Origin of the sequence: Microcoleus sp. B4-D4, from assembly GCF_036705185.1 — a bacterium.
GTDB lineage: Bacteria > Cyanobacteriota > Cyanobacteriia > Cyanobacteriales > Microcoleaceae > Microcoleus.
The window spans coordinates 1-50823 of sequence record NZ_JAUBTX010000031.1; the positions used below are offsets into that span (position 1 = coordinate 1).

The window sequence follows — 50823 nt, forward strand, 5'->3', positions numbered from 1 at the left end:
TTTCTTCTCCCCACAATAAAACCACCCTGCTTTTTAAGGGGTGTGCCAGGGAGATCGTCTTAAGTAAACCGTATTGATATAAAAACTAAAAACTAACAACTAACAACTAACAACTAACAACTAAAAATTAACAACTGCCAACTAACAACTAACAACTGCCAACTAACAACTAACAACTAACAACTTCTTCATGGCAGAGACTGCCCCGTCGTATTTTTGATGTATTCCTGAATTTTTTGATAATCGTCTGAGTTGCCTTCGCGCATGAGGATAATATTAGTCGCGCTGTCAGGCAGAAAAAAGCTGATTAGCCGACCGTTTTGTTCGCAAATAAAAGAGCTAATTCGACTCAAATCGATCGCAAATTCCTTGCGGTCAAAATGAATTTTTATCCACGAACCCCTAGAATTGCGATCGATGGTTTTTTTGAGGTAATCGAGAACTTGCTTGTAAGCCTCATGATTGCCTTGGGGATGCAGGATAATCGGCTGACTGCTATTAGGCAGCCAAAATGTGATGCGCTTGTTATCCAGTTCGCTCGAAAAAGCACTAATAGTGTCAAGATCAATTATGTATGTATTTTTTTCATAAATAAACTTGCTCCAGTAAGCCACACAACCCTCCTCAAACCTGCGTTTCCTGGTATTTTAGGATAGTTTGACAATTCATACCATTTTAGATTTTAGATTTTAGACTGCGGCTAACGCTCAGTCGATCGATTTTAGATTGAGAATGACTGATGATTGTGGGGATTGGCATCTTACCTGCAGTTGTATTGTGTTTTGAGATTGGTATCACTATTGAAATCACAGCTAAAAAATTCAGTAGAAATATCAGTATTTTTGCTTTTTACCTTTTACGTTTTCCTTTATGCCTTGGGGTACTAGCCCCCCAAACCCTATGTTAGGGCAGAGGTGAGGTTTTTTGTCGTTGAGAATGCTGCCCGATATCATGTCCGGTAGATGAGACCCCTCTTAAATTCTATTGTTGGGTTGGGCGGGTGAGAGTGCGATCGATTATCCGTCCTATGTGAATATTTGTCTGCACTCACCCGTCCCTACAGACATTTAATATATCAAAACTAATCGATCGCACAGGATAGGAGATTAACTTCCGGCAACTTTCCCCGCTACCAAGTCCCGAGGCTCAGTTTCTAAAACATCCTGCTTTCCCTGGGTGCTAGCGGCCTGGATAAACCCTTGAAACAAGGGGTGGGGGGCGCTAGGTCTAGATTGGAATTCAGGGTGAAATTGACTGGCGATGAAAAAGGGATGGTTGGGTAATTCGATCATTTCTACCAATCGGCCGTCGGGAGAGGTCCCGGAGACTGCATAACCTGATTCTAAGAAAAGATTGCGGTAGGCGTTGTTGAATTCGTACCGGTGGCGGTGCCGCTCGTAAATCACTTCTTTTTGATAAAGTTTGAAAGCGAGGGTGTCTGGGTTGACGCGACAGGGATACAAACCCAGTCGCATTGTACCGCCCAAATCGACTACATCTTGCTGTTCTGGCAATAAATTAATTACCGGATTTGCCGTATTTGGGTCAAATTCAGCACTGTTGGCATCCTTCAGTTGGGCGGTGTGGCGCGCCCATTCAATCACAGCACACTGCATCCCCAAACACAATCCCAAAAAAGGTATTTTGTGCTGTTTAGCATATTCGATCGCCGCTATTTTGCCATCAACTCCCCGAATCCCAAAACCTCCGGGTACAACAATGCCGTTGATATCTTTGAGATAATTATCGAGATTTCCCGATTCTAAATCTTCTGAGTTAATCCAGTGCAAATTTAGGTCGCAGCCGATCGAGATTGCGGCGTGCCGCAAAGCTTCAACCACCGAAAGATAAGCATCGTTCAAGCGCACGTATTTGCCAACCAAAGCAATATCAATCTTGTGGCTGGGACTGTAAAGCCGCTTGACTAAGGTTTCCCACTGAGTCAAATCGGGTTGCCGCTGTTCGAGTTGCAGCAAATTGATGGTTTGTTCTGCCAAACCTTCTTCTTCCATCATTAGAGGCACTTCGTAGATACTTTTGGCATCTTGAGCCGTGATGACGCATTCTTCGGGTACGTTGCAGAATTCCGACAATTTTTGTTTGAGGCCCAAAGGTAAAGGCCGATCGCACCGACAGACTAGAATATCTGGTTGAATGCCGATCGACCGCAACTCCTTAACCGAGTGCTGAGTCGGTTTAGTTTTCATCTCCCCAGCCGAAGGAATCCAAGGTATCAGCGTTACGTGCATATACAAGACATTTTGCCGCCCGACATCCTTGCGAAACTGGCGAATTGCCTCCAAAAACGGCAAAGACTCAATATCTCCCACCGTGCCGCCGATTTCCGTAATCACCACATCGGGGTTAGTATTTTTTGCGACTCGGTGAATGCGCTCTTTAATCTCGTTAGTGATGTGGGGAATCACCTGCACCGTGCTCCCCTGATACTCGCCGCGGCGTTCCTTATTAATCACAGCTTGATAAATCGAACCCGTGGTGACGCTGTTGAGGCGAGACATGGAGGTATCGGTAAAACGCTCGTAATGCCCCAAATCCAGGTCGGTTTCCGCACCGTCTTCGGTGACAAAGACTTCTCCGTGCTGGAACGGGCTGAGAGTGCCGGGGTCAACGTTAATATAAGGGTCTAGCTTCAAAATCGAGACCGAGTAGTTTCGGGACTTCAATAAGCGGCCGAGGGAAGAAGCGACAATTCCCTTGCCGATACTGGAAACCACGCCGCCGGTCACAAACACAAATTTGCTCATAGGATTTTTGACTTTAGATGTTTCTCAGTTAAGGTAACACTCAACTCTAAGAGCTAAAATCAAAAATTGTCCAGCAGGGCTAGAGCATTTTTCCTGTACGGGTGGGGAGGCGATGGGTTGCAGATTGGCTCGATCGGGCGTTTTGCACGGTTTTGAGAGCGATCGCCCAAATTAACAACCTGTGCGCGAACATTTGTAGGGCGATCGCCCCACCACTCAAACAAAAAATGCTTTTTACAAAACCCAGATGCAGGCGATCGATCCAGAAACCGCAGATATCGGGCAGATGCAACACCGAAGTCTATAATCCAAAACACAGATCCTCCCTTATTCCGGCTTTTTTCTTCCCAATTACCAGACTGGTTGACTTTCTATTAAAAGCGTGGCTGCAAAGGTGTCTACCGGCTTTGAGAAAAAGTATCCCTGTCCGTATTCGCATTCCAGCGATCTGAGCAAATTAAGCTGTTCGATGGTTTCAATTCCTTCAGCAATTACATCCATGCGTAAATGACTGGCTAAAATTAAAATAGTCTGTACAATAGCTTCGTTGCCTTCATCTTCAGTCATGCGGCTGACAAAAGCTCGATCGATCTTTAAAGCGTCAGTTGGAAAAGTGTGCAGGCGGCTCAAAGAAGAATAGCCTGTGCCGAAATCGTCAATATATAATTGAACTTCTAAATTTTTCAATTGTGCGAGGGTAGCGGCTGCTGATTCGGCATTGTCCATGATTACGCCTTCAGTAATTTCTAATTTTAAGCTGCGGGGGTCTAGTTGAGTTTCTTGTAAAATTTCGCTGATGCGATCGATTAAATCCGGCTGTTTGAATTGTTCGTTAGAAAGGTTGACGCTGACAGTCAAGGGCGGATTTATGGGAAATCTTTGGTGCCACTGGTGGATCTGACGGCAAGCCGATCGCATCATCCACCAACCAATCGGTACAATCAATCTGGTTTCTTCCGCGACTAAAATAAATTCGCCGGGAGATACTAAACCTCGCGAAGGGTGATACCACCGCAGCAGCGCTTCAAAACCGCTGATTTTACCGCTGGTTAGAGAGACGATGGGCTGGTAGTAAAGCCGAAATTCATGGGAGTCGAGAGCTCGCCGCAAATCGTTTTCTAGTTGCAAAAGAGCGACGGCGCGAGTGTGCATACTTAAGTCAAAAACTTCGTGGCGAGCTTTCCCCAATCCCTTAGCGTGATACATAGCTGCATCTGCATCTCGCAGCAATTCTTCTGGTCGATCGTACAACATTTGGAACGGGACATTGGCAGCGGGAGAGTCGGAAGACAAGCAAGACAAAGCAGTTGCCCGATCGATATTTTCGCCATTTCCAGAGTCCGATAGTTCGCTGCTTTGCGTTGACTGCGGAGGTAAACCAGAAGAAACAATGCCAATGCTAGCACTGCTAAAAACTTGATATTCGTTGAGGTAAAAAGGCTCTGCTAGTTCCGCTTGCACTCGTTCGGCAATTTGGATTGCATCTTCTGTATTGTTGATATTTTCTAACAAAATAGCGAATTCGTCGCCGCCGAGACGGGCAACGGTATCTCCAAGGCGCAAACAGGTTTCCAGGCGCTGCGCGATCGCGATTAGCAAGCGATCGCCCACTAAATGCCCCAAACTGTCGTTGACAACCTTAAAGCGGTCGAGGTCGATAAACAGCACCGCAAACACAACTTCGGGACGGCGTTTTGAAAGCTCGATCGCGTGTCTCAAGCGATCCATAAATAAAGCTCGGTTCGGCAAACCCGTTAGCATATCGTGCAAAGCATCGTGTACTAACTTCTCTTCTGCTATTTTGCGGAGGGTGATATCTTCGACAGTGCCTTCGTAGTAAAGCAAATTGTCGCCAGCGTCGCGAACAACCCGACTGTTCTCGGAAACCCAGATGGTGGTGCCGTCAGCGCGGTAAACTTGAGACTCGAACTCAGACACAAAACCGTGTTTTTCGATCGCGCACAAAAACTCGACCCGGCGGTTGGGATCGAGGTAGAGTTGGTGCTCGATATCGTGTATGTTCGCAATCAGTTCGGTGGCCGACTCGTAGCCGTAAATTCTGGCCAAAGCAGGGTTAGCGCTGAGGTAGCGCCCGTCGGGCGTTGTCTGGAAAATTCCCTCGATCGCGTTTTCAAAGATGCTGCGGTATTTCTCTTCGGCCTGTTGCAGCGCGAATTCTGCCTGCTTGCGATCGCTGATATCGGTCAGCGTGCCGACATAGCCCATAACTTCCCCGCTTTGGGCAATTTCCGGCACTGCTTGCCAAAATACCCAGGTTGTGAGGTCGCCGTTGCAAAAGCGGTACTCTAAGTTACAAGGCAACTTGTCTTTGACAGCGCCATACCAGTCACTCAAAACGCGCTCGCGGTCTTCGGGATGCAAACTTTGGGCCCAACCTTCCCTCAGTACCTTTGACATCGTAAGTCCCGCCATCTCCAAAAATCGCTCGTTGACGTACAAACAATCTCCAGCCGCGTCAGCGCGGAAAATCCCGACCGGCAGGATTTTTGCCAGGGTGTAATAGCGGTATTCGCTTTCTAACAGGGCTCTGTCAGCTACTTTAGTCTCGGTGATGTCGAACATCGCGCCTTGAAGGATGACGGATTTGCTGGCTTGATCGCGAACTGCGATCGCTCGATCGCGGAACCAGACGACTCGACCGTTGCGGGCGATCGCGCGGTATTCTGAAATCAGCGGTACGTCGCCAAAGATATCTTCCCCCTCGCTAAATTTCTGTGTGGCGTTTTCTACCAACACGCGATCGCGATCTTCTGGGTGAACGAGTTTCAGCCACAAATCAGGGTCTGCCTTCCATTCAGCTACAGAATAACCCAGAAAAGTCTCGATTTGCGGGCTGATGTAAAGTTTAGCAGCGCTGCGGTTGAGGGGAGAAATGTAGGTGACAGCCGGTATTTGTTCTACGAGGGCGCAGTATTTGGCTTCTACCGTGCACAGCGCTGCTTCTAGGCGCTGCCGCTCTAATTCGGCGGCGGCGCGTCCGGCAAATATGCTGAGAATTAGTTGAAATTTAGTTAGCTCTGCTTCTAGCAAAGGTCGATCGTCAAAAATACAAATAATCCCTAAAGGTTCGCCGTAAGAGTTTTTGAGCAGGGCTCCGACGAAACTGCGCGAACCTGTAACTACCGCTCTGCGGTCTTGTGGGAAGGCTTCCACCAGGCCGTCTGGACAGGAGTACATTGCCTGCTCGAACACTAGGGTTTCGGGAGTGTTGGCGGTGTCGCACTCAAAATTTGGCTGTAGCTGTCCGTCGCTCCAAAAACTGAGCACTTGCAATCGATCGGGAATTTCATCGCTGCGTTCGATCGACTTAATCGACTTGGCCGCCACGGCGCAGCGAACTCCGAGTGCACGGGCCAAGTGGCGAACTAAAGTATCAAAGAATTCTGCTCCTCCCGGCGCATCAGTACCTGCTAGGATGTGGCCGAGCAAGTCTCGATCTAATTCCGGGGAATCGCTGACAGCGGCTTGGTTGCTGGCCTGGGGGCGAGAGGGATTTTGGATCATCTCTCCCTCCACGCTCAAACTTGTGGCTTTGCTGGTGCAAGGCCCGACAACAGGTGAAGAGTTTACTGTTGGGCGCTGTTGCTGGGGGAATAATAGAGCGCGGACAATACCTAAAATTTTACGCAAGAATCTGTCAGCGACTAGCAACAGATTTGAGTTGGGGAAAAGCCAAAAGTTTTTCTTAATTTTCAATCTTGCAGGTAAATCGCAGTTTAATTGTAGCGGCTGTGGTTGCTTTGCGGGCGGCAGATTGGGAGGCCTTCGCTGCAATTTGAGATAAATCGCTCCGGCAAAAGCTAAAGTCGCTGATAATCCTAGAAGGTATACAAGAATCTCAAAGTAAAAAAATAAATCTCGATCGAACATTGATTAATACCGCTCGACAATTATAGTAGTTATCTGAAGGTAATCTATTTATTAAAAATAACTAAGTATTGTCACCAATGGGTAACGCAGACAAGGTAGGATCTCAGTGAAGGCAACAATGCAAGTTAATAACCCTGATGAAAGCGATCGTTTTTGAAACGCCCGGAAGCGCGTCCGTACTGAGACTGCAAGATATCCCCGCCCCTACTATACAAACAGAAACTGAAGTTTTGGTGCGGTTGCGGGCGGCGGGAGTCAATCCGATAGATACTAAGTTGCGATCGCGCGGCACTTTTTATCCAGAAAAAACTCCTCACGTTTTGGGGTGTGACGGTGCTGGAATCGTAGAAGCTGTCGGTGCTGCGGTGCAAAGTTTCCAAGTGGGAGACGAGGTTTTTTTCTGCAATGGCGGTTTGGGCGGGTTGATGGGTACCTATGCTGAGTTTGCCGTTGTAGACGAACGTTTCCTCGCCATCAAGCCTGCTGCTTTAAGTTTTGTTGAGGCGGCGGCGGCACCGTTAGTTTTAATTACAGCATGGGAATCGCTGTACGATCGCGGGCGGTTGCAAGCTGGCCAAAAAGTATTGATCCAAGCTGGTGCCGGCGGTGTCGGCCACGTCGCGATACAGTTGGCTTCGTTGCAAGGTGCTGAGGTTTGTACTACTGTTGGTTCCGAAGCCAAAGCCGAATTCGTACGGCAGTTGGGTGCAGATTTAGTTATTTTATACAAAAATACCGATGTTGTCGATGAGGTTTTGACTTGGACTCAAGGACAAGGAGTTGACTTGGCTTTCGATACAGTCGGGGGAGAAACTTTTTACCTAACTGTTCCGGCTGTGAAGATTTATGGAGATTTGGTAACAATCTTGGAACCAGATCCGGCTTTGGGGAATTTAAAAACAGCGAGGATGCGAAATCTGCGAATTAGTCTGGAATTAATGTTAACTCCGATGCTGCAAGGTTTGGCGGAGGAACAGGAACAGCAGGCTCATATTTTGCAGCAGTGCGCTGGTTTGTGCGATCGTAATTTGCTCAAAATTCATGTCAGCAAAACTTTCCCGCTAGCACAAGCTGGTGCTGCTCACGAACTGTTAGAAACAGGCTCTGTAACAGGTAAAATAGTTCTTGAAATTCCCGGCGATTGAGATTTCGGGCGAAGGGAATTGGCGGCGACACAAACTTGCACCCGATGACGGGATCGGGCTAAAAACTTTGTGAATTCAACCTACATTCCGCCATTCAAATTGAACCTAAAATAAGGTTCAAAACAAGAATGCAGTTAGCTTGCTCGTGGTTGAAACCCTCAGAAAATCAGTGATATCATGTCCGCAATACGAACCGTCAGTTTGTGTTATTAATCGCTCGGACATGATGTCATATCAAATCCTCTCTTCATTGGGATAACAAATAACAAATAACAAATAACAGTTAACAGTTAACAGTTAACAAATAACAGTTAACAGTTAACATCATGTATGAGTGCAACCGGAATTGATATCATTCCCGAATCTAAAACCTCAAATTTCCCATTTAAAATCGCGTAACTTACCATCTCTACCCAAAGCTTCATCGGCCAATTCCACCATCCAGCGATTCGGCCGCGCTTGGGGTCTGGCCGCGAGCACCAAGGCCCAAGCTTCTGGTTCTTTACCCCGGCCCAACAGCGCAGCACAAACAGTCAAAGCTGTGGCTGTTGAAAGGCTGATGCCACTTTGACAGCAGACGAGCAAATTGCCGGGGTTCGCCGACATTTTGAGGGCAAAGTCAATAATTTGGAGGACGTCATCGAGTGTCGCTAAAACCAGATCGGGGTCGTCAATTGGGGTTTCGAGGTCGTTTAACGATCGCCGCAGTCGGTTCGGGATTTTGTGAAAACTTTTGGGTTCGGGTAGCCCCGGAGTGCCGATCGAGATTAAGTATTTGAGTTGCCGTCCCGCAGGGCGATCGATAATGTATTCAGTGGCTTCTCCTTCCGAAGCTATCAAAATTTTCGGCAGTTTTTCACCCAATAAATCTGCAGAAGTTGAGGATTCAGAATCAACAGTGTTTACCTCAACGCTAACATCCGGCAAGTATTGGGCCGCCAGGGCGCGAACGTCAGCAACTTCGCGGTTTAAAGCTGATTCCAGAGCCAAAATTGCAGCACCAGATCCAATTTGACCCAAGGATTTAACAGCTTTTTGACGGACTCCAGGGGTTTCGTCCCCCAGCAGATGCACCAAACCTGCGACGGACTCCTCTGTCGCAATTTGCCCCAAAGCAGCAGCAACTCTCCACCGGACATAGGATTCGCTGTCGCCTCGCGCGATCGCCAGTCCCGTAGCCACCATTTTTTTCAAGTTAGCATCTGATCCTGTATTGATGTTCCCGAGGGCCACCGCCGCCCTGCCGCGCACGAAAATATCTCGATCCGAGAGCGATCGCATTACTGCCACCGCAGCCACCTCGCTGCTGATTTCCCCCAAGGCAGAAACTGCACTGCCGCGCACGTCTGAGTCGTTATGGTTGAGGGCTTGCAGCAGCCCCGCCACAGCCGTTTCCGTGCCGATTTGTCCCAATGCCTCGGCAGCCCTCAAAGAAACGGCGTAGTAGTCGGGATCGTGCAGCAATTCTACTAAGTGGGGTACTGCGTTGGGGTCGCCGATTTTGCCCAAAGCTGCCGCAGCCCGGGCGCGCACTATTTGATTGGTGTCTCGGAGGGCGGCAAGCAGCCCGGGAAGCATCTCAGATCCCCCAATTTTCCCGCAGTTGACCGCCGTCCGCCAGCGCACTTCGGGGTCTTGGTGTTTGAGGGTGGCAAGCAGTGCTCTGACGGCTGTTTTCGGCTTCATTTGGCCCAAGGCCCAAGCAGCCTTGGCGCGCACGGCTAAGGTTTTGTGGTTGAGGGCTTCTAGCAGTGCTGTGACTGCTTGTTTAGAGTCAATTTCTCCTAGGGCCCAAGCCGCCCAAGCTTGCACTTGGGAATCTTCGGATTCGAGCGATCGGGCTAATTCAATTACTGCGGCTTCCGAGCCAATTTTGCCGATCGCCCGAATGCTGTGAAGGCGCACGACACTTTGTTTGTGGTTCAATGCTTTGACTAGGATCGGAATTGCCCAGTCGGAACCAGTTAGTGCTAGCAGTTGAATTTTTAGCAGTGGCGAAGTTGGAATTTTTTCGATTAATTTTATTGCTGTTTTTTGAAATTCTGGTTTGAGAGTACCTGCTAGCTTCGAGCCTAGTTTTAAGTTTACTTTTAAAGCTAATTTGATGGCGCGCAAAGCCATACTTTCCTGTTCTACTTGTGGCAATATTGTCGCCAAGGCGTGCATCCCTTGTCTTTCTTTCAAATATTTTTGTTTAAATTGAGCATCGCTGAGCTCTGGTAGCTGTTGGATGAGGGTTGCTGCTGAGTTCACTGATTTATCCTCATATTTTGGCGATCGCTTGAGATTGCTCTTTTAAACTCACCGAAGCGTCCATTTTAGATTTTAGATTTTAGATTTTAGATTTTAGAATTGCTCCACAGATTAATCGGGAAGCTTAAACTCTGGTTGATTTTTTTTAGTTAGACACTGACTCTCGCATCAGCGACTTGTACCTGTTTTTGGGCGGGCTCATAAAAAAAAATTAGCTGCACCTACAAAACTCAAATTCTCATAAAACTTGTACCACTTTTAAAATATGTCGGATTCGACTATTTTTGGCAATTCCTCAATAATTAATTATCTAATTTGTTTTGGCGATCGGCAAGAAAGTTAGTAGTGTTTGCTACTTGGCATCGCCGCGCTCTTGACTAGGCGAACTGCGCTATATAATTTTAGAGCAAGTTAGGTTCAAAGAGCGATCGGCTCCGTTGAACGCAGCGAACCAAAAATAGCGCAATTCCGGGACAGTCTCTCACCCGTAGGGCCCGTTTTTCAAAACCTCAGCCAAAGCGTTACCGTTATCTCGCAAACCTTCGTAAAAAAACAGCACTTCTCCTTGAATGCCGCGGGCGCGGTTGTAAGCAATTACTTGCAACAATAGCTCAGGATTCATGCTATACTTACTACCTCGATTCGCTAACAAAATACCGGGGGATACGCAGTGCAGTTGTTCGCCGCTAAGCTGTTGGTCAACGAGTCGATCGACCAATTGTTTGTAAGCCTTAAAATCCCGGCGGTAAAACTGGGGATGAAGCATATCAACCAACTTTTTGTCAACCCAAGTTTGAGAATCTTGCAAATATTCCACCAGTCCCCATTCATAGGGACTAGGCGAAAGCGACAGCAACAAATCAGGACTAATAGCCTTCAATTCTCGGTGCAAGCGAGCCACAAACTCAGTAATAATATCGGCGCGCCATTGCAGCCAATGTTGCTCTTTCGGATTCTGTGGCGCTTCTCTCCCGCACTCTTGCAGGTAGCGTTTAACCGTTTTTTCGTCATAACCGCCTTCGGAAGGAAGCGCAATGCGATCGTCTCCTTGAACCCCATTTACCGGATAATTCCTAGCAACTTCCAGCATCAACCCCAGCAAAAAATCTTGAACTTCCCCATCAAGAGAATTCATCCATTCAAACTTATTTTTCTGAAGTAAATTGCCGCTGCAATCGCGAGCCGCCCACTCAGGTTTTTTCGCCAGCAAATGACCGCCGTTGAGATTGTAAGAACTCACAAATCCGTATTCAAACCAAGGAATAACTTTTAAACCAACTCTATTCGCCTCAACAATTAATTCTGCCAGAGGGTCGCGCCCTTGATAGCGCGCATCTATTTCTATCCCAAATTGTTCGCGCATAATTTGAGAAGGATAAGCAGTAAAACCCCGGTTCCAAACAACAGGAAAAACCGTATTAAATCCCGTATCTGCCAGAAAGTCCATTGCTTCAGCAATCCGCTGTTTTGAGGTGAGAACTTTGCAGTCGGTGCTGGGTATCCAAACGCCGCGAATTCCCGTGTGATCGGGCGTAAATGTCGTTGGAATCGTTATTTGATTTTTCGCGTCAACTAAAACCGCAAACTGCTGTTTAAATAAAGATTTGAAACTGTGAATTGCTGACTGGAATCGCTCTAAAAATGGCATTTAATCTAGGGATTTACAAGATTTTGCACGATTTTTTATAACTCACATTAGGTATCAATATTAGCAACGGGCTAGAAGCCTGTTCCACAAACAATAAAATTTATTGTGGGGCGGGCTAGCGTGCCCGCCCCTGAAATTTTACTGACCAGCCCTGAAATTGTGCTATGCAGCGACTCCAGACAACTTCTGGCTCAAAGCTTCTTTCAAAAGCTCGGCCTTATCAGTTTGCTCCCAAGGCAACTCTAAATCAGTGCGCCCGAAGTGACCGTAAGCCGCCACATCTTGATAGAAACGGCCGCCTCTTTCTGCCGGCAAATTCTGCAAGTTAAATGCCTGAATGATACCCGCAGGACGAAGTTCAAAATGCTGCTTCACAACTTCCAAAAGCCGATCGTCATCAACTTTCCCCGTCCCAAAAGTTTCGATCATCATGCTGACAGGCCGCGCCACGCCGATCGCATAACTCAACTGCACTTCACACTTTTCGGCCAAACCAGCCGCCACGATATTTTTAGCAACGTAGCGACAAGCATAAGCCGCGCTGCGGTCTACCTTCGTGGGGTCTTTTCCAGAAAAAGCACCGCCGCCGTGGCGAGAATAGCCGCCGTAGGTATCCACAATAATTTTGCGGCCCGTCAAACCCGAATCTCCTTGAGGCCCGCCGACTACAAATTTGCCGGTAGGGTTGACAAGGAAGCGAGTTTCTGAATCAGGCTTGACGCTAATATCGGCAAACACTGGTTGGACTACAGCAGTCCAAAGGTCTTCTTTAATCTTGGCTTGAACCGCGGCTGTTTCTGTGATATCGCCGATCGCCTCAGTGTGCTGCGTAGAAATTAAGATCGTATCGATACCAACAGGTTTTCCGTCTTCGTAAATTACCGTAACTTGGCTTTTGCCATCGGGACGCAGATAAGATAACTGACCTGTTTTGCGGACTGCGGCCAATTGACGGCAGATCCGGTGCGCTAAGCTGATCGGCAGAGGCATCAATTCCGGCGTTTCGTTGCAAGCAAAACCAAACATCAAACCTTGGTCGCCCGCGCCGATAGCATCCAATTCCTCTTCGCTAGCTTCTTCCCGGCTTTCCTGAGCCGTATTGACACCTTGGGCAATATCGGGAGACTGAGAGTCTAGAGCCACCAACACCGAGCAGCTATTGGCAGAAAAGCCGTTGTCAGCGTGGATGTAACCAATATCGGCTATTTTTTTCCGCGCTAATTCTATGTAATTTACCTGCGCTTTTGTGGTAATTTCGCCCGTGAGCAGCATCAAACCCGTGTTGACGACAACTTCGGCAGCGACGCGGCTTTTAGGGTCTTCGGTCAGCAAGGCATCTAAGATTGTATCTGAAATTTGATCGCAGATTTTATCGGGATGGCCTTCGGTAACAGATTCAGAGGTGAACAGGTAGCGACGTGACAATGATTATTTCTCCTTTGATGGGGGCGAATCCTGCACGACATCGGCGACAGACGACTGACTTTTCAGGTAGAGGCCAAGAATCATCGCCTCTGGGTCGCCGTCTAAGGTGTGTCGGTCTGCTCTGCAGTGTTGAAGCAGGGTTGGAAATTAGGTAAAGTGACACTACTATAGCAAAGTCATAGGATTTTAGACTTTAGATTTTAGATTTTAGCTGGGGAAGGACTGCTGAGAGCGAGGTTGGGAGCTTTACCTACAGTTTAATTACTTTTGGAAACTAATATCAGTTTGGGTAAGTCCTAAAAACTTAAGTCTTGTCGGATTCTCAATAAATCTTTGACCCAGGCAAAAAAACTGCCGCCGCCGACAGGACTGATGGTCGATTCCACAATTTTAGATTAAACTGCCAGCTTCCAGATTCCATCCTGCAAGTAAATTTCAAATCTCAAACTTGTACTGGGAGCATCTCTGTCGGAAAGCAGCCAAGCTAAAAAAAGGAGGTAGGAGACAGGAGACAGGAGGAAAGAGGAAAGAGGAAAGAGGAAGAAAGAAGGAGTCAAAAGAAGTATTTTTACAAATATGAGATGCTCCCCTTGTACTTCGGCTTCGCGAGTGTACGAGTTTGAGATTGGGGAATTGAGGGATTGAGGGATTGAGGGATCGATACTTCATTTTTGTGAGAAGTGCTATATGAAACCGACACACAATTTGATCTACCCACCTTCCGCCATTGTTTATACGAATTAGCACGCATTAAGACTCAAAGAAACCGGGTTTTTTTCCGAGTCTGTTGGTGATACCGAGGTATTTTGAAAAAAACAGGTTTGTGGCTACCCGCGACTCAAAGTGATTTACAAAAATACTTAATAGTTCACAGTAATTAATGAATTAGTGTAGCAATTTAAGCTTAAACTAAGAACGATCGCAAATAAAAGTTTTCACATTCACAAGGGAAGAGTTCTGAGAAACAGGCAAACAAAAGTTTTTTTCCTGAATCATCACCTTCTCCTTCCCCTTCACTTTGTGTAGGAGGTAATTATGAACGAAAAAGTTCTCGGAGCCGCGCGAAACGTTGCAATTGTCGGCCCTTATTTAAGCGGGAAAACAGCACTGCTAGAAAGTTTGCTGTCGGTGACAGGAACAATTACTCGCAAAGGTAATGCTAAAAATGGTAATACGGTAGGTGACAGTTCGCCGGAAGCTCGCGATCGCAAAATGAGCGTAGAAGTCAACAGCGCTACCGCCGAATACGAAGGCGTTCGCTTCACATTTCTTGACTGTCCGGGTTCGATCGAATTTGCCCAAGAAACTTACAATGCACTGATCGGTGTCGATGCAGCGGTGATTGTTTGCGAACCGGTTGCCGATCGCAATTTAACCCTCGCCCCGCTGTTCAAATTCCTCGATGATTGGGAAATTCCCCACCTAGTTTTTATCAACAAGATCGATCGCGCTTGCACCGACGAAATTACTTGCGGCAGCAACTTCACCGAGGTAGTCAACGCGCTCAAATCCGTTTCCAGCAGACCAATTGTACCTCACCAATACCCGATCGGCAAAAACGAACAAATCATCGGTTTTATCGACTTAGTAACCGAACAAGCTTACCACTACCATCCGGGCACCGCCGCAGATCCAGTCCCGCTTCCCGAACACCTCAAAGCACAAGAAAGCGCAGCGCGACAGGAAATGCTGGAAGAATTGGCCAATTTTGACGATCGTTTACTCGAAGAATTGCTCGAAGAAATCAATCCCGACGCTGAAGAAATTACCCGCGATTTAAAGATGGAATTAGGCGCTGATTTAATAGTGCCAGTATTCATCGGCATGGCCGAACAAGATTTCGGGGTGCGCCCTCTGCTGGAAGCTTTGCTGAGGGAAGCGCCGACACCGGAAACTACAGCCGATCGCCGCAGCATTATACAAAGTGAAAACCAAGTTCTGGCTCAAATTCTCAAAACCTATTACACACCGCAGGGAGGCAAACTATCGTTAGTGAGAATATGGCGGGGGACGCTGGCAGACGGAGCAATTTTGAACGGGGTTCGAGTTAACGGTTTGTACCGATTGACCGGTCAACAAACGCAAAGTTTGCAGTCGGTCAGCGCCGGAGAAATTGTCGCTGTGGCGAGGCTGGAAGGCTTGAGAACAGGCGATGTGTTGGGTTCGGACGAATTATTGCCAAAAGCCGAAATTGTCTCGCCTGTCTACGCGCTGGCGATCGTCCCCGAAAAGCGCAACGATGAAGTTAAGCTGAGCTCCGCTTTAGCTAAATTGCTCGAAGAAGACCCATCTTTAGTCTGGGAACAGCACGGCGACACCCACGAAATTATACTTTGGGGTCAAGGCGAAATCCACCTGAAAGTAGCTTTAGACAGGTTGCGCCGCAAGTATAATTTGCCGATGGTAACTCACTTACCGCAAGTACCCTACAAAGAAACTATCCGCAAATCGGCATCTTCCATCCACGGGCGCTACAAACACCAAAGCGGCGGACACGGACAGTTTGGCGACGTGTATCTCGACATCGCACCGCAGCCTCGCGGAGAAGGTTTCAATTTCAGCGACAAAATAGTTGGCGGAGTCGTACCCAAACAGTACATTCCCGGCGTGGAAGTGGGAGTGCGCGAGTATTTGGATCGCGGCCCCTTGGGTTTCCCGGTGGTAGATGTATCGGTGACGCTGACAAACGGTTCCTACCATTCTGTGGACAGTTCCGAACAAGCTTTCAAGCAAGCGGCGCGTTTGGCGATGCAGGAGGGAATGGCCAAGTGCGAACCGGCATTGCTGGAGCCGATCGCCAAAGTGGAAATTTGCGCTCCGAACGAGTGTACATCAAAGGTGTTGCAATTAGTCAGCGGACACCGCGGCCAAATTCTCGGCTACGAAGGTAAACAAGACTGGAAGGGATGGGATGCAGTTTCTGCTTATTTGCCGATCGCCGAAATGCAAAATTTGATCGTAGAATTGCGATCGCAGACAATGGGTGTCGGATTTTTTCATTGGGAGTTCGATCGATTGCAAGAAGTGCCGGAACCTTTAGCTAAGCGGGTTTTGCTAACAACTGGCGGCAATGGAAACGGTAACGGTAAAAGTTAGATAATTGTCTTAAAAAACCCGGTTTATTGAATAAACCGGGTTTTTGCAGGAGTTGCCATTAAAGTTAATTGCGATCGATTCCCATTTGTCGGATTATTCAGTTAAGTTACTTAACGCTGAAATAATATTCTCAGCTAGCACTAACGCATTTCTCGCTTCTCTTTGTAAGTTAAACATAGTATCTTCATAATCAGCTTTATTCCTCATTTTTCTCAAGCGAGTTAAATCTTTGCCTATCTCTATCATTGGCTGGGATTTTGATTGATTGTGAATAAATTCTTCAGCTACATATTGATGGTCATTGATATCATAAGTTTTATTGCGCGAGAGTCGGGGATCTTGTTGAATGTCGCGCAAGTAATTCCGTGCTAGGCAAAACACAGAATAGTAAGCTCTACTTACAGCAGAACGCAATTTTGCTTCTTCAGTGGTTCCAGCTAGCTCTTTTGCTAAATTAAAGTATGCTGACCAATCAAATTTCATTCCCACCCCAAGTCAATGTTTAGTATATTGTTAGGAATGACAAGACTCGCGTCTAGCCACCAAGTGCGATCGAGATTTTTTAACTTTGCAAAAGCTTCATCGACTTCGAGTTTGGTGTAAATGGTTATCCAGAGCGATCGCCAGTTGGCAATTTCTGGATCTGTTTTCACTTCCAAGCCTAATCTTTCCGTAGGAAATAGTTCTCTAATCTTAGAATGAGCTTCTAAAATCAAAAGTGCGATCGCTTCTTGTTCGATGATGATTTGAAAACTTTCTAGCGGGTTTTCAACCGCGTACAGGCTTTTGATTTTATTAAAAGATGCAATTAAATTGTCAAAGGCTTTAGCTATTTCAGAGGGATTTTCCATTTCTTCAGGCGGCTGAGTAAAGGAAGGGCTTAAATTTGCAGCATCCGTGCTGTAAATGCTGTCACTTGTCGGCTGGTAGCGTTTGTCTTTTGATTTTGCTTCGTACTGATCTTGTAAGTCGAGGCGTTCTTTTCTGTAAATTTCGTTCAGAGTGTTGTTTTGTTGTGCTAATTTTTCTAAAGCCAATATCTCAAGACTTATATTCTCTTCCAACTCGCCAAGCTGGACAGATGAATCTAGTTTAGCTAAAGCAGCGCCAAGGGCTTGCAGCCTCATAATATCTGTTTCTTTCATAAGAGTCGATGGTTTGGAAGTTAGGGATTAACTTTACCAGTAATCGTGAAACCTGCCCAGTGGTAGAGATCGGCATAAGGAGGTTTGTCAGATCCCATTTTAGCATCACGTCTGCGGATTCGGTCAGCTTGGTCTCTCAAATCTTGACTGCAACCGGAATTGTCTTTCATTATTTCAGACAATTCGAGATACCAGTTGGATAGTTCGCTGTAAGTAATAGTTCGGAGCCATTTTTGCGCTTCCTTGAGGGCTAGTGCCGGATGCAACTTATTTTGGCAACGCTGTTCGTTAAGAATTTCATAGAATCGAATCATCATTAAAGCGGTAGATATCTCATCAGCTATCCAGAGGGTGCTGAGGGCGTAAACAGCACCCGCAGCTAAAAAGCTGCTGGCTAAACCGACAAATTCATCTATCAGTTCTTCTTTTCCTGTTATGCCGGTTTCGCAAGCGGAAAGGCAGACTAGATAATAGCTTTGCAAATCGAATTTGGCAATTTCTTCGGAAGTTAGAGGCTGTTTATTTTTCAGGATTAGCGCTGACTGGGACGGCTGTTTTGTGTTGTGGTAGGCGTGACCTGTAAAATGGAATATGTCAGCAGCTTGTTGCAGAGCTTCTTTAAGATTGTCTGTGGTAGCTTGTGAACTGGGGATGGTATTGCAGTTAAGGTGAAAATTCGCGATCGCCGAGGCTTCTATTTCAGCAAAAAGTAATGGATCGGGGCTTTCTACCAACAGCAGAGACATTGAAGGTGAGGGTTTTCTGTCTAGTCTGTCTATCCCAGCTTGGATGCTGGGCAGATAAGTGATAGTGAAAAGATTATCGGAGAATAAAAAGTGCAGTGGCAGCAGGTGCAAGTCGCGGTGGGGAATTAAGATTACGTTTTGGATATTGGTGAGGTGCGTACAAATTTCGGGAATTTTGAGGATGTCAGCGAGTTTTTGCAATTGCGCTGTCATTGACTCCTGCCAGGGAAGGGATTCTTTGCTTTGCTCTTTGCTGGTAGTTTTGCCGTAATTTTGATAGCTGGTTTTCCATTCTTTCAACCATTTTTCTAAACTCGTACTGTAACGCTTTCCGAATATAGGTGTGGCGATAACTTCAAACTTCTCTGGGGTAATAATAAAAGTAGTCAGGGAAACTGGGCTGAGATGCCAGTAAATAATCGCGGTTGCGGTGTTATTTATGAGTAAGTCTCGGATTTCGGGATAAGTCGGGCTGGCAGTGCGGTTTTCTGAAGTTGCGCGCATCCATTGCAGGCAAAAGTTTTTCCGGGATTCGGCTTTTTCCAGGGCATTTACCTTGTCGCCAGACTGGACGAGGCTATCGACTTCTAATTGGTATAGTCCGGCAAATTTGCGCTGGAGTCGCTGTTTGATTTCGGGATGAGTATCAGTTTCTAAAATTAATTGTTCTAGCCGGATAGTAGCTTCGGTAAGGTACTCGCTAGCTTTGGGATCTCCTAAGCTGCGGCAGACGGTAATTAAGCCTTGCATTACTTCTAAATAAGCTTCTGGAATCAGGGGTGATTTCAAAAAATCGCGGGCTTGTTCGTAGCTGGCTTTGGCTTTGTGGAAAGATTCCCAATAAGTGGCTGTTTGTTTGCCATGTTCGTAGTGTGCCTTGCCTTTTTGCTGGTGGAAATTGCCGCAAGCGAGGCGATAGTCGCGGTTGCTGGGCTGATATTTCTCCAAGCCTTCATCCCAGTTTTGAATAGCTTCACTGTAGCGCCCGGAGTTTAAAAATGCCGAACCTCGATTGGCCCAAGCTTCCCACAATTGATCGCCTGTAATTTCTAAGGCTTTATCGAAGGCTGCGATCGCCTCTATATTGCGGCCCACACCTTTTAGGGCATTGCCCAGATTGTTCCAGGCCAAGGGGAATTTGGCGTCTATTTCTAAGGCTGTCTCCAAGGCTGCGATCGCCTCATTGTTGCGGCCCAAATCATTTAGGGTATTGCCCAGGTTGTTCCAGGCAAAGTGGAATTTGGAGTCTATTTCTAAGGCTGTCTCGAAGGCTGCGATCGCCTCATTGTTGCGGCCCAAATTATTTAGTGTACTGCCCAGCCCGTTCCAGGCAAAGTGGAATTTGGGGTCAATTTCTAAGGCTGTCTCGAAGGCTGCGATCGCCTCATTGTTGCGGCCCAAATCTCTTAGAACATTGCCCAGCCCGTTCCAGGCCATGTGGAATTTGGGATCAATTTCTAAGGCTGTCTCGAAGGCTGTGAGCGCCTCACTTTTGCGACCCAAATCATTTAGGGTAATGCCCAGGTTGTTCCAGGCAAAGAGGAAATTGGGGTTAATTTCTAAGGCTTTCTCCAAGGCTATAATCGCCTCACTGTTGCTGCCTAAACCATTTAGGATAATGCCCCGCCCGTTCCAGGCATCGTAGTCTTCGGGGTCAATTTCTAAGGCATTCTCGAAGGCTGCGATCGCCCCTCCTAAATCTCCTGCATTATAGAGATCGACTCCTTGGTTATATAATTCTATAGCCTCTTGACTGATTTCTCTTTCTATTGATTCTGACTCCGAGGTTAAATCAGATTGATTAGCATCCGATGAATTATCTCTAGAAGAAACACTCACACCCTCCCTTCTCAACAATCGAGAAACAATATTTTCACTTATCTCCGATCGCACTTCCGCAGAATTCCGACTCAAACTCTCCGCAGCCAACAATGGCCGGCCAATATTCCCAGCAACCTCACTAATTCTCCCGCAATTCATCTCACCCAGCCGCACCATTCGCCCACCCAATTCTAAATTGGTTTCCGGGGATACCAGCAACCTTTCTCCAAATTCTTGCAGCCAGTTTTCCCACTCAGCATCTTTGATTTTGCAGCCGATTAAAAAGCCTTTGATTTCGCCCCGACTCCAGCCTCGTTCAACACCTTCTAACAGTGCCATGAATTTCTGTTCGTATTCCCCAAAAGAGCGAATCGGAGTTGGCTTTGGCGGTGGGGGTGCTCCTTTGCGGAAATGTCTCTGAATTTGTCGCCACAGATTGAGGATGCGTTGCCAAATTTGTCGGAGCATTGGCTGGGTGGGTGATGTGTTGTTGGAGATTGTAACATAAGCAACGAAGGACACGGCAATGCCGTATCCCTACCCTCGATTAATTGTAGGGAAACGGCACTGCCGTGTCCTGACTTAGGCCGCAGAGGATACGGCAATGCCGTCTCCCTACCCCAAATAATTTTCGGGGAACTAAGGACTTTAGTCCTTACTAGAAACGATCTTCTTCCTTACCCTAAAAAGAAATAATCAAGTAACCATTCAGGAACTTAGCACCCGTAACAGACTTTCCAGTTAGCGCCGGAGGCAGCAAAATATTGCGCCGCTGATCGCCCGCTTCGATCGTCACTTCCGGCCCCGATTGAATCAATTTAATTTCTTTCTTGTCAAACCCAGGCAAAAACAAACTAACTTGACGCTGTGCAATGTTGATGTTAATAGGTTGAGGAGCTTTTGCCGCCTCAGAAAAATCTGGCAAAGCATCAATTAGCGGCTGCCAATTATTGTCACTGTGCGCCGGAACCGAAACAGCCGTCAAAGGATCGAAATCTGCAGCAACTGTTTCTGTAACCGCTGATTGATTGACAATTACACCGCCCACAGTCAAACCAATTTGTTGAGAACTTCCCCAAAGATAGCGGGCTGTGGCGATCGCACTTGCATCCCCAGTCGTCACCAAAAAAGCCGCCGTGCGGTTCGGATCTGCCAGCGCTTCCTTACCCTTATCCAAAAGATTATCGACTTGCTTAGTAGATTGAAAAGCATTGTCTCCCGACAAATCCACAGTCAACACTGTGCTGACAACCGGTTGAATAAAAGGCGACAAAGCTTTTCCCAAATCCGAATCTACCAAAGCTTGGCGGAAGCGACGGATGTACCAGCTCAAAATTTCTGGCATTCCCAGCATCCGCAGCGTATCCATGCCGCCGCTGCCGTCATATACAATTACATCGTATTGTTTGCTGTCCTCGTATTCCCGAAGTTCGTTCAACGCTAGGGCGCTGTCCATTCCCGGTAGCACTCCTAATTCTTGACCGTAAATCTGCTTGAAAAACGGAGTGCGGACATATTGAGCTTCTAGTTGTTTAACTTCGTCCCACCTGCGTTCTAGCAGCGGCGCGCTTTGCACCTGAACTGCTTTGAGGTTGGGGGCGATTTCCTGGGGGTTCGGAGTCAGGGGAACTCCTAGCAAAATACCCAATGCAGGGCCGGGATCTTGGCCGAGCAGCAGAACTCGCTTGCCTTGAGCTGCGTATTTTTTAGCTGTTGCGATCGCGATCGTGCTGCGGCCAGTGCCGCCTTTGCCCAAAAATGTCAAAATCAAAGCCATTTTCTGTTCTCAGTGCCAAATTTTCAGTAAGATTACGAATTATCAATGCTTTCGGCCATGACTGGCTAGTTTTCTAGGAACTATCTAGCAAGCCAGTTTACCGAAATAACTTTTTACCAGACTTCCTACAGTGTCACTCACCTGTCGCTGACCTACAAGCAAACTGATCTAGCAATATTCTAGAGTTTGGTTGTCGGTCAATATTTGCGATCGCCCGTCCAGCCTTTATTCACAACCTCAAGGAACGATCGCTGCTTGAAATTGCAGGCTGAATCAATTACCCAAAGCCCGATCGCACTTTCTGCACTCTCGATCTACCGAGCGATTGTAAAATTTTGTGACATTTTTTATTCGGTAGCATTAGATACAGAATTATCTGTTATAGTTATAAATAGGACTAAAAAAATAATTCAACATTAAATAAAAAAATACGGAGGAACCGCATATGTCTACCGAAAATCAAGCCCGCTCTCTGATGATGCGCCACCACCACATGGTGAAGAATCGGCAGCAATCCATGCTCAACCGCACCGCTAGCGAAGTCGGAATGGAAGATACCAACTACTGGGGCCACATTCAAGGCAAAGCGCAGCCAAGCCTTCGATCCAGTTACGATCGCAGCAACGCCACCATGAGCTAAGGCAAGCTCAAATTCCCTAATTGTCTACGAAGTTATTACCGATAATTTTTTGGAGAAACCAGTTATGTCAACTCAAGAACAAGCCCGCAGCCTGATGATGCGCCACCAACACGTCGTCAAAAACCGTCAGGAATCCATGCTGAGCCGTGTGGCTGCTGAAGTTGGTTTAGATGCTGGTTCTCCAGCGAGTATCGATCGCAAATAACTCGTTTTTTAACAGCGAGACAGTTGAATCGAGTTTGTTGTTTTTAGCTAAAAATTAATAATGACAGTTACAAAACCGTCGCGACTTCTTCTTGAGTTCGATCTCTAGAAAGGAAGTCGCGATTAATTTTTTTTTTGCTAGTTAAATACAAAAAGTAAAGCACAGCCTCGCTTAACGGCATTTCCACGCCGAAAAACCGGAAAACGAGCAACCCTTACCAAATCATCAGTCGCGGGCAATCTAAAATCTAAAATCTAAAATCTAAAATCTAAAATGATATAATCCCTCTTCAGAAGATTGAAGGCTACTAGGGAGGTCATCATGTCGGAGTGGAAAGTAATTGACGGCGGAGTTACAGCACCCAGAGGATATCGAGCATCGGGAATTACAGCGGGTTTGAAGCCTTCAGGCTTGCCGGATTTAAGTTTAATTTTGTCAGAAGTAGACGCGATCGCCGCAGGAGTCTTCACTACATCCACCGTCCGGGCCGCTTGCGTGGACTACTGTCGCCAGCGTTTGCAAACTAAACCCAGCGCCAAAGCAATTTTGTGCAATGCGGGACAAGCTAATGCTGCTACTGGCGAACAAGGTTTGGCAGATGCCCTAGAAAGTGCCAAATTGTTGGGAGAAGCGTTAAATATTCCTCCAGAATCGATTCTTTTGGCCTCCACAGGAGTAATCGGACAGCGGATTAAAATGGAACCGCTGAGGGCGGGAATTCCGCGATTAGTTGCTGAGGCATCGGAAACTGGTTCCGATGCGGCGGCGAAGGCTATTTGTACGACTGATTTAGTGCCGAAAACGATCGCCCTAGAAACCGTGTTTGGCGATCGCACCGTGCGCGTCGGCGGCATTTGCAAAGGTTCGGGAATGATTCACCCGAATATGGCAACAATGCTAGCATTTGTAACCTGTGATGCAGCAGTATCCTCGCATTTGTGGCAAGAAATGCTGAGTCGGGCCGCTGACAGAAGTTTCAATCAAATTACAGTTGACGGCGATACCAGTACCAACGATTCGCTAATTGCTTTGGCCAACGGTCAATCTCGCACCCCGGCGATTACAGAAATGGGCCCGGAGGCTGAAAAATTAGAGGCGATGCTGACAGAAGTTTGCGTGTATTTAGCAAAGGCGATCGCCCGCGACGGCGAAGGTGCAACTTGTTTGGTAGAAGTGCAAGTTAGCGGTGCCGCCGACGAAGTTTCTGCCAGTAAAATTGCTAAAACAATAGTCGGTTCTTCTTTAGTGAAAGCTGCTATTTTCGGACGCGATCCCAATTGGGGCAGGATTGCGGCGGCTGCGGGGCGCGCTGGTGTTCCTTTTGAACAGGAAAATTTGCGGATTCAATTGGGAGATTTTTTGATGATGGAAAACGGCCAACCCAAAGAGTTCGATAAATCTGCTGCGAGTAATTATATGAAAGCGGCCGCTTCGGGAGAATATTTGAAGGGAGACACGGTTTTAATTCAGGTTGGTGTCGGGAATGGCGGCGGTTTTGCCAAGGCTTGGGGATGCGACTTGAGTTACGATTACGTGAAGATTAATGCCGAGTATACGACGTGAACTACCAGACGCTGACCACTTAAGTGGTACAGCGCCAGCTTCCTGATTCAACGAGGCGGGGTGTCCAACAAAACCGAAGTTTTACTCTTGTCCACTTACATCCCCTCCTCCGGCAGAAGCGCTAGTTCCTAACGCCAAAATCCGCAAGGCTTCATTCCTAATGTTGATGGCGGCGTTGACATCGCGATCGTGGTGATGACCACAATGCTGACAACTCCATGCTCTAATATCAAGAGTGAGATTATCAACTCGATTTAGGCATATATGGCAAGTCTTAGAGCTAGGAAACCATCTATCGATTTCGATATACTGCTTTCCTTCACTCTCGGACTTGTACTTGAGCATCGTACAGAACATACCCCTACCAACATCACTAATAGCTTTGGCTAAATTATGATTCTTTACCATGCCTTTAATATTGAGATTTTATACTGCAATAACTTGGTTTTCGTCAACTATCTTGCGGGATAGCTTGTGCAGAAAATCTTGGCGGCACCGGGCAATTTTGGAGTGGACTTTTGCCACTGCCAATATTGCCTTTTTCCTGTTTTGACTACCTTTATTTTTGCGATCAAGATTTTGCTGCTTGCGTTTCAAGTTTCGTTGACGCTTGACAAAATGTTTGGGATTGCCAAACTTAGAACCATCACTGGCGATCGCAAAATGAGTTAATCCGACATCAATACCAATAGCTTTGTGAACTGGCACTAATTCAGGCTTAGCTTTCCCATCCGAGATCAAAACAGAAACAAAATGTTTACCGTCCGGGTTGCGAGACACGGTAACAGTCTTAATGTTTCCCTCAAAGTTACGATGTCGCCGACAGAAAACTAAACCAATCTTAGGTAGATGGATATAGTCACCGTCAAATTTAACATTTTGAGGATAACTAATTGACTGCCTACCGTGCTTGGCTTTGAATTTGGGCGGCATCGCCCTCTTGTCAAAGAAGTTTTTATAGGCAGTAGATAAATTGAGGGCAACCACCTGTAAACATTGAGAATAAGGCTCTTTTAACCATTCGTATTCTTTTTTGAGTGCAGGGAGTAAGCCTTGTGTATACCCTCTAGTTAATCCCTTGCCAGTATTCTTGTAAGTTTCTTGACATAGATTTAAAGCGTAGTTCCAGAACCATCTCGCGCAGCCAAAAGACTTTGCAAGCAAGACTTCTTGCCCACCTGTAGGATAAATTCTGTACTTGTAGGCTTTATACATTTATCAAGATTGCCTAATACAGATAAAAAAATCATAGCGCACTACCACAAAATTGATTCGCTGTTGCTCAATTTATTTTCACCGCGAGTTTGGGTTCTATAAATACAAAACTGAGATGCTCCCTAATCTCGCGCCAATAAATCCATCATCGCTGGGAGAGTGATTTGGTGGCTTGGAAAATACTGTAAATTGCTCTAACTTAGCAATACTAAGGCTTTGTGTCTCCCCCGACAGCGGAAGCGGTACCCAAAAAGCTATACTTGACTTGCATGACTTTGCCTCAGACTGCTCGAAAGCGGGGCCGCAGTGCCAAAAGTCCTAGCCTAGCGGGGTATAAGCCATCGCCCCAGGGTGCAAAAGTTCGATCGGCAGCCGCATTTGTGACAGTCTGTAGTACGAAGTCGTCGGATGTTCAACAAAAACCGTCAAGCAATCGTCGCATTGCTGACAGCAAAGCTCCAAAGCTGAGGAATCGGGTGCATTGTCAACAGACAATTTCAGCTTTGGACAATTCACAAGCAAAACTCATCAGACAGAATTTTCTGCCTGTAATATTTCCTGCGGCGATAATTCACTGCCGGGATAAATATTTCATTTTTTGCCTGTCGCAGACTTTTACAAGTCGAACAAGTAATTTGGAACAGCCATCAACAGCCTAATTATCTATTAGACATCAACCGAATTTAAGTTGATCTTTTGACTCGACAAGAGTGAAAGATACTTTTTCACAGATGTCTGCGGGAAAACCCGCAAGCTTTTCCGTTTGGAAAACTTAAGAGCGTGGTAGATTTTAACACAATACAGCGGTTGCATATGTCAAGAATTAACTTGCTCAAAAAAACAGAAAACAAAGAAAAATTTTCGATGGCGGCTTGGTTTGGCAACGGCGAGTCAAATCCAGAGTTAGAAGCATTAAATCAGCAGGTAAAACCTGTAGCAACGCAAAAACTTAACCCCAAAAATAGCAATGCAGGTAAGCCGATGCCACTCTTTTTTTCCGAACAACTGGCTTCTGTAAAAACCGCCAATCAAAACTCGTACATTCAGGATTTTGTCGATAGATTATCCTTGAAATTCAATAAAATATTGCCAGCTAAAATTGGGGGGTTGCCCATCCATCAAAAAATTGGTGTCGGGTATTTACTAGCAATAGGAATCGGCTTTCTTGGCTCCATGAGCGGATTGGTGATTGCCGACTACTACCAAGGAAAAGGATTAACACAGTTCCATGACGCTCACGTACAAGCGCAATTGCTCGGCAATTTTAAAGATGCAGGCTTGGCGGCACAATTGCATGGAGCGCAGCTAGATTCTTTTGTAGATAATTCCGCCAAACTGGATCTCCAAAAACAGCAGTTTTTTAACAGTATTGTCAAAGCAAAAAACCTGCGGCTGGACATAGAAACATTTGCCGATAGCGAACCCGCATGGCTGGCGGCAAATCCGGAAGTTATCAAAACTTTACTACAAGATTGCACGAAAAATTTAGAATCCTATGCCGATACTCTTTCTTTAACTTTGCAGCAAATCCAGCAATCGCAACTGTCGCCTCGCGAGATAGAGTCAGCCAGAAAATTGTTGGCTACAGAAAGTGGAGAAGGTGCAAAAAAACTCGAAGCTCGCTTTCAGGAAGTTAGCAAAATCCTCGATATTGCCCAGCGGCAAGAGCGGCAAAGCGGTGCAGTTATGGAGGACGCTCAAGGCATCGAAAAGGGCATAATTATGATGAGTATGCTGCTGTCGGTAGCAGTGGCGGGAATGGTGGCTTACCGCACCAGTCGGGCGATCGCCAAACCAGTCGTCAGCCTCACTCAAGTGGCCGAACAAGTAGCCACAGAGTCAAATTTTGATTTGCGAGTACCAGTCACCGGGCAAGACGAAATAGGCTCATTAGCTGTGTCTCTCAATCACCTGATCGAGCGAGTTTCGGAACATACAAAAGAATTGGAACAAGCTAAGGAAGAGGCTTTAGTTGCTAGCACTGCCAAAAGCCAGTTTTTAGCAAATATGAGCCACGAGTTGCGGACGCCTTTAAACGCGATTATCGGCTACAGCCAACTACTTTTAGAAGAGGCGGCAGAGCTTGAAGGAGAGGATTTTGTTCCAGACTTACACAAGATTCAAAATGCTGGTACGCACTTGCTATGTTTGGTTAACGATATCCTCGATTTGTCTAAAATTCAAGGGGGGGAGGTGAAACTCGAAATCGAAGAATTTGACATTGCATCCCTGGTTGATAATGTGGAGATTGCGACTAAATTGTCTGTAAAAAAGAATGGCAATGTTTTAGAAATAGAGTGCAATCCTCAAACTGTCGGCACAATGCACGCAGATTTTGCGAAACTGCGGAAAGTGCTGCTGCATCTGCTGAGCAATGCTGCTAAGTTTACTAAAAACGGTTTGGTAAAAATCAGCGTCAGCCGCATTGAGGGAACCGGAAAATCTAAGGCAGCTAAGCTGTCGGGTGTTGAAAATTCAATTGCTACAGGCTCGATTGCTTGTCCAATTGCTAGTGCTGAAGCATCGGATTGGATTTGTTTATCTGTTCAAGATACCGGCATTGGAATGTCTGCGGAACAGCAGTACAAATTGTTTGAAGCCTTCGTGCAAGCTGATTGTTCGGCGACGCGCAAGTACGGCGGCACTGGATTGGGACTCACAATTAGCCGCCATTACTGTCAGATGATGGGCGGCGAGATTTTGGTGGAAAGCGAGGAGGGAAAAGGGTCAATTTTTACTGTCCGCATACCTGCAGGAGATGGTTAATCTCAAATCCTCTCTTCATCGGAATAGTAAATTCACTGTTGACTGTTGACTGTTGACTGTTGACTGTTAACAGTTAACAGTTAACAGTCAACATCATGTATGAGTGCAGCCGGAATTGATATAATCTCTAATGCGAATCGATGGCGATGTTGGTTTAGATCGTATCGTTTCCGGCTGCATCGGAATTATATATTTGAATTGTCGAGAGTGCTGTCGGGTAAGAGTCCCGTGAGGTCGCGGGTTCTCGATGGCATAATTCTGTTGTCAATCGACTGGACAAGATGTATCTGGTAATTGCGAGGTTGAAGCAAAAAAAAGAGGGATAATCCCTCTTTTTGTAACGGTGACTGCGATGTTATTCGACAGTCGCAGCAGGGATTTCTTCCTCTACTGCTTCGGGTGTGGCTTCGGCTGCTGCTTCCTCTACTGCTTCGGGTGCTGCTTCGGCTGCTGCTTCCTCTACTGCTTCGGGTGCGGCTTCCTCTACTGCTTCGGGTGCGGCTTCCTCTACTGCTTCGGGTGCGGCTTCCTCTACTGCTTCGGGTGCTGCTTCGGCTGCTGCTTCGGGTGCTGCTTCGGCTGCTACCTCCGGCACGTCCTCTTCCATTGCTGAGGGTACGTCTTCGAGTATTTCGTCGGAGAGATCCAAGGCATCTGTTGAGTCTGCTGGAATGTCTATGCCTGCTTTAGCTTGCTTTTGAGCGAGCATTTTTTCGCGGAACTTAGCTGCCATTTCCTCAGCTTTTTCATAAACCAATTCGCGATTTTTGACCATCGCGCCCGGTTCGGGTTCCAACTGCTTGGTGGAGAGAGAAATCCGGCCTCTCTCAGCGTCCAAGTCAATGATCATCACTTTCACTTCGTCGTTGACATTGAAGACGCTATGAGGCGTATCGATGTGATCGTGCGAAATTTCTGAGATGTGCAGCAAGCCGCTGACTCCGCCGATGTCGATAAAGGCACCGTAGGGCTTGATGCCACGCACTGTACCGATGACGACTTCCCCGACTTCGAGGCGGTTCATCTTCCGTTCGACTAAGGCGCGACGGTGGCTCAACACTAGGCGGTTGCGGTCTTCGTCTACCTCTAAGAATTTTAATGGTAATTCTTCGGCGACTAATTCTTCCTTCGGTTTGCGGGTACTGATGTGAGAACCGGGAATAAAGCCTCGCAACCCTTCAATTCTGACGAGTGCGCCGCCGCGGTTGGTGGCAAATACTTGCGATCGCACCGTGGCATCTTCTGCTTGCAGTTGTCGTACTCTTTCCCAGGCCCGCATATACTCGATGCGCCGGATGGACAGGGTTAATTGTCCGTCTTCATTTTCATCGGTGAGGATGAAAAATTCTCTGGTTTCGTTTGATTGCAATACCTCTTCAGGGCTTTCCACTCGATTGATCGACATTTCCTGAATGGGAATGTACGCTGCTGTTTTAGCACCGATATCAATCAGAGCGCCCCTGGGTTCTATACTAAAAACTGTACCGGCTACTACATCGCCCGGGCTAAAGTGATAGTCATATTTATCGAGTAGGGCTGCAAAATCTTCGTGAGTAAAGCCGATGTCTTTGACTGTGGTTTTGAGATTGACCATGCGAATAGTTTCCTAGGATTTCTCTCCTTCATGTTTTTCGTTTGTGCCGGCAAATATGAGAGATTTTGGTGAAAAAGCGGTTAACTTCTTGCAAAATCTTTTACTAAAGTCAGTTTTTGCTAACTTTTGCCTGGTGCAACTTTGCATCCGGGCTTGCCACTGCTATTGGTGCAAACTCTACGTTAAAACGTTTAATCGTAACATTCAGAGTCAAGTAAATCATTATAACTTACCTGCATACTGCTTTATAAATTAATTTAAGGGAGTTTAGCTGCCAGTAGCGCAGGATGCGGGGCTTTCTCGATCGACTCGATCGCCATCGAGGGAATCTGCGTCAAAATCAGGCTGATTTTCTGGCTCTAGAGCTTCGTTGAGCGGATTTTGAAGGTGATTTAGGGTATCTACAAAATCTCTGATACCTCGAAACTGCCGATATACTGAGGCAAAGCGCACGTAAGCGACTTCGCTCAGGGGTCGCAGGTGCAACAATACCAGTTCCCCAATTTCTGAGCTGGCGAGTTCTCGGATCGATCGACCTTGGAGTTGCGCTTCAATTTCTTCTGCCAGAGTTTCTAGCTGCCCGGAGGACAAACCAGTTTTTTCGCAGGCCCGAACCAGTCCCCTGACTAATTTTGACCTGTCAAAAGATTCGCGCTTGCCGTCCCGCTTGATCACTGTAATCGGCACAAATTCTATGCGTTCGTAAGTTGTAAAGCGGTGCTGGCATCTCAAACACTCGCGCCGCCGACGGATGCTTTGACCTGATTCGGCTGAACGCGATTCGAGAACGCGACTATTTGTATGTTGGCAGGAGGAACAGCGCATGATTGCTGATTTTAACAGGCGTTGCCAGCAAATTGCCATTCATCTGACCGCGCGGTTAGATGAATGACTGGACTAGAAAAATGACTCGGCACTCCGGCAGTGAGTTTATGTGTCAACTTGAACTAAAACCTAGTATCAGTCTACTGTTTGATGACTAGAGCCGATTCCCGCTTAGTATGCCAGGGGATCGATCCTGGGCTATAAACGAGAGATACAAAGGTTTTTAGACCGTTGTTGATACCCCTTGACCTCCGCCGTAGGGCTAATTATTTGCCAATCCGGGGTGGTTCCCGAAAGGCGATCGCAAAAAATAGTACACCTAAAGCTAAAGCCAGAATCAAAATGTAAGCAACGCTTTCCATGTTAAATTTTCCCTATCTTCCCTTGCTGTCTTATTTTATCTTAATTGCTGGTTTTATTTTTAACTAAAAAAACCCGGTTTCTTGAAGAAACCGGGTTTTTTGTACCGGGGAAGTTTCCGGCCTGCCCGTGGGGCTGGCGAAAACTAGATAGATTCTTCTCTTCTTGTGGTCACGTCGCCCAGTTTTTGGAACAAGCCCCACTCGACTTGTTCTTCGAGGTCAGCCTCAACTCCAGCAAACACGTCACGGAAGATTGTCCGAGAACCGTGCCAGATATGGCCGAAGAAGAACAGCAAAGCAAAGCAAGCGTGTCCGAAAGTGAACCAACCGCGAGTCGAAGTGCGGTAAACACCGTCAGACTTCAAGGTTTCGCGATCGAATTCAAAGAGTTCACCCTTTTGGGATGCCAGAGCAAACCTCTTAACATCTAAAGGATTATCAAAGGTTTGACCGTCAAATTCGCCACCGTAAAAGCTGACAGTAACTCCCGTTTGTTCAAAGCTGTATTTTGATTCAGCACGGCGGAAGGGGATGTCAGCGCGAACGACTCCATCTTTGTCCGTCAAAACGACTGGGAAAGTTTCAAAGAAGTTCGGGAGGCGGCGCACCGACAATACCCGACCTTCACTGTCAGTAAATACTGCATGGCCGAGCCAGGTTTTGGCGATACCGTCACCGTTGACCATCGGGCCAGCGCGGAACAAACCGCCTTTAGCCGGAGAGTTGCCCACGTAGTCGTAGAAAGCCAATTTTTCAGGAATTTGCTCGTAAGCTTGTTGGAAGCTTTGGCCGGAGGCTAAGCTAGCTTGGGCTCTGCGATCGATTTCTTGTTGGAAATAGTTGCTGTCCCACTGATAGCGAGTAGGGCCAAAAAGTTCGATCGGAGTAGCAGCAGAACCGTACCACATCGTACCCGCAACCACAAAGGCGGCGAAGAACACAGCAGCGATACTGCTAGAAAGTACAGTTTCGATATTCCCCATCCGCAGGGCTTTGTAAAGACGTTCCGGCGGCCGCACGCTCAAGTGGAACAAACCGGCAATTACGCCGACTACGCCCGCTGCAATGTGGTGAGCCACGATGCCGCCCGGATTGAACGGATCGAAGCCTTCAGGGCCCCAAGAAGGCGCCACTGCCTGGACGTGACCGGTCAGGCCGTAGGGGTCGGACACCCACATTCCCGGGCCGAAAAGTCCCGAAAGGTGAAATGCGCCGAAGCCGAAGCAGAGCAAGCCGGAGAGGAACAGGTGAATGCCAAACATTTTTGGCAAGTCGAGGGCGGGTTCGCCGGTGCGGGAGTCTCTGAAGAGCTCCAAGTCCCAGAATACCCAGTGCCAGACTGCTGCTAAGAACAGTAAACCCGAGAGGATGATGTGAGCGATCGCAACGCCTTCAAAAGACCAGAAGCCAGGATCGACGTTACCTTGGCCCGTGACGCTCCAACCGTTCCAAGAACCGGTGACTCCCAAGCGAGTCATGAAGGGCAGCACGAACATCCCTTGACGCCACATCGGGTTCAGAATGTGGTCTGAGGGATCGAAAATTGCTAGTTCGTAAAGGGCCATCGAGCCGGCCCAACCTGCCACGAGGGCAGTGTGCATTAAGTGTACAGAAATCAATCGGCCTGGGTCATTTAAGACGACTGTGTGTACGCGATACCAGGGTAGTCCCATTGACTGCGGTTCTCCAAGGTGTAAGTGATGATGTCATTTTGACGGAAAATTCAGATTTTCCATCCCGAGCGGTGATGTCCGGGGTTTAAATTCTGCCTTTTGCCGAATCCTTTCTACCTTCACAGGAGGAGGTATAAAAATGAAAGTTATTTAAAGAAGTGTATCGAGTGTTAGAACCGATTGCAATATGTTCGACATTACATTAATTGTGGGCTATCGATCGAGCAGCGGGCGGCGATCGCCCCGAGGCGTTCGAGAACTTGCTCGGCATCGATGAGTCTGGTAAGGGTGACGTTGCCAATATTTTTTCCTGGATCTGCCGGATCTAGGGGGGTTCCGGGCTGGACTTCTACCATGAGTACAGCGTCTTCTACGCGGTAGAGCCACATTTTTTCATTTCGATCCGAAAGACAGAGGTTGAGCTGTTGGATATCCGGCTGTCGTCTCCAGGCGGCGGCTGTCCACTCGCCACCAACCCCCCAGACGCGCCCGACTTTCCAGCCGTCGGATAAGAAAAAATATTTCATTTGCTGTGTACGGTTGTTAATTATTTGTTGTTATAGCGCAGATGGTTGTGTTGAGGGCGATCGATCGTGGTGGATGTTACGGGCGATCGCATGACTGAGATCTGGATTAGTTTACCTCAATTATGACAGTTCGATATTTGACAAAACCTTTGATTATACTATAAGTAACTACACAAAATTAATTACATAAAGACTCCTTGCTGGGCAAGGGTTTCACGCGAAATCTCGTGTAATTAATTTTGCACGACTACTTATACTGATATTAAATGATAGGTACCCCGAACTGCACGGGGAGGTATGGTACGGTTGCAATGCCGTGCGCCTGTCAGAGACAAGGTGCCCCGAACTGCACGGGGAGTTATGGTACGGTTGAGATACCGTGCGCCTGTCAACCTGAAACATGATTTAATCATCATACCATCACTACCAAAATAACGCCCTGCCAAGGCGTAGAGAGTTATTTTAAGCCCCTTTTACAAGAGGGTTAAGCTCTCAATAAGGGCGAAATCCACGACTATAATAGTCGTGGATTCGCATTTAAACTTACCCTTCATTTTAGCGGTATTCAAAGTTAATTTTAGGCGGGAGAATAGGAATTTTTAACAACTGTATTTTCGGCTCAAGAAGATTGAATGCTTCCTCCAATTCGGTATTGCCACTGGCTGTCCCTGCTTCCTTTGAACTACGATCGATCAAGTACACCACATAATCTGCTAGCTGCAAACCAGTGTAAAATTCTGAGAAGCCAAACAAAGGTAGTTCCACAAAATTAGAAGATTTTGTTTGTGACTTCCAATCTCGATACACTCTGAGCAATCTCCCATCCTGAATACTGGTATGCTGAGTTGAGCGCGAATCCATAAGTAATATTCCTGTTTCGTTAGATTGCTTTAGATAAGCATCTAGCTGCTCTAATAATTGAGTAAAACTTAAGCGATACAAACCAGTTTCATCTTTAATATCTTCGCTGGTCTCGCGCAATCTTTTTTTGTTGACTTAAACAGCGAATATATGACAAGGTAAGTGACTTATAGTTTCTGAAACTTTCTTGAACGCTCGAAGACGGAATTCCCTTGGAAAAGTCTTAAATGAACCCACACCTTGCCAAATATCGCGCCCCTTAAGTTCCCAGTCTTCAGGTTCCTTCCCACTAAATAGTTCCTTTTTAAGTGCTGAAACTTCTCTTTCCATTTGTGACCATTGCTGGACATGAATAGCAAAGCTAGCTAAAAAAAAGAAATTTGTCTCCATATCTTTCCAGCCAGTGCCCCCCTCATCAACGTAAAATAAAATCGTCCTCTTGCCTTATGGTAACTTTTTGACATAAACGCTACATTATAAGTGTTTTTTAGTCTTTAAGTTATACTAGAATAAAGACAAGACTAAAACCCCATCTCTCACCTGCGCTTATATTTTGATCGCAAATATCCAGGATACAAGCCCCCAGATTAATCCGTGGAGTCACCTATTCAATCTAAAATCTAAAATCTAAAATCTAAAATCTAAAATCGAATGACGGCACAAACCACAGTACAATTCCAAGACAGTTTCGACATCATCGTAGTTGGTGGCGGACACTCCGGCTGCGAAGCCGCCCTCGCCACTTCTCGCCTCGGCTGTCGCACGCTTTTACTCACCCTCAATCTCGATAAAATTGCGTGGCAACCCTGCAATCCGGCTGTGGGCGGGCCCGCGAAAACTCAACTTACTAACGAAGTGGATGCCTTGGGCGGCGAAATCGGTAAAATGGCCGATCGCACTTATCTACAAAAGCGCGTCCTCAACGCTTCGAGAGGCCCCGCAGTTTGGGCTCTCAGAGCACAGACAGACAAGCGGGAATACGCCGCCGTGATGAACAATATTGTCGAAAATCAAGAGAACTTGACCGTCCGCGAAGCGATGGTTACAGACTTAGTTTTGGGCAAAAATGAAGAAATTATCGGCGTTGAAACATACTTCGGCGTTGCCTTTGAATGCAAAGCCGTAATTCTCACCACAGGCACTTTTTTAGGCGGCACAATTTGGGTTGGCAATAAGTCGATGCCGGCTGGACGCGCCGGAGAATTTGCCGCCGTGGGTTTGACAGAAACTCTCAATCGTTTGGGCTTTGAAACCGGACGATTGAAAACAGGAACTCCGGCAAGAGTTGACAAGCGGACTCTCGATTACACCAACATGGAACCGCAGCCGGGAGATGCAGAAGTTCGTTGGTTTAGTTTCGATCCTGAAGTTTGGGTGGAACGGGAACAAATGCCTTGTTACCTAACTCGAACTACGCCAGAAACTCACCAGTTAATTAGAGACAATTTGCACCTTTCTCCGGTTTACGGCGGCTGGGTTGATGCGAAGGGGCCGCGCTATTGTCCGAGTATTGAAGATAAGATTGTGCGGTTTGCAGATAAGGAAAGCCACCAGATTTTTATTGAACCGGAAGGTAGGGATATTCCTGAACTTTATATCCAAGGTTTTTCGACTGGTTTACCGGAAAGTTTGCAATTGCAAATGCTGCGGACTCTTCCTGGTTTGGAAAAGTGCGAGATGATGCGCCCTGCTTATGCTGTGGAGTACGATTATTTGCCGGCAACTCAGTGTTTTCCGACGCTGATGACTAAGAAGATTGAAGGGCTGTTTTGCGCGGGTCAGGTGAACGGTACGACTGGCTATGAGGAGGCTGCGGCACAGGGGATTGTGGCGGGGATTAATGCGGCTAGATTCGCGAAAAATCAGGAGATGATTGTGTTTCCTCGCGAGCAAAGTTATATCGGGACTTTGATCGATGATTTGTGTACTAAGGATTTGCGGGAACCTTACCGGATGCTGACTTCGCGATCGGAATATCGGTTATTATTGCGATCGGACAATGCAGATCAACGCTTGACTCCGCTCGGACGGGAAATCGGTTTAATTTGCGATCGCCGTTGGGAGTTATTTGAGCGCAAAAAAGCTAATATTATCGCGGAAAAAGCCCGTTTGTACTCGACTCGCGTCAAAGAACACGACGAGCTTGGGAAGAAAATTTTGGTCGATACTCAACAAGCGATTAAAGGTTCAATTACTCTCGCTGATTTGCTGCGCCGTCCCGGTTTTCATTATGTCGATTTGGAACGTTACAATTTAGGTGATTCCAGTCTACAATTAGCCGAGAAAAATGGTGTAGAAATTGACCTAAAATATTCCGGTTATTTGCAAAGACAGCAAAATCAAATTGATGACATTGCCAAACACGAACGCCGCCAATTGCCTGGGGATTTGGATTATATGGCAATTACAACTCTCTCGAAGGAGTCGCGGGAAAAATTGACTAAAATTAGGCCCCTGACTATTGGCCAAGCTGCGAGAATTGGCGGGGTTAATCCGGCTGATGTTAATGCTTTGTTGATCTATCTGGAAGTGCGAAATCGTCAGCAACCGGCTGCTGTGGGAAATTGAATTAATAAAACCCAAAAATTGCTCGGCTTTGTCTTAATTGTTGGTTAAATTGTACGCGATTTCGGCAGAGAAACGGCGCTGGGTTCTTTTATTGAGCGTGCGAGCGTCCCCGATCGCGTATTGTACTCGCGATCGGGGACAACACTATAAATGCACAACTGAGATGCTCCCAGGAGGTTTTATTTGCGAGTTGAATTTAATCCATCTACCCGAAGCAAAAGCAACTGGTTAGATATGGTAAAATATGACCGATCTTGATTAAGCTAACAAACCAAAATTGGTCATAAACTATGATGAGATCGCTGGCTTGTGTCAGCAGCTTGGATACAGGGAGAAGTTGCGTTTAGCTCAAATGCTGATCCAGCTAGCCAGAAAAGAAGAGGAAAGTCAAAACTCCCAACATCGAATTGCAGGGAATTGGAAAGAATCCTCACCAAGTCAAAATTACTCTGATATAATTCAATATGTTTTTGAAAGGATTACAGCATATTCCATGTAGGTGCAGTACGCCTGAAATATAGTTTCTGGAACACCCATCAGTTTATAGGTAGAAAATTGAACTGTAAACAAACCAGGTTAGAAGTGAGTGCATCATAAACCTGACCTAGGCTGTAGCCATGCAAATTTCGTACAAAATCAGAATACTTTATCTTATCTTGTCCACTCTTATTCTTTCTGCCTTCGAGTTCTAGCCTTCGCGTTCTTAGCGTCTTCGCGGTTCCTTCAAAAAGCCCGATCGCCAATCCTTAAAAATTACCACACTCAAAAACAACTATCAATGTAGAGCGCGCCTAAAATAACCTTAAATCTGTTATAGTTTCCATACAGCAGCAAACAAAACCCCCACTTACAAAGTATAACTATCTATGGCTCCTACAGTTTTGATTACAGGCGCTTCTCAAGGAAGCGGCAAAGCAACGGCACTGTTATTTGCCAGTAAAGGTTACGATGTGGTGATGGTGGCTCGCGAGCCAGAGAGATTGGCAGCGGCAGCGGCTCAGGTGCAGCGTGAAGGCACTTCCGCTTTCCCTATTGCGGGGGATGTGGGCGACATTCAACAAGTGCGGGCGATCGTCCAAAAAGCCCTAGATACTTGCGGAAACATTGATGTTTTGGTGAATAATGCCGGGATTTGTCTCGCGGGGGCGATCGAGCAAACCACCTCCGAAGATTGGCAGCAATTAATGAATACCAATTTTTGGGGCTGCGTTAACACAATTCAAGAACTTTTACCACATTTTCTCGATCGCAAAACGGGTACAATCGTCAATATTGGTTCCATAGGCGGCAAAATGCCCTTGCCTCAAATGACCGCTTATTGCGCCAGCAAATATGCAGTAACCGGTTTAACAGAAACTTTGCGATTGGAATTAGCACCCCGAGGCATTCACGTTTGCGCCGTACATCCGGGTTTGATCAACAGCGATTTTTTGGAAAGAGCTCAATTTCGCGATCGAGACGAACCTGCAGTCGAATTGCGCCGCCAACAAATGACCGAAATGTTGAAATCTAACTGGGCTTCTCAGCCGGAAGATATTGCTAAAGCAATCTGGGATGCTGTGAAGAATCAGCGTGCAGAAGTTACCGTCGGCCCAGCTTTCTTTGCATCGGAAGCCTATCGATTATTCCCCGGTTTGATGCAATTATTCATTGGTAATTAGTCATTAGTCATTGGTTATTAGTTATTAGTTATTGGTTATTAGTTATTGGTTATTGGTTATTGGTTATTAGTAGCAAATGACTGTTGACTGCTAACTGTTAACTGTTAACTGTTGCTCGTTACCAGGCTCTGCCTGGTAATGCAGATCCGGAGGCTCTGCCTCCTTTGATCTGGCAACTTACAGGAGAGAGGACTGTAGGAGGTGTTTAAGTTATTAAGTTTTCCATCCTAAGTGCTTGTCACCAAGGAGAACCCGATCGCGCTTCAGGAGCGAAAAAGAGCCTCTCTTTATCCCTCGGCTTCGGGAGAGAAGAATGTGGCAGATACTTTGAGTTATTAAATTTAAATTTCTAAAAAAATAGACGGCTCAACCAGCCCCAAATACTATTATAATGACAAAGAAACCAGAAAATATTACCATGCAAATCACAGCATTAGCAGCAAAAAAAGCAGGCGGGTTGCTTGAAGAATACAAATTTGATGTCGCAGCGCCCAAGGTGCACGAATGTCTAATAAAAGTGTTAAATTGTGGCATCTGTCACTCGGACTTGCACATGATTGACAACGATTGGGGTCAATCAAAATATCCCCTGGTTCCCGGTCACGAAGTTATCGGAGAAGTGGCAGAAATAGGGCCGCAAGTGACTCATTTAAAAGTAGGCGATCGCGTTGGTGTCGGCTGGCAAAGGTCGTCTTGCTTGCATTGTCGTGACTGCTTGCGCGGTAACGAAAATCTCTGCGATGAAAACCAGGGATTAATTGTTACAGGGCCCGGCGGTTTAGCCGATTATTTAATGGTAGATTCCCGCTTTGCTTTTCCTATTCCCAAAGGCATCGATTCCAAAGTAGCCGGGCCGTTGCTGTGTGGCGGAACTACTGTTTACGCCGGTTTGCGAAACGCGGGGATGACTTCTGGGCAAGAAATCGGCATTCTCGGTATCGGCGGTTTGGGACACCTGGCCGTGCAATTTGCTAAAAAATTAGGCAACCGCGTTACAGTTTTTACTACTTCCCAAGATAAGGCAGAATTTGCCCATAAAATGGGGGCGGACGAAGCTATTGTAGTAGAAAAAGGCGAAGTTCCTCAACCGCCTAGCAGTAAATTAGATATTTTGTTGAGCACTGTTCCTGCTGCTTTAGATTGGGTTCCCTACATTGATTTTCTCGATTCTGACGGTGCCCTTGCTTTTGTGGGAGTTCCCGACGCACCTTTGAGTATTCCGTTATTTGCGCTGCTGGCGAAGCGCCGCCGAATTACGGCTTCTCCGATCGGCGGTCGTGCTATGATTTATGAAATGCTGTCAGTTTCAGAGAAGTTTGGGATTGAGCCGATTGTCGAAGTTTTTGCGATCGCACAAGCGAATGAAGCAATCCAGAAAGTCCGCGACAATAAAGTGCGCTATCGCGCAGTTTTGACAGTAAGTTAGATCCTTAGTAAGGTGCGTAATTCGCACCCCAGATCTACAAATTACAGCAGAGAACTAGCATTAATCAAACGGCCGGTTAAATCAGCAGGCGTTACATTCAACACAGTACCCAACAAAGCCTGATTAGAACCAAATCTAATATTAGTAGCTTCCACGCGCCCGTTGCCGTCTGGATCGAGACTTTCCTGCGAGATACCGCCCTTGGCTAACAAATTCGTTCCCCCCGTTATAGTTCCAGGATTTAGCAGCAGCAGTCTCGGATCGTCCAAGCTATAACTTGTCTGTTCCAAGAAGACAAGAGTAGTGCTAAAATCCACACTAAGTCCGATGGAATCATTCGACTTATCAAAGTCCACAATTACTGCATCAGGAACTTCTATTCCCCCTACTCCCATTCCCGCTTGATCGACTCGAAAAACAAAAACATCTCTCCCCGCACCTCCTTTGTAAATATCCACATCTCTATCGCCAATTAAAGTATCGTTACCATCACCGCCAACTAACAAATCAACACCTTGACCGCCGCGCAGCAAATCATTTCCCACACCGCCATCAATAAAATCGCTATTTCTATCCCCTGTCAAAACATCGTTGCCACTTTTTCCCAAAATATCGTCATCACCTTTGCCGCCGTAAATAGAATCATTGCCGGGCCCGCCTGACAGACTGTCCTTACCATCGTTACCGAAAATCCGTTCTGCATCTGATGAACCCGTGACAGTATCATTGCCGCCCAGCATCGAAACTCCCCCAGGAAAACTAGCAAGTTGTCCCGGTACAAGTGTAATATTTTCAGGAGAATTGTCTCCTACCAAACGAGAGATGCGTGAACGATCGGGAGTGAGTACCATAGTTGTAAATTTTTTGCGATTAATGGATATCTGACAATTATTTCCATCTTGGCACAGCCGATCGCAAAATCGCAGATTAAAATAAAAGTTAAAATTAAAGCCGATGCCAATTATCTTTGTAGAAGACTTGAGCAAAGTTTATCCAGTAGCGATTAAACAACCGGGACTTAAGGGAACAGTTCAGCACTTTTTTAACCGCACTTACCGTAACATCAAAGCAGTTGACGGCGTTTCTTTCAGTATTGAACCCGGAGAAGTGGTGGGGTTTCTCGGCGCTAACGGTGCGGGCAAAACTACGACGCTGAAAATGCTGACTGGTTTGATTTATCCCTCTGATGGTACAGTGACAGTGTGCGATCGCACTCCGTTCCGCCGCCAAGCAGATTTTCTGCAAAAAATTACCTTAGTGATGGGGCAGAAACAACAGTTAATTTGGGATTTACCAGTGCTCGATTCTCTGCGAATCAACGCCGCTGTCTATGGAATTTCCGATGCAGATTATCGGCGACGAGTCGGAGAATTGACAGAAATGCTGTCACTAGAAGGCAAGTTAAATCAAGCAGTGCGAAAGCTATCTTTGGGCGAACGCATGAAAGCAGAATTCATGGCTGCCTTGCTGCACCAGCCGGAGGTATTATTTTTAGATGAACCGACTTTAGGTTTGGATATCAACGCACAGTTTAGCGTCAGGCAATTTCTCCGGGAATATAACGAGCGCTATCAAGCAACGGTACTTTTGACAAGTCACTACATGGCTGATATTACTGCTTTGTGCAAGCGCGTTTTGTTAATCCATGAAGGGCAATTAGTTTATGATGGCAGTTTGGACGGATTGCTCGACAGGTTTGCACCTTATCGGGAAGTTCAAGTAAAATTAGCCGAACCCTTGGCCAAAGATAGCGCTTTTGGTTACGGCGAGGTAGAATCAATTGAAGGTAATTCCGTGCGGTTTTTGGTAAAAAGGGAGGAACTGACGGTAAGCGTGTCGAAGATTTTAGCAGAATTAGAAGTTATCGATTTGAGTGTTACCGATCCGCCAATTGAAGAGGTAATCGGTCGAGTTTTTCGCACGGGTAAAGTGTAGATATTACTCCTATCTCCCTTGACAAAGGGAGCAAACAACCGTCAAACATTTTCTTTGTTAAGGGGTCAAGAAAGCATGAAATTCTCTTTTAAGAAAGGGGATTTCGGGAGATCGTGATTTATTATTACCAGCCTCTTTACCCTGCTCGTGTCTCGTTACCAGAATCTACCTGGTAGCGCACATTAAGAATCTCTACCTATTTCTTCTTTCCTTGAGTTAAATTCAGTATTCTTTCAGTGACAATGAATATGAAAAAAAACATTAAAATTGCTAAAACTTTGCTCGTCACCTACTACGCTTATATGCTCGAATACCGGGAGGAATTGTTTTTGTGGGCGCTGTCGGGAGCTTTGCCGTTTATCTTGATGGGCGTGTGGATGCAAGCGGCCGAAACTGGTGAATTTGGGCTGAAGCAGATCGACTTTGCGCGTTACTTTTTAGCAGCTTTTATAGTCAGACAAACTAATGTGGTTTGGGTGATTTGGGAGTTTGAAAAAGAAGTCGTGGAAGGTAAGTTATCTAATAGATTGTTGCAGCCTCTCGATCCCGTATGGCATCACTTCGCATCTCACGTTTCCGAAAGGTTTGCGAGGCTACCGTTTGTATTAGGATTAGTGCTGCTATTTTTTGCACTTTACCCGCAGTCTTTTTGGCTGCCGAGTTTGGGCAGATTTTTGCTGTTTTTGTTGGTTCTCGTTTTCGCTTTTTGTTTGCGGTTCCTGATTCAGTATACCTTTGCGCTGTTTGCTTTTTGGATTGAGAGGGCAAGTGCGATCGAACAATTCTGGTTTTTAATGTACCTGTTTTTATCGGGACTTGTCGCGCCGCTAGAAGTATTTCCCCCAGCCGTGCGCGAAGTAGTTTTGTGGACACCGTTTCCTTATTTGATTCATTTTCCCGCTGCAATCTTGATAGGATTGCCCGTAGATGTAGGCCGCGGTTTACTGGTAATGCTGGGTTGGAGTGCGGTGTTTTTTGTGTGGAATCGCTGGCTGTGGCGGCAGGGTTTGAAGCAGTATTCCAGCATGGGAGCTTAAATAATCATTAAAATTTAAAAAATTGTAGAGTGCGTCCCAGTAAGATATCGATGGTTTTGGGTAGGTGTGCGATCGCATCCAACGATCGCCCTTAATACAGGTGTTTGTGCTTTGGTTGCTGCAAAACAAGTGGGGATGTTGCGAGTCGGAAACGGTTATCAAGTTAATGCTTTGAGCAATTACCGCCTGAATTGTTCGATAACCCTCCGCCAAAACCCAATATTTCTGTAGGTGCTGGCGGCTTTTGCATTGAGGCGCGACGCTGGTAAATAATTGTGGTATAAAATAGAGTCGATCGGCTGCATACTACAATACGGAGCAGAAAAAGGTTGAAACCCCGCCAGCGTCAAACTTGCGTTTGCTTGGGCCATCGAGGGCGAACACCTTTGCGGTGCAAAGAAAATAAGGTAATTTTAATCGCCCTTTCTTCAAGCCGCTATTTTAGGGTGTAAGCCTGTATAAACCTGATGTCAACCGCCGAGTCTTTTTTCAATGCAAACAAACTCTAGGGGACAAGATATTGGTATGTTGTTAAAAAAACTTGTTTGCGAAAATAATCCCCAGACAGTTGCAGAGTTAATCGACGCACAACTCAAAACTGGTCAACTGACTTGGACTCAACTCAAAATACAAGTTTTCGAGCAGCACTGGCGCGACGAATCTTTGCAGGAAGTCTTCACAGAAATTGCAGCTAAATTAGATCGAGAAACAGCGAGCGAACTGATAGAATATTTGACCGATCAAAACGGTCAACCTGAAAAATTTATTAATTTATTTTTAGCAGCGGGATGCCTGTTAAAAGTCAAAAATGGCATCAATAAAAACACCGAAAAAAAACTGTTAAATGCTTTAAAAAAGCTATCACAATACGGCACGGCTTTCCTGATTCTTTATCAAAGCGCTCAAGAATTGCAGGAAACTTATCAAATTCGCGATCGATCGATCGCCACGATCGCCCAAACTTGGAAAAACGACCCGCAAACCCTGCCGTGGCTGAAAATACTCGCACACTCCAGCGACAGCGGCGAAGTCCGGGCCACAGCAGTCAAAGCCATAGCCCGCAGTTGGTCTGACGAGCCAGAAATTTACCTGATGCTCAAAAAACTCGCTAAATTCGATACAAGTTGGGCAGTGCGATCGGCTGCGATCGCAGAAATGGTCGCGGGTTGGCCCGATAAAAAGGATACCTTGCAAGTGGTGGCCGCCCTGGCTAAGTTTGATCGCAGTCCGACCGTCCGCACCTGCGCGCTGGAACTGTTGGCCCGTCGTTGGCGCGATCGAACAGATACCTTACTGCAGCTGAGAACCGCCGCCGAATCCGACGAAAATTTGGGAGTGCGAGTCGCAGCGTGGCAAGAAATAGCCAGAGGTTGGCACAGCGTTTTAGGTACTTTCTCCCTGCTCAAAAACTTGACCGAGACAGGAACTTCTACCCTGCGAACATTAGCTGTGCGGGAGTTGGCAGCGGGCTGGCAGGCCGTGGCAGAAGTTGGCCTGCTGCTGAAAACCCTAGCCGTATCCGACAGCAGCGAACAAGTGCGGACAGCAGCGATCGAAGAATTAGCTTCGCGCTGGCGGGCCCAACCAGAGATTTATCCGCTGCTCAAAAGTCTCGCCGAGTCCGACCAGAGTTCCACCGTCCGGCAGGCAGCAGTCCAAGGAATTGCCTCTGGCTGGCCGTCTAACCCCGCAACTCTGCCTTTTTTGCAAAATATAGCTGCGGGCGATCGCGACGCCGAACTGCGCGAAATAGCCCTGCAAAAGATTGCAGCAGGTTGGCCCGACAGCCCGGAGACATTGCCCCTGTTGCAAAAAATAGCGGCCTCAGAGGATTATTGGACTGTGCGCCAAGTAGTAGTAGCAGCCGCAGCCACCTTACCGTCAGCCAGTCCCGAAGTCTTTGAGTGGTTGAAAAATCTCGCCGAGTCAGACAGACACCTCAACGTCCGAGAAACTGCGGTGGAACAGATAGCAAGAGGCTGGGGACACCGCGACGAGACTTTGCCTTTTCTCAAAAAACTCGCGGAGTCGGAGGGGGATGCTCACCTGCTGAGCGTGCTGGTGCGAGAAATAGCGCGGGAATGGCCCGAAGAGCCGGAAACCTTGCTGTGGTTGAAAATTCAGCTTGATTCTGGGGAGGAGGAGGTGCGGGAAGTGGCGGTGCAGGAACTCGCTCGCAACTGGCCTTCGGGTGCTGAAACTTGGAGGATGCTGGAGGCTAAAGCAGAGGGCGATGAAAGTCCGGCGGTTAGGCAAATCGCTTTGCAAAAGTTAGCTCGCGGGCGGACAAATGAGCCTCAAACTTTTGAGTGGCTGAAAATTCGGGCAGCGCAGGATGAAGATTCTCAGGTGCGGGCGATCGCCCTGGTAGAGTTAATGCGGGGATGGAAAGACGAGCCGGGAATGTTTGAGTTTTTGCGCCAGAGAGCTCTGACTGACCCCTACGATAGAACAGGTTCTTTTGCTTACAATCCCAGATTTACAGCACTCGAAGCAATTATCGAACATTATCCCGAAAATGCGGAAACTTTGCCTCTGGTGCGATCGCTTGCAGTTTCCGACGCAGATGAGCAAGTGCGGGCCTTAGCGGGCCGCCGACTCAGGAGCGAAGACTGGTAAGTGGTTAGCTGAGACATAAATTGCGGCGATTTATGTTGATTTTGCCGCGCGATTTATTCCCACAAAAACTCAATTCATTCCGACAAAAGCCCGATCGCACCCCGCACCGCTTCCCCCATCATCGAGCCGCGAACATTCGCGGGCGCCGTTTTCTCCCACAAAATCAACTGTTCCCGAAAACCAGGGTCTTGCTTGGCCCGCTGCACGATCGCCTGACTGATGACTTTCCTCTGAATCTGAATAGTCGGAATACCTTGCTGCTTCAAATAATCCAACAGCCGCTGCACACTTTCAGAGAATTTATCCGGCGTTTGAGACATCAAAATAAACGAAATTTGACGCACCATTCGCTGGTAGATTTCCTGTTTTCTGACCAACACTTCATTTTGAATTGGCTCCTGCGGCTCCACACTGTTACTAGCAACAGCCAAATCTAGCAAACCCCAAATTTCTACCCGCTTGGCTAAAACCTTTTCCAACATATCTGGATAAAGCGCCAAAATGCGATCGCCCAAAATCTTGCCATTCACCAAACGGTTAGCGCTCAGCCGCAGTAAATTTTGTTCTCCAGCAGACTCAAAAAATTGAACATTCAACTGAAGTTGCCAACTCTCCAACTCCACCCGACGCACCGTAAACACCAAAGCCTCCCAATTAGGAAAATCAGCAAAATAGACCTCCACAATAGAACTTTCCTCTTGATTCTGCCGCCCCAATTCCCCAGACTCAAAATCGCGAGCCGCCGGAAAGCGATTTGCCGCAACTTTCGCAGTATAATCAAACTGAGTAAAAACATACCCGCAGTCTACTTTTGACAGATCCACATCTTGAACCTGCCAATTTTGAATGCAGCAACCCGTAAGCTGCGCCCCCTCCAAACTCGTCCGAATCAAACGACATTCAATCAAACAAGCTTCTCTTAAATCCGCCTCACCTAACATCGCATCCATCAAATAAGCGCCACTCAAATCAGCTTTCCGCAAATCAGCACCGCGCAAATTAGCCTCGCTCAAATCCGCCCGCAGCAAATACACTCCTTGCAAGTTAGCTCGCAGCAAAAGCGCCTTCTTAAAACTCGCTTTCAACAAATAAGCACCAGCCAAATTCGCTCGACTCAAATCAGCATTATCGAGCACAGCCTCCGTCAAATCCGCCCCCGCCAGCACAGCTCGGTGCAAGTCAGCGCCCGCCAGATTTGCCGATCGCATTTGAGCACCATTTAAATCAGCTTCAATCAAATTTACACCGCTCAAAATTGCCGATCGCAAATTTGCTTCCACCAAATGCGCTTCCCGCAAATTAGCATCCGTTAAATTAGCACCAACAAGACTGGCGCGGTTGAGATTCGCCTCCATCAACTTCGCCCCCATCAAGTGTGCGCCGTCGAGTTTAGCTTTCTCCAAATTAATTTGGTCAGATTTAACCTTTTGAAGATTAGCACCCCCCAAATCCGCTTCAGAAAGCACCGTCCAATTGAGTTCTGCACCTTCCAAACAAGCAAGGCGCAAATCCGCTTTCGCAACATTTGCCCCGCTCAAATTTGCCCCGCTCAAATTTGCCCCGGACATCACTGCATTGCGGATATCGGCGCGGCGCAAACAAGCTCCAATTAACTTAGCATTGCTCAAACAAGACCAGCTCAAATTAGCACCGGTCAAGTTAGCACCTGTGAGGTTTATTTCTCGCAGGTTGACACCGCTTAAACTAGCACCGCTGAGGTCAATGTGAGCAAAGTTGCGCTCTCCTTCTTGGTAGCGCAGCAAAAATTCTTGTACTTGCATTCGGAGGGGAAGGGGAAGGGGAATAGGAATGAAATAACTATCTCTAGTCTGGTAAAATAACTGTTATCGCGTTGGCAACGAGGAATTTATTCCTCTAATTTATTGTGGAAGACATTCCTCATTACAAATCATTTTTAGGTTGCCAGTTGGGCTTTTTTTTCTCTTTTATTGCGGAATATATGGGAGCATTTCAGTTTTGCAACAAGCATTTTTTTATGGTAGTGCGAGCGTCCCCGATCGCTTATTATACTCCCCGCTCGCTTATTATACTCGCGGCTCGTCTATTATACTCGCTCTTCGGGGACGCTCGCACGCTCAAATGCCAAACTGAGATGCTCCCGAATACATTCCTCACTACGAACCATTTTTAAGTTAGTAATTAAGAATTTATTCCTCTGATTGTTTGCGGACTAAAGTCCTCACAACAAACCAGTTTGATTGTGCTAAAACCACGAAATTTATGTTATTCCTAATTTGTGCTAATAGGATGATTTTAGAGGAATCGCTGCAATTCTCCCTGCAAATACTTTGCCCATTTAGTCGCTAGAGGAACTTCTGTAAAAGGAACATGCACCGCCGCAGCATCTTTCAACAAAAATTCTAGGGCGATCGCATTTCCCGAATTCGGTGGCGACTCTAAATCTACCACAACGCCGTTAACTAACAACCTGAGCGACTGCACATTTTTTAAAGAAAAAGTTTGCAAATTCACAGGCCCGCTGCGAGTAGGTTTCCCCCAAGTCAAACAGTCTTCTTGCTGACCGAGTACAGCATAAATATCGTACTTGGCCTTGGCGAATTGTTCCGCCCAGACGCGATAGGCTTCTAACTTTTGATACTCGTTCCATCCAGCCCAAGCCAGCCCAATAAAAATTGCTAGCAGCGGCAACCACATTAAACCTCTTTCCATGCAATATCCTTGTGAAAAATACTCCCGGTTTTCTTTGCCATCTGCTTTAATGATACAATTTATTGAACTACTCAAACTTGCTTGGCAATTTAAACTAGAAATTACACCCATTTGCGATCGCGCGGGTAGCCACCGCCACCACATACCAAAAGCCCGCCCGCGAGTTTGACCGCAGCCACAACTAAGAAAACTGGCGATCGCGATGAAAATTCGGTTATTGTGGTGAACAAGCCTTCCCTCAACGGACGATCGGCAATGAAAAAATTTTTCTTTCTGTGCTTATTTTTAATCGGGCTTGGCTGGGCAATTTCTAATTTCCCAGGACTTGCTACTCAAGGCACCTATGACTCGATTGTGCTGGATTTCCGCGAAGATATCGGTAATCCTGATATTGCAAAACGAGTAGAAGAACTCGCCCAGCAGTACCAAATCGCACCGCAACTCAACAGTGAGTTTTCTAAACAGGATAATGTGTATGTTGTCAAGGGCGATCGCACTTTGCTAAACGCCCTGAGAAAATCAAAGTTGGCTAAAGATACCGAATACATTGAACCGAACTACATTTACAGCGCTTACGAGATTCCCAACGACCCCATGTATGTCAAGCAGTGGAATCTCCGCAGCATCAACGTAGAATCGGCTTGGAACGAAACAAAAGGCAGCGGCACAACAGTAGCGGTAATTGATACCGGCATCACTCCCGTCGCCGACTTAAAAGAAACCAAATTTGTACCGGGCTACGACTTTGTAAACGATCGCGCCGAAGCCTACGATGACAACGGCCACGGCACTCACGTCGCAGGTACTGTCGCCCAATCAACTAACAACAACTACGGCGTTGCAGGCATCGCTTACGAAGCAGCTTTAATGCCGCTGAAAGTATTAAGCGGCAGCGGCGGCGGTACAGTTTCCGACATTGCTGAAGCAATTAAATTTGCTGCTGACAACGGCGCAGATGTCATCAACATGAGTTTAGGCGGTGGTGGCGAAAGTCAATTAATGGAAGAAGCGATCGACTACGCCTACTCTAAAGGCGTTGTCATCATCGCCGCCGCCGGCAACTCCGGCGACAGTTCGGCATCCTATCCCGCCCGCTATCCCCACGTCATCGGCGTTTCCGCCCTCGGCCCCAACGAAGAAAAAGCCGATTATTCCAATTTCGGCGCGGGTGTTGACATTTCAGCCCCCGGCGGTTCTGAACTCGGCAAAATTCTCCAAAGTACGATCGACCCAGAAACCGGTGCCGAAATCTTTGAAGGCTACCAAGGCACCAGCATGGCTGCGCCCCACGTTGCCGGCGTTGCAGCGCTGATCAAAGCCTCCGGTGTCACAGAACCAGACCAAATTCGCAGCATACTCTTGCAGTCGTCGCGAAATGTCACAGAAGACCCCTTAAACCATTTTGGTTCGGGACACCTAGACGCAGGCGCAGCAGTTCAGCTAGCCCAGCGCGGACAAATCAACTTCCGCGACTTCTTCCGCTGGCTGCGCGACAACGGCTATCTCAGCCCCCGCTTCTGGATAGACGGCGGTGCAGTCGCCCTGTTGCCGAAAATTGCAATGGTGCTCGGTTCTTACCTGCTGGCTTTCATTATGCGGAATTATTTTCCGTTCCAGTGGACTTGGGGCTTTTCCGGCGGCTTGATGGCTGGAAGTTCTGGCTTCTTTTTCCTCCGCAACTTGTTTGTATTTGACTTACCGCAGTGGCCGATGAGAATCATGGGCAGTTCTATTCCCGAACTCGGCGGTGCAATTAACGGCAGCAATATGCTGAATCCCTTATTTGCTAGTGTTTTGATTCCAGGGATTTTGATTGTTTTGCTGTTGGGACATCAACAGTGGAAGTGGATTGCGATCGCCACTTCGATCGGCTTTGCTAGCTGTTTAGCTGTGAATGCTGTTCTCTCTCCCGCAGTTTGGGGATTGGGAACTGGTTTAGTAGCACAAACATTCTTGATTGTCAATGCTTTGTTGTGTTTTGGATTGGCACATTTAGCACTTAAAACAGAGGCGCAGTCAGCATGAGTATTACAGTCAAAGGCAAAATTGAACGCCAAGGATTAGGCCCAGGTACCTGGGCTTTGGTTGGCGAAAATGGAGAAACTTATGAACTTAAGGATGCTCCTTCTGACTTGAAAAAAGATGGTTTGAAAGTCAGTGTCAAAGGTACAGTCCGCAAGGATATAATGACTTTTGCGATGATCGGCCCGGTGCTTGAGGTGCAGTCTTTTGAAGTCTTGTAGCTCGATCGACTAATCCAGCTTTCAAACAAAAAAAACCCCGGCCTTCATTGGCTGGGGTTTATTAATCAGGGTGCATCTACTAATCTAGTCTCCGGTAACACCGCACCTCTTTCAGGACAATTTCAGAAAATTGATGATTTCAGAAACCCGGTTTCTTTCAACATTTCTTGTCACATAGCCCAAAACTCCTAGAAACCGGGTTTCTCGGCCCATACGTCAGCCCTAAAACTGTCGCTAGCTGTCGTTATACCTAATTTTTGCCAAAAAAACCCCGGCCAAAATTGGTCGGGAGTTAATTAATCAGGGTGCATCTACCAACTAAGCTTTCTGAGAATTTCACCACAATCCGGAAATTAACCTCAAATTTGTTCAGCATCAGCCTTAACACAAAAAAAAACCGGCCAAAATTGGTCGGGAGTTAATTAATCAGGGTGCATCTACTAATCTAGTCTCCGGTAGCACCGTACCTCTTTCGGGACAATTTCAGAAAATTGATGATTTCAGAAACCCGGTTTCTTTCAACATTTCTTGTCACATAGCCCAAAACTCGTAGCAACCGGGTTTCTCGGCCCATACATCAGCCCTAAAACTGTCGCTACCTGTCGTTATCCCTAATTTTTGCAAAAAAAAACCCGGCCAAAATTGGTCGGGAGTTAATTAATCAGGGTGCATCTACTAATCTAATCTCCCACCCGACAGC

At 46.8% G+C, this 50823-nt stretch carries 37 protein-coding genes and 1 pseudogene; 15 read left to right on the forward strand and 23 right to left on the reverse strand.

The features are described 5' to 3' along the window. Window positions 1-188: 188 nt before the first annotated feature. The 4 genes from QUB13_RS20605 to QUB13_RS20620 form a co-directional block, all read right to left on the reverse strand. Entirely contained in the window at window positions 189-614 is a 426-nt protein-coding gene (locus QUB13_RS20605) for a hypothetical protein (protein WP_333384112.1), read from the reverse strand. Between the two features lie 492 nt (window positions 615-1106). Then, the gene (locus QUB13_RS20610) at window positions 1107-2765 is read right to left on the reverse strand and encodes a CTP synthase (RefSeq protein ID WP_333384115.1); all 1659 of its coding nucleotides are present in this window, start codon (window positions 2763-2765) and stop codon (window positions 1107-1109) included. A 79-nt stretch (window positions 2766-2844) separates the two neighbouring features. Continuing rightward, window positions 2845-3060, reverse strand: a complete 216-nt coding sequence (locus QUB13_RS20615) for a hypothetical protein (RefSeq protein ID WP_333384119.1) — start codon at window positions 3058-3060, stop codon at window positions 2845-2847. A 56-nt stretch (window positions 3061-3116) separates the two neighbouring features. Then, window positions 3117-6656, reverse strand: coding sequence for a sensor domain-containing protein (locus QUB13_RS20620; RefSeq protein ID WP_333384121.1), 3540 nt, complete (start codon window positions 6654-6656; stop codon window positions 3117-3119). Window positions 6657-6793: 137 nt separating this feature from the next. On the opposite strand from QUB13_RS20620, the gene QUB13_RS20625 reads away from it, so the two are divergent. Next, complete coding sequence (locus QUB13_RS20625; RefSeq protein WP_333384123.1) at window positions 6794-7801, forward strand: zinc-dependent alcohol dehydrogenase family protein; 1008 nt, start codon at window positions 6794-6796, stop codon at window positions 7799-7801. A 372-nt stretch (window positions 7802-8173) separates the two neighbouring features. On the opposite strand, the gene QUB13_RS20630 is transcribed toward QUB13_RS20625, so the two are convergent. The 3 genes from QUB13_RS20630 to metK form a co-directional block, all read right to left on the reverse strand. Continuing rightward, window positions 8174-10054, reverse strand: coding sequence for a HEAT repeat domain-containing protein (locus QUB13_RS20630; protein WP_333384124.1), 1881 nt, complete (start codon window positions 10052-10054; stop codon window positions 8174-8176). 481 nt (window positions 10055-10535) lie between these two features. Next, window positions 10536-11702, reverse strand: coding sequence for a glycoside hydrolase family 10 protein (locus tag QUB13_RS20635; protein WP_333384127.1), 1167 nt, complete (start codon window positions 11700-11702; stop codon window positions 10536-10538). Window positions 11703-11864: 162 nt separating this feature from the next. Further along, window positions 11865-13127, reverse strand: a complete 1263-nt coding sequence (gene metK / locus QUB13_RS20640) for a methionine adenosyltransferase (RefSeq protein WP_333384130.1) — start codon at window positions 13125-13127, stop codon at window positions 11865-11867. Between the two features lie 1035 nt (window positions 13128-14162). Here metK and QUB13_RS20645 point away from each other — a divergent pair. After that, window positions 14163-16223, forward strand: a complete 2061-nt coding sequence (locus QUB13_RS20645; RefSeq protein WP_333384133.1) for an elongation factor G — start codon at window positions 14163-14165, stop codon at window positions 16221-16223. A gap of 93 nt (window positions 16224-16316) precedes the next feature. Here QUB13_RS20645 and QUB13_RS20650 read toward each other — a convergent pair whose 3' ends face one another. The 4 genes from QUB13_RS20650 to QUB13_RS20665 form a co-directional block, all read right to left on the reverse strand. Next, the gene (locus QUB13_RS20650) at window positions 16317-16706 is read right to left on the reverse strand and encodes a HEPN domain-containing protein (RefSeq protein ID WP_333384136.1); all 390 of its coding nucleotides are present in this window, start codon (window positions 16704-16706) and stop codon (window positions 16317-16319) included. Beyond that, entirely contained in the window at window positions 16703-17368 is a 666-nt protein-coding gene (locus tag QUB13_RS20655; protein WP_333384139.1) for a hypothetical protein, read from the reverse strand. Before QUB13_RS20655 ends, QUB13_RS20650 begins: the two co-directional genes overlap by 4 nt. Before the next feature lie 20 nt (window positions 17369-17388). Beyond that, complete coding sequence (locus QUB13_RS20660; RefSeq protein ID WP_333384142.1) at window positions 17389-20403, reverse strand: CHAT domain-containing protein; 3015 nt, start codon at window positions 20401-20403, stop codon at window positions 17389-17391. A 214-nt stretch (window positions 20404-20617) separates the two neighbouring features. Continuing rightward, on the reverse strand, window positions 20618-21712 hold the full coding sequence (locus QUB13_RS20665; RefSeq protein ID WP_333384148.1) for a Get3/ArsA fold putative tail anchor-mediating ATPase NosAFP: 1095 nt from the start codon (window positions 21710-21712) through the stop codon (window positions 20618-20620). A 445-nt stretch (window positions 21713-22157) separates the two neighbouring features. Here QUB13_RS20665 and QUB13_RS20670 point away from each other — a divergent pair, with 445 nt between their 5' ends. From QUB13_RS20670 to argJ, 3 genes are all read left to right on the forward strand, one after another. Then, the gene (locus QUB13_RS20670) at window positions 22158-22352 is read left to right on the forward strand and encodes a hypothetical protein (protein WP_194009216.1); all 195 of its coding nucleotides are present in this window, start codon (window positions 22158-22160) and stop codon (window positions 22350-22352) included. Window positions 22353-22416: 64 nt separating this feature from the next. Beyond that, a complete protein-coding gene (locus QUB13_RS20675) occupies window positions 22417-22557 on the forward strand; it encodes a hypothetical protein (RefSeq protein WP_194009217.1) in 141 nt (46 codons plus the stop codon). A gap of 321 nt (window positions 22558-22878) precedes the next feature. Then, window positions 22879-24120: a bifunctional ornithine acetyltransferase/N-acetylglutamate synthase gene (gene argJ / locus QUB13_RS20680; protein WP_333114468.1), complete on the forward strand. Its 1242-nt coding sequence runs from the start codon at window positions 22879-22881 to the stop codon at window positions 24118-24120. 47 nt (window positions 24121-24167) lie between these two features. Here argJ and QUB13_RS20685 read toward each other — a convergent pair. Next, a pseudogene (locus tag QUB13_RS20685) lies at window positions 24168-25335 on the reverse strand (RNA-guided endonuclease InsQ/TnpB family protein). Window positions 25336-25653: 318 nt separating this feature from the next. Continuing rightward, complete coding sequence (locus QUB13_RS20690; protein WP_333384153.1) at window positions 25654-25851, reverse strand: hypothetical protein; 198 nt, start codon at window positions 25849-25851, stop codon at window positions 25654-25656. 297 nt (window positions 25852-26148) lie between these two features. Here QUB13_RS20690 and QUB13_RS20695 point away from each other — a divergent pair, with 297 nt between their 5' ends. Next, entirely contained in the window at window positions 26149-28101 is a 1953-nt protein-coding gene (locus tag QUB13_RS20695; RefSeq protein ID WP_333384155.1) for a HAMP domain-containing sensor histidine kinase, read from the forward strand. Window positions 28102-28456: 355 nt separating this feature from the next. Here QUB13_RS20695 and QUB13_RS20700 read toward each other — a convergent pair whose 3' ends face one another. The 7 genes from QUB13_RS20700 to QUB13_RS30530 all read right to left on the reverse strand — a co-directional run bounded on the left by QUB13_RS20700 (window position 28457) and on the right by QUB13_RS30530 (window position 34375). After that, entirely contained in the window at window positions 28457-29695 is a 1239-nt protein-coding gene (locus QUB13_RS20700; protein ID WP_333384158.1) for a 30S ribosomal protein S1, read from the reverse strand. Between the two features lie 267 nt (window positions 29696-29962). After that, the gene (gene nrdR, locus QUB13_RS20705; RefSeq protein ID WP_194009242.1) at window positions 29963-30520 is read right to left on the reverse strand and encodes a transcriptional regulator NrdR; all 558 of its coding nucleotides are present in this window, start codon (window positions 30518-30520) and stop codon (window positions 29963-29965) included. Between the two features lie 266 nt (window positions 30521-30786). Then, entirely contained in the window at window positions 30787-30882 is a 96-nt protein-coding gene (locus tag QUB13_RS20710; RefSeq protein WP_083622085.1) for a photosystem II reaction center protein T, read from the reverse strand. A 143-nt stretch (window positions 30883-31025) separates the two neighbouring features. Further along, the gene (gene psbB / locus QUB13_RS20715; protein WP_194009222.1) at window positions 31026-32555 is read right to left on the reverse strand and encodes a photosystem II chlorophyll-binding protein CP47; all 1530 of its coding nucleotides are present in this window, start codon (window positions 32553-32555) and stop codon (window positions 31026-31028) included. Window positions 32556-32752: 197 nt separating this feature from the next. Next, a complete protein-coding gene (locus QUB13_RS20720; protein ID WP_333086962.1) occupies window positions 32753-33082 on the reverse strand; it encodes a hypothetical protein in 330 nt (109 codons plus the stop codon). A gap of 555 nt (window positions 33083-33637) precedes the next feature. Then, on the reverse strand, window positions 33638-34063 hold the full coding sequence (locus tag QUB13_RS20725; protein WP_333384161.1) for a DUF3800 domain-containing protein: 426 nt from the start codon (window positions 34061-34063) through the stop codon (window positions 33638-33640). 15 nt (window positions 34064-34078) lie between these two features. Further along, window positions 34079-34375, reverse strand: a complete 297-nt coding sequence (locus tag QUB13_RS30530; RefSeq protein WP_442922188.1) for a DUF3800 domain-containing protein — start codon at window positions 34373-34375, stop codon at window positions 34079-34081. A 219-nt stretch (window positions 34376-34594) separates the two neighbouring features. Between QUB13_RS30530 and mnmG the strand changes: the two genes are divergently transcribed. From mnmG to QUB13_RS20740, 3 genes are all read left to right on the forward strand, one after another. Further along, complete coding sequence (gene mnmG, locus QUB13_RS20730) at window positions 34595-36511, forward strand: tRNA uridine-5-carboxymethylaminomethyl(34) synthesis enzyme MnmG (RefSeq protein ID WP_333384164.1); 1917 nt, start codon at window positions 34595-34597, stop codon at window positions 36509-36511. Between the two features lie 866 nt (window positions 36512-37377). Continuing rightward, window positions 37378-38172, forward strand: a complete 795-nt coding sequence (locus QUB13_RS20735; protein ID WP_333384167.1) for an SDR family NAD(P)-dependent oxidoreductase — start codon at window positions 37378-37380, stop codon at window positions 38170-38172. A 391-nt stretch (window positions 38173-38563) separates the two neighbouring features. Further along, complete coding sequence (locus tag QUB13_RS20740) at window positions 38564-39598, forward strand: NAD(P)-dependent alcohol dehydrogenase (protein WP_333384171.1); 1035 nt, start codon at window positions 38564-38566, stop codon at window positions 39596-39598. A gap of 41 nt (window positions 39599-39639) precedes the next feature. Here the strand turns inward: QUB13_RS20740 and QUB13_RS20745 are convergent, their stop codons facing one another. Continuing rightward, complete coding sequence (locus QUB13_RS20745) at window positions 39640-40449, reverse strand: calcium-binding protein (RefSeq protein ID WP_333384174.1); 810 nt, start codon at window positions 40447-40449, stop codon at window positions 39640-39642. A gap of 103 nt (window positions 40450-40552) precedes the next feature. Between QUB13_RS20745 and QUB13_RS20750 the strand changes: the two genes are divergently transcribed. The 4 genes from QUB13_RS20750 to QUB13_RS20765 all read left to right on the forward strand — a co-directional run bounded on the left by QUB13_RS20750 (window position 40553) and on the right by QUB13_RS20765 (window position 45189). Beyond that, window positions 40553-41533: an ABC transporter ATP-binding protein gene (locus QUB13_RS20750; RefSeq protein ID WP_333195857.1), complete on the forward strand. Its 981-nt coding sequence runs from the start codon at window positions 40553-40555 to the stop codon at window positions 41531-41533. 248 nt (window positions 41534-41781) lie between these two features. Next, complete coding sequence (locus QUB13_RS20755; protein WP_333384176.1) at window positions 41782-42570, forward strand: ABC transporter permease; 789 nt, start codon at window positions 41782-41784, stop codon at window positions 42568-42570. Between the two features lie 66 nt (window positions 42571-42636). Next, window positions 42637-42801 (forward strand): hypothetical protein, encoded by a 165-nt coding sequence (locus tag QUB13_RS20760; protein ID WP_333384179.1) that lies wholly within the window; start codon window positions 42637-42639, stop codon window positions 42799-42801. Window positions 42802-43062: 261 nt separating this feature from the next. Next, a complete protein-coding gene (locus QUB13_RS20765) occupies window positions 43063-45189 on the forward strand; it encodes a HEAT repeat domain-containing protein (RefSeq protein WP_333384182.1) in 2127 nt (708 codons plus the stop codon). 74 nt (window positions 45190-45263) lie between these two features. On the opposite strand, the gene QUB13_RS20770 is transcribed toward QUB13_RS20765, so the two are convergent. Both QUB13_RS20770 and QUB13_RS20775 read right to left on the reverse strand, forming a co-directional pair. Next, on the reverse strand, window positions 45264-46970 hold the full coding sequence (locus QUB13_RS20770) for a pentapeptide repeat-containing protein (protein WP_333384186.1): 1707 nt from the start codon (window positions 46968-46970) through the stop codon (window positions 45264-45266). 493 nt (window positions 46971-47463) lie between these two features. Further along, the gene (locus QUB13_RS20775) at window positions 47464-47880 is read right to left on the reverse strand and encodes a hypothetical protein (protein ID WP_333384235.1); all 417 of its coding nucleotides are present in this window, start codon (window positions 47878-47880) and stop codon (window positions 47464-47466) included. Window positions 47881-48135: 255 nt separating this feature from the next. On the opposite strand from QUB13_RS20775, the gene QUB13_RS20780 reads away from it, so the two are divergent. Beyond that, window positions 48136-49905, forward strand: a complete 1770-nt coding sequence (locus tag QUB13_RS20780; protein ID WP_333384238.1) for a S8 family peptidase — start codon at window positions 48136-48138, stop codon at window positions 49903-49905. Further along, complete coding sequence (locus tag QUB13_RS20785; protein WP_194008573.1) at window positions 49902-50123, forward strand: hypothetical protein; 222 nt, start codon at window positions 49902-49904, stop codon at window positions 50121-50123. Before QUB13_RS20780 ends, QUB13_RS20785 begins: the two co-directional genes overlap by 4 nt. Window positions 50124-50823 lie beyond the last annotated feature (700 nt).

What these genes read in the sequence shown, in the direction of transcription:
- QUB13_RS20610 (WP_333384115.1), bottom strand. Translation starts at nt 2,765, where the DNA reads ATGAGCAAATTTGTGTTTGTGACCGGCGGCGTGGTTTCCAGTATCGGC.
- QUB13_RS20620 (WP_333384121.1), bottom strand. Translation starts at nt 6,656, where the DNA reads ATGTTCGATCGAGATTTATTTTTTTACTTTGAGATTCTTGTATACCTT.
- QUB13_RS20625 (WP_333384123.1), top strand. Translation starts at nt 6,794, where the DNA reads ATGAAAGCGATCGTTTTTGAAACGCCCGGAAGCGCGTCCGTACTGAGA.
- QUB13_RS20635 (WP_333384127.1), bottom strand. Translation starts at nt 11,702, where the DNA reads ATGCCATTTTTAGAGCGATTCCAGTCAGCAATTCACAGTTTCAAATCT.
- QUB13_RS20645 (WP_333384133.1), top strand. Translation starts at nt 14,163, where the DNA reads ATGAACGAAAAAGTTCTCGGAGCCGCGCGAAACGTTGCAATTGTCGGC.
- QUB13_RS20650 (WP_333384136.1), bottom strand. Translation starts at nt 16,706, where the DNA reads ATGAAATTTGATTGGTCAGCATACTTTAATTTAGCAAAAGAGCTAGCT.
- QUB13_RS20655 (WP_333384139.1), bottom strand. Translation starts at nt 17,368, where the DNA reads ATGAAAGAAACAGATATTATGAGGCTGCAAGCCCTTGGCGCTGCTTTA.
- QUB13_RS20660 (WP_333384142.1), bottom strand. Translation starts at nt 20,403, where the DNA reads ATGCTCCGACAAATTTGGCAACGCATCCTCAATCTGTGGCGACAAATT.
- QUB13_RS20665 (WP_333384148.1), bottom strand. Translation starts at nt 21,712, where the DNA reads ATGGCTTTGATTTTGACATTTTTGGGCAAAGGCGGCACTGGCCGCAGC.
- QUB13_RS20670 (WP_194009216.1), top strand. Translation starts at nt 22,158, where the DNA reads ATGTCTACCGAAAATCAAGCCCGCTCTCTGATGATGCGCCACCACCAC.
- QUB13_RS20675 (WP_194009217.1), top strand. Translation starts at nt 22,417, where the DNA reads ATGTCAACTCAAGAACAAGCCCGCAGCCTGATGATGCGCCACCAACAC.
- argJ (WP_333114468.1), top strand. Translation starts at nt 22,879, where the DNA reads ATGTCGGAGTGGAAAGTAATTGACGGCGGAGTTACAGCACCCAGAGGA.
- QUB13_RS20695 (WP_333384155.1), top strand. Translation starts at nt 26,149, where the DNA reads ATGTCAAGAATTAACTTGCTCAAAAAAACAGAAAACAAAGAAAAATTT.
- QUB13_RS20700 (WP_333384158.1), bottom strand. Translation starts at nt 29,695, where the DNA reads ATGGTCAATCTCAAAACCACAGTCAAAGACATCGGCTTTACTCACGAA.
- nrdR (WP_194009242.1), bottom strand. Translation starts at nt 30,520, where the DNA reads ATGCGCTGTTCCTCCTGCCAACATACAAATAGTCGCGTTCTCGAATCG.
- QUB13_RS20710 (WP_083622085.1), bottom strand. Translation starts at nt 30,882, where the DNA reads ATGGAAAGCGTTGCTTACATTTTGATTCTGGCTTTAGCTTTAGGTGTA.
- psbB (WP_194009222.1), bottom strand. Translation starts at nt 32,555, where the DNA reads ATGGGACTACCCTGGTATCGCGTACACACAGTCGTCTTAAATGACCCA.
- QUB13_RS20720 (WP_333086962.1), bottom strand. Translation starts at nt 33,082, where the DNA reads ATGAAATATTTTTTCTTATCCGACGGCTGGAAAGTCGGGCGCGTCTGG.
- mnmG (WP_333384164.1), top strand. Translation starts at nt 34,595, where the DNA reads ATGACGGCACAAACCACAGTACAATTCCAAGACAGTTTCGACATCATC.
- QUB13_RS20735 (WP_333384167.1), top strand. Translation starts at nt 37,378, where the DNA reads ATGGCTCCTACAGTTTTGATTACAGGCGCTTCTCAAGGAAGCGGCAAA.
- QUB13_RS20740 (WP_333384171.1), top strand. Translation starts at nt 38,564, where the DNA reads ATGACAAAGAAACCAGAAAATATTACCATGCAAATCACAGCATTAGCA.
- QUB13_RS20745 (WP_333384174.1), bottom strand. Translation starts at nt 40,449, where the DNA reads ATGGTACTCACTCCCGATCGTTCACGCATCTCTCGTTTGGTAGGAGAC.
- QUB13_RS20750 (WP_333195857.1), top strand. Translation starts at nt 40,553, where the DNA reads ATGCCAATTATCTTTGTAGAAGACTTGAGCAAAGTTTATCCAGTAGCG.
- QUB13_RS20755 (WP_333384176.1), top strand. Translation starts at nt 41,782, where the DNA reads ATGAAAAAAAACATTAAAATTGCTAAAACTTTGCTCGTCACCTACTAC.
- QUB13_RS20765 (WP_333384182.1), top strand. Translation starts at nt 43,063, where the DNA reads ATGCAAACAAACTCTAGGGGACAAGATATTGGTATGTTGTTAAAAAAA.
- QUB13_RS20770 (WP_333384186.1), bottom strand. Translation starts at nt 46,970, where the DNA reads ATGCAAGTACAAGAATTTTTGCTGCGCTACCAAGAAGGAGAGCGCAAC.
- QUB13_RS20775 (WP_333384235.1), bottom strand. Translation starts at nt 47,880, where the DNA reads ATGGAAAGAGGTTTAATGTGGTTGCCGCTGCTAGCAATTTTTATTGGG.
- QUB13_RS20780 (WP_333384238.1), top strand. Translation starts at nt 48,136, where the DNA reads ATGAAAAAATTTTTCTTTCTGTGCTTATTTTTAATCGGGCTTGGCTGG.
- QUB13_RS20785 (WP_194008573.1), top strand. Translation starts at nt 49,902, where the DNA reads ATGAGTATTACAGTCAAAGGCAAAATTGAACGCCAAGGATTAGGCCCA.